Raw genomic sequence first — 57,671 nt, 5'->3', positions numbered from 1 at the left:
GTCGTCACGGCTATATGGCCTCGGCCAAGTCCGAGGACAAGTATGCCGAGGTCAGCGAGGACAACAAGAAGGAAATGCGTTCCTTTGTGGACGATATGCGTTTGCGCGATGAGCGTTTCCTGGACTACATCAAAGAGTTTGATTCGCCTTGGTCGGTCACCATGCAAACGATCTGGCCCAACCTGATTGTTCAACGCGAGATGAATACCTTGGGTGTGCGTCAGATTGTGCCCAATGGCCCGAACAGCCTGATCATGCAATGGACCATGTTTGGCTATGAGGACGATACCGAGGAGATGACTCGTCACCGTCTGCGTCAGGGCAACCTGATGGGCCCTGCCGGTTTCCTGGGTCTGGAAGACAACGAGGCCATGAAGTTTGTGCAGGAAGGGGTACGTCGTTCCAGCAGCGAGGTGAACATCATCAAGCTCGATGAAAGCAAGCTGGGTACGTCCAATACGCTGATCTCGGAAGCGGCTATTCGCTCCATGTACCAGTACTACCGCCAAGTGATGGATCTGTAAGACGAGCTGACTTATGAAAATGGATTTTTCTTTCAAACCCGCCCAGGTTTCTGTTGAGCGTGCTTTGGCGTTGAAGGCGGAAATTGAGCTTTTCAATGCCGAGTACTGTGCCACGTTGGATCGTGGCAATGTTGAGGACTGGCCCCTGTTTTTTGTGGAGGACGCGGTTTACCGGGTTACTTCACGCGAGAACGCGGATCTGAATTTGCCGGTGGGGCTGGTCTATGCCGAAGGGCGCGACATGATGCACGATCGTGCGGTGGCTATTGCCCGCACGCAGATGTATGCCCCACGCTACATGCTGCATCTGGTCACGGATGTTCGTGTGATCAGCGAGTCGGACAATGGTGACATTGAGGCCGAGGGTAATTTCATGCTGATGCAGACCTTGGTGGAAGGGCCTTCTACTGTGCATCTGGTGGGTAATTATTTTGATACGTTCACGCGTGTGGAGGGTCGGTTGATGCTCAAGGAGCGTCAGGTGATTTTTGATACGTCCATCCTGGCGAACGATCTGGTGTTCCCGGTATAAGTCCGTGGTTTGCATCTGATTTTAAAACTGTTTTTTGTGTGCTGTTTCCGAGCCACTTGAGTCAGAAGGTCTTCTGATTCCTTTGAGCACCCTTCTTTGTTGAGGGGTGCTTTTTTTTCTTATTTATTGGGCAGAGGGCTTATGTCTGGCGCAATGTCAGAGATATGAGACCTTAGGGCTGGTAGCGCAGGCTTGGGGGGCCTATAAGGCCTGGAGGAATTCAGATTAGTCAGGGTGGGGAGTAAAGGAAGTCTCTGTGAAAACGCCATTCAGTCAACCTGCTGGGGTGTTGGGCTGAGCACTTGCCGGTGCTGCGCACCGGTGCCCTTGTCAGAAGATAGCTACGGGCGCATCCTGAACTCGCCGGGTACTTGGTCCCCCGGACCAAGTACAAGCGCCCGACTCAAACAGCAGGATGCTTGCACCCCTACGCTATCTCCTGCCCGCGGCAAGTACTCTGATCCGCCCCTACGCCCCAGCAGGCCGACTGAACGGCTCACAATGGCTTTTTATCTACCAAGCACTTACTGACTTTTTGAACAGACAGGGCCTCTTTCCTTGCTCTTCTGCATTTCCTAAACGCCCATCGTTTTGCTCTTTTTCACTCTCCTCTGCAAGTGCCGTTTGGGCTTTAAACCATGTTGCTTGTTTTCTTGTGCGGCCCAGGTTCGGCTTGGCGGGTGAGTCAGGGTTCTTGCCACGGGCAAATTAACGAGGCGGGATGCAAAAGGCGTGCTGTTTAAGGAGCACGCCTGCGGTCGGTCCGGGTGAGCAGTCGCGCTCCGAGTTCACGGCCCGCCCGCAACGGCGCACTGACAAGGGCACCCACGCACGGCATGAGCAAGGGATCCGCCAAGACAAGCCACACAGGGGCCCTACAAGAAAACGTTCCACCGCAATCCTTGCGGCCCCACGCCGCTGCCAGAAATAAAAAAGCCCCCGAGAGCCATACGGCTCCCAGGGGCAAAGGTCCGATAGCCCGCCCCCAAGCGGCAGACCATCGATACTCAATCACAAATCCGTAGACACAGACTTGCTAAAAGGACGACACAGGCTCCGTCAATCAAACTGCTAAAAAATGACGAAGCACATCGTTCTTCTCAAAGGCTTAAAAACACCAAGCCTTACACTCCAATCAACTTCATCGCTTCTTCCCGCGTCGCTACGGTGGCGTACTTCTGACGCATGTCGAACAAGTTGGCCTCATGCGGGCCAATTGCACGGTCACCCACGCAGTCCGACACCACCAAGGGGCGGAAGCCCAGTTGCATCGCATCGACCACGCTGGAACGTACGCAACCGCTGGTAACCGCACCGGCGACCAGCAGTGTTTGCACACCACGTTGGGTCAGCCACGCCGCCAAAGGCGTACCAAAGAAGGCCGACGGCACATTCTTGCGAACAATAAATTCACCGGGTGCAGGAGCCAACTCCGGCACGATGTGGCTGTTGTGTGCGTCTTCGGTCAGACCCAGCATGCCGGGGACCTTAATGCTGAAAATGTTGTTATCTGCACCATCGTCCGCATACACGATACGAGTGTGCGCCACCGGCCAGCCCTGTTCACGCGCCGTTGCCAGCAAGGTCTGTGTGTTCTCGATGGCTTCAGGAATATTGCCGCCACCAAACACGGCAGGATCAGCAAAACCATTCACCAGATCAATAATCAACAAGCCATACGGAGCTTTAGGCTCCAGCGTCGACCCAAACCCTTGTTGAGCGTAAACCGCTCCCTCATTCGTACTCACCAACGCCTCCGTCCAATAATGCGGGAAGTCGACGTGGATATCGTCGGTGTGGAAACCTTCAAAGCTGGCCAGAATCGCAGGCTCGTGGCAGGTGTGCAGCCACTGGGCACGCAATTGCAACTGCTCTTCGGTCCAGGTCGGGCAAAAGGCACGCATGTCCTCTGCGGTGCAGCCTTTGCGAGCCATGGCCATGGAATCCACGTACCAGGGCAACTTGGAGGGATAAGCACGACGATCCGGGCCGGAGACTGGCGGATCAACCATCACCAGACGGTTCAGACCATCGCTATTCTTGTGAGCCGCACGCAAACCAATGCGGGCACCCATGGAGTGACCGACCACGATGTAGTCTTTAAGACCCAAGGCTTGAGCCAGGGCGATCAAGTCATCGGCTTGCGCATCCAGGCTGTAATCCATGCCTTCAGCCGCTTCGCTCAAACCACGACCACGCACGTCCTGAATGTAGGTGTCAAAGTGCTTGCCGAACTGCTCACCCACAAAACCCCAGGTCACCGCCGGGCTGGTAATGCCGGGCACGATGATGACGGCAGGACGCTGATCGCGACCCTGGCTGGAACCGCCGTAGCGCAAGTAATGCTGACGAATGCCATTGGCGTGCACATGAGCGCCATACAAAAATGTGCTCATGCTTAGCTCCGGTCCAGCTTGAACAGACGGGCCGCGTTGCCGTAGCACACCAGCTCGCGTGTCTTGTCATCCATAGGCGCTGCTTCGATGAAATCAGCAGCCAGTTCCGTGGATTCATAAGGGTAGTCCACCGAGAACAACACGGCTTCGGCACCCATTTCACCAATTGCGCCCATCAGCGTCGGTGCGGAACAGACCCCCGAAGTGGTGATCAGAATATTGCTGCCGATGTACTCGGACGGCTTGCGCTTTAAGGTGACACCGTGCGGGTAGACCGCAAAACGGCTGTCGTAGCGCCAACGCTGGAATGGCAGGCCTTCACCCATATGACCCAGCACCAGCTTCACTTCCGGGCAACGGTCAAACACACCACCGAACAACATGCGCAGCGCGTGGGTGCCGGTTTCTACACCCCAGCCCCAGGTCGCCCCCACCAGCTCCGGGTGGCCTGTGTAAGCGTGTGGCATTTCGTAGGCATCAAAAGGATGCAGATAGAACGGCACATCCAGCTTCTGCACGGTTTCCCAGAAGGCATCGTATTCGCGGCCATCGTAGTACACGCCATGCGTGTGACCGTTGACCAAAGCGCCTTTCAAGCCCAGATCCTGCACAGCGCGCGTCAATTCCTGCGCGGCGGCAGCCGGGTCCTGCATGGGCAAGGTAGCAAAGCCGCCCAGGCGATCGGGATGGTGTGCAATTTGCTGCGCCAGGAAATCGTTGTTCTGACGCGCGCGCTCGATCGCGACGGACACATCTTTTTCCACCTGTACCCCAGGGCCAGTCTGCGACAGCACGACGTACTCGATACCGGCACGGTCCATTACCTCTAGACGCTGCGCATCGAAGTCATGCAAACGAGCCATCAGTTCACGTGCGTCGGCGCTGTCAATGTGTTTGACAAAGGCCTTGGAATAATCCTCAAAGCCAACGGCGTTGAAGTGCTCCTCCAGTGCTATTTTTTTAATACGTTTCACCGTAAATTTTCCCTAAATTATTGATTTACATAAGGTCAATCGTTTGACCCCCCAACAATATCTATCAGTATGCTGATTATTATTGTTTTCAGCAAGTCGGGAAATCACATATACTTTGGGGCGTGGACAGCGCCTGTAGACAAGACTACAAATCAGAAATCGGGGCTTCTGTTCACGCTAGCGTAGCCCTGCTTTCCTTGTAGACGCCGACCTTGCTGCCGTACCCTTTGCAGGTCGTCCCGCTTTCAGTGTGCTGCCCTTTTGGCAACAGGCTGAAAGCCACTCAATCGATGACTGACTTATCCATGAAGAATCACGCCGAGCTAAAGCAAGAAGAACGACTGGAAGCCGACGAGGCCGACATCCTGGGTCCAGTGGAAGAAGAAAATGCCGAGCTGTATCGACACAAACTGTGGTCACGGCCCGGTTTTCTGGTTCGCCGTCTTAACCAGATTCACTACGCCATGTTTTACGAGGAATGCAAAAGTGACCTGACCCCGGTTCAGCACGGTGTCCTGTCTGTGTTGATGGGTTCACCCTGGCTGGATCAAACCACAATCGGCTACGAGCTGGGGCTGGATCGCACCACCTCGGCCGATGTCATCCGCAGGCTGGAGGAAAAAGGGTTGCTGGGTCGTCGTATCAACCCCGACGACCGCCGCTCTCGCCAGACCTACATCACCGAAGCCGGTCTGGCAGCCATGCAGGAAATCAGTAGTGGCATGAACCGCGCCCAGGAACGATTGCTGGACCCGCTAACCGCCAAGCAGCGTCAAACCTTTATGTCCATGCTGACCCGCGTGGTGGAGCACAACAACCAATATGGCCGTGCTGCCCTGAAAAACATGTGACCAGTTCGGGGGGTATCAGCCCCCTCGCGCATACCAATCCGGTAGTTCAAAAGCATGCGCTGGTAGTTGATACAGCTGGCGCAAACGGGCCTGACTGAGCATGTCGCAGGGCTGGCCCTGCGCCAATATGCCCCCATCGCGGTACAAGATCACCCAGTCCGCCACGCGGGCCGCATGTTCAGGTTGATGCGTACACAAGAGCACACCCAGGCCCTCCTGGCGCAAATGCGAGACTTGATCGAGCACGCGCAATTGATTCGCAAAGTCCAGGCTGGAGGCAGGCTCGTCCATAATCAGAAACTGTGAACGCTGCGCCAAGGCACGTGCAATCACACACAGTTGACGCTCCCCTCCGCTGATCTGATCAATACGTTTTTGAGCCAGTTGCCCGATACCTAAACGCTCCAGGCAAACGCCCACCCATTGCCGGTCGGCTGCCCGTGGTTGGCTATACCAGGCCAACTCACTGGCACAGCCCAGCAAGACCCACTGCTCTACCGTGAAAGCAAAGGCAGAATCCTGCGCTTGCGGTACATAGGCCAGTTGCCTGGCCAAGGCACGCGCACGCCACTGTTCCAAGGGCTTGCCCTGCACCTTCACCCGTCCTCCTAAAGGCGGCTGCAGGCCCAGCAAGGTACGCAGCAAAGTGGACTTACCGCTGCCATTGGGGCCGAGTAAACAGACGACCTGCCCGGTCTGTACACGCAGGTTCACATTGCTGGCGACTTGCTTGCGCCCATAGCCCACGGCCAGCTCAATTGCTTCCAAGCCTTGTTCGCTCATCGCTGCCTCGCACCACGAGCCAGCAACAACAAGAAGCCGGGAGCCCCTACCAGAGCCGTCAACACACCCAAGGGCAATTCCAGCGTGCCTATGCTGCGCGCCAAGGTATCGGTTAACAACAGAAAGGCGGCGCCCACTAACAAGCAGACAGGCAATAGACGGGAGAAATCCGGGCCGACCAATAAACGAGCCGCGTGCGGAATCAACAAACCGACCCAGCCTATGATGCCCGCCAAGGCCACACATACCGCCGTCATCAAGGTGGCGCAAACAATCAGCAAACAACGCAAGGCAGAGACGGGCATGCCCAGGGAACGGGCCTCGTCATCTTGCAGAGCCAGGACATTGATACGCCAACGCAAAAGCCAAACCGGGATAATGCAGGCCGATACCATCAACGCAGCGGGCCAGACTTCGTAGGAGCGCACCGCGCTTAAGCCGCCCAGCAGCCAAAAGGTCATGGAGGGCAATTGGGAATAAGGGTCGGCCAGAATTTTGATAAGCGATAAGGCTGCGCCGAGCAAGGTGCCGACCGCCATCCCGGCCAGGACCAAAATCAGGACAGGTGGATGATGACGCAGCATGCGTGCCAGACTCAAGACAATGCCCACCGCCAGCAAACCGCCCACAAAGGCCGCCATCTGCACGCCAAACAAGGAGAAGTTCAAGTAGATGGCCAGAATCGCCCCCAGACCTGCGCCCGAGGACACCCCCAGAATATCGGGTGACACCAGGGGATTGCGGAACATGGTCTGATACGCCGCGCCTGCCGTTGAGAGCGCGGCCCCCACCAGCAAAGCCGCAGCAATACGCGGCAAGCGTAAATCCCAGACAACGCGTACCGCCTGACTTTGCGAGGTATCCGGGTCACTTGAAAAACCAGCCGCTAAAGCTCGCAGTACATCCGGCCCCGACAAAGGGTAAGCCCCCTGCCCCAGCGCAAACACCACCAGGACGGCCAGAATCAGTCCCAGAAAAAGCAGCAACAGCCCGTAGGGCAAACCCAGCTTCATGAATTTTGCGTTGAACCCAAAGGGTCCAGCCCTTGCACCAGTCGCTTGATCTGCCCGCTGTCCAAAGACATGCCATAAAAGGCTGAGTAGAAATCCTGCAACTCTCCCAGCATGCGTGGTATGGCCTCACTACCTTCCAACAAGGCATTCAACCAGATCACACCAGCTAAGCGATTGATTCCCGGCGGGCCATCCAGCCAGCCAAAAGGTAAAGCAGGCACACGGTACAAACGCCCTTCTCGCACCGCCTTGAGCTGATTCCAGGGAGCTTGGGTACGCGCCAATTCAAAGAAAACGTCGTCCTGGGCAAACAGAATGTCCGGGTCCCAGGCCAAAAATTGTTCGTAGGAAATACGGCCCAGACGATTATCGGTTTTCTCGTCACCCATGACCGTCAGGCCGCAAAGCCGCAGCACCTCGGTATGAATGGACTGACCCATACCAGTTTCCAGGCCATCATTACCGCGTGCCAAATAGGCTTTCAAGCCCTTGGCTCGGGGGCTGGCGGCTTGATATGCGCTGTCTAAAATGGCTTGGGCGCGCAAGGCCAATTGCTGGCCGCGCTCGGCTTGCCCCAGAATCTGCCCGGCCTGACGCAACTGCGCCGGGCTGTCGTTCAAACGACCATCCAGCAAGACATAAGGCACGCCCGTCTGCTCTTGCACGGACTTGGCAGCCGACTCGTAATAAGGATTCACATCGCCTATATCCAGCACCATATCGGGTTTTAAGGCCAGCAGGCTTTCCAGGGACAAGGTACTGCCCCGACCGGCCAAACGGCCCAGATAAGGCAAAGAAAAACCAGCGGCATCCATCATGCTGCGCGCAGCCGGAGCCAATTGAAAAGGCCAACCTAAAAGCGTATGAGGGGCCAGGCAATACACCAGCACAGAAGCGGGCGGACCAGCGGCCACCACTCGGCCTACGTAGGCCGGATCGGGCAGTTGGCCCGCCACGCTGACAGGCAGACTGATCGGGGTGCTGGTCCCGGCCTGCTCAGACCGGGCCTGCAAACGGGCAGAAGGCGCCACAAGCGGCAGTGCCGCCAAGGCACGTACTATGTCACGACGCTTCATCCCGGCCTTCCCCCTTTTTCTGCCAATAACAGCACTGCTTTAGAAACGATAGCTTCCACCCACAAACCAAACGCGTCCGGGCATGGGGTAGCCTTCTTTATATTGGTACAGCTTGTCACCCAGATTACGCACACCGGCTTCCAGGGTGATATCCGAGTTAGGACGCCAGATCCCCTTCAAACCCAGCAAGGCAAAGCCGGGGGTTTTTTCGTAAATCTGGTCACCCTTGTTGTTCGCGTAGGAGTAGTAACGGCCACTTTCAGTTTCCACCGAACCCATCACTTCCCACTGTGCATTAGGCTTCCAGCTCAGGTGAGCGAACAGACGGTGATTGGGCGTGTCCACCAGTTTGACGTCTGGATCAGACTGATTGCGACGGTTCAAATACGTATAGGCCAAGCCAGCGGACCAGTGAGCAGAAAACTCCTGCTGCAAGGACAGTTCCAGACCCATTTGACGGGCCTTGCCCACGTTGGTGGCCTGATCACAAAAACCCACTGGACGGTACTTGTCGCAGCCTGGTGCCTGGATAACGGTGCTTTGAATCATGTCGCGCACCTGGCTCAGGAACAGAGCCGATTCCAGTTGCGCCCCCTGCCAAGGTTGACCACGCAAGCCCAGTTCATAGTGAATGGCGTGCTCCGGTTTCAGATCCGGGTTGGGTTGGGCGTAACCCATACGACTGGAGTAACGGTCTTTAATCGTAGGAAAACGAGTCTTGTAGGCCACACTGCCGTAGACCTGCATGGCCTGGCTCCAGTCGTAGCCCAGCTCCAGCAAACCGTTAGTGGCGTCGGTATCGCCAGTTTCAAAATTGTGCGCTTCTTTGGCTTTGCGACGCTCATGACTGGCGCCCACACGCAATTGCCACTGATCGCCCAAAGCGATGCGATCCTCAAAGGCCAGTGAAGTGGTCACGTCCTTGTAGCGTTCAGTGCCCGATGACTTGGGATCACGGTGCTGATCTTGCTTGTAATGCAAGGCAAAGTGCAGCTCGTGATCATCCAGACTCGTATTGACCCACTCCAGAGCAGCGCCACGCGTGCGGTCCGTGTATTCACTGGTCGGGCCAGTCAGGGTGGCGTATTGGCCATCACTATACATATCCAGACCATTTTTGTACTTATCCTCGTACACACGTGTCTTGATGGTGTTGTTCTCGCCAACCCGGGTAGAGCTCAGAAAGTACAGGCTTTCCTTGTCCCAGTAGGGCCAGCGCCAGTAGCGTTTACCCAGCTTGGCATCGTTCACGCCGGTGTAGACCGGATTGTCTTTCTGACCTTTCTGATTCACATAGCCGATCACGTACTCATCCGTCGCATTGGGAGTGATACCCAATTTGAAGGACGCTTTCTTGTCCATTTGCGAGGCATTGCTGCGCATACCGCCCGTATCGGTAGGACGTGCTTTTTGATCTTCAAAGCCACGGCCCAAGGGGAAGGTACGTTCGCCCGACCAGGACAAGCCAGCCTGCAGGTACCAGGAACCCTGATTGGTACCCACGTTCAAGGCGCTGTAGCGTTGATCGCCCGTGGCGTAACCGGCACGGAACTCACCCTCAAATGCTTTGACCGGCTTGCGGGTAACCAGGTTGATGGCACCACCCATAATATTGGGGCCATACAGTAAGGAGGCTGCACCCTTGGCCACGCGAATTTCACTCAGATCCATGGTGGTGAAACGAGTAAAGTCCACATAGCCGTCGTACGGTACGTACTGTGGAATACCATCCAGGAACAAGGGCACCTGACGCGAATCGAAGCCGCGCACGTAGACCATTTGCTCATTACGGGCACCGCCTGCCGAAACCGTGACACCCGCTTGCACGCTGACAGCCGCACCGACATTACGCAAGTCAAAAGCCTGCATTTTTTCCTGGCTGACTGCGCTCTCACCCAAAGGCGCCTCTCGATCCAAGCTGGATTGAACAACCACTTTGCCCAGTTGAAACACACGGTCCTTGTTGTCCTGAGCATGGGCTTGGTTAAGGGCCACAGCCCCCATCATGCTCAAGACCAAGGCGCGCGGTACTAAACAGACAAACTGCTGACGCGCTGCTGTAGCGCGGTTGGACGGATGTCTCATTCCACTTCCCTATTCGATCTTTCTAATTGGTTTATGAATTAACACCACACGGTGGCGCAAAAAAAATGGGCCCCAAAGGGCCCATAAATAGAACCCATCATCGAGCGATGAGTGATGGTTCTTTCGAAAACACCGCTATATAGTAGAGCATATAGCGAAAGATGACAAGCAAGCAAAAACTTTAAGGTTCAGGTTTTCCCGTCTTCACAATTTGCAACTTCTCGCCAACAATACGGCTGCACTGAGCATTGTTATCAAAATGCGACCAGCAGGGCGCCCATACAAACGGGCACCCAATCCGATTTCAAGACATCAGGACCCGCGCAAATACCGGCGCAAATCCACAGGAGCACAATTTATGTTTAAAGCCATGACGCGCGGTTCAGTCCGCCTGGTTGAACGCTATCTGCCCGATCCGTATATCTTCGTCATCCTGCTCACGCTAATTGCCGGTGTCTCGGCCATGGCGTTCGAACAGCGCTCTCCGATGGAGGTCATCCAATTTTGGGGTAATGGCTTTTGGGGGCTGCTGACCTTCGCCATGCAAATGTTGCTGGTCTTGCTAACTGGTCACATGCTGGCCAGTACCCCTTTGGTAAAAAGCTGGTTGCGTGGCCTGGCCTCCTTGGCGCACTCGGCCGGTTCGGCCATTATTCTGGTCACCCTGGTCTCGCTGGCAGCCAGCTGGATCAACTGGGGGTTCGGTCTGGTGGTCGGTGCCCTGTTCGCCAAAGAGCTGGCCCGTCAGGTTCGTGTTGACTACCGCTTGCTGGTTGCCAGTGCCTACTCAGGCTTTCTGGTCTGGCACGGCGGCCTGGCCGGTTCAGTGCCTTTGACCATTGCGACCTCGGGGCACTTTTCCGAGAGCAAGATCGGCATCATCAGTACCTCAGACACCATCTTCGCCTTCTTTAACCTGGCGATTGTGATCGCCCTGTTTATACTGGTGCCACTGATCAACCGCTTGATGCTGCCCAGCGACCAGGAAAGCATCTATGTCGACCCCAAGCTCTTGGAAGAGGCGCCGGATGACGTCAACCAATCCACAGATCGTCCTGCAGACCGTCTGGAAAACAGCCGCCTGATTTCCATTGTGATTGGTGTGGCAGGCCTGACTTACTTGTTTGACTACTTCGTGCTACGTGGCGCAACGCTGAACCTGAACGTGATCAACTTCACCTTCCTGATTCTGGCCATCTTGCTGCACGGCACCCCTCGTCGTCTGCTGAAAAGTCTGAATGAAGCCATTCGCGGCGGGGCCGGGATTGTGATCCAGTTCCCCTTTTACGCGGGCATCATGGCCATCATGATCGACTCCGGTCTGGCTACCAGCCTGTCTGAATGGCTGGTGTCTTTTGCCACTGCCACTACCCTGCCTTTCTGGACTTTCTTGAGCGCCGGTCTGGTCAATATTTTTGTGCCTTCTGGCGGCGGACAATGGGCAGTTCAAAGCCCAGTTGTCATTGCCGCTACCCAGGCACTGGATGCCGATATCGCGCGCACGGCCATGGCCGTTGCCTGGGGTGACGCCTGGACCAATATGCTGCAGCCATTCTGGGCCTTGCCCGTACTGGCCATTGCCGGTCTGAAAGCCAAAGACATCATGGGTTTTTGCCTGATTCAGCTGATTGTCTCGGGTATCGTGATTTCGATTGGTTTGACCTGGTTGTAAGAGGCAGGCCGATGCCTTTACTGGCATCGCCGTTTCCCTAGCTATAAAAAAACGCCCATGAGTATTCATTGGGCGTTTTGCAATCAACAATCAACAATCAACAATCAACTGGAGAATAGCTATTTTGTTTTAAGTTCCCCCCAGCTCGTCTCTTTCCTGCCGAATGACGCTGCCTGCACAAGTTATAGCCATAGTCAGCGCGGCGCTCAACACAAAGACAAGACGCGAACAGACCGCCCAAGACAAAGGCAATAGATAAACTGCAGGGGGAAATAGAAGAAGGAAGAGATGGTGGGCGGTACAAGGTTCGAACTTGTGACTTCCACCGTGTGAAGGTGGCACTCTACCACTGAGTTAACCGCCCGAAGCTTTTAAGAACTGCAAAAGCTGCGAAGAAAAAAACTATAGCACGGCCCTGCTCGATTTACAAGATCAGGGCCGGCTGTTTTTCTTGAACAGTTACTCTGCTGCTGGATTGAGCATCTCGCGCCACATGGGCGGCTTCTTGTTCTGTTTTTCCAACACGTCCATGTATTTCTCGTGCTCGGCCTGATCAGCTTCGGACGCACGCAGCACTTTAAGCACGCTGGGATCAAACTTGCCCAGGCTCAAATCGCTGCCGTCACCACCTTGACTGTCGGACTCGTCAAAGTCCATCAACAACGCATCCTGACCCCGCGTCATGGCCAGCCAGACGTCGGCCAACAATTCCGAGTCCAGCAAAGCGCCGTGCAAGGTACGGTGAGAGTTGGAAATACCGTAGCGTTCGCACAAGGCATCCAGAGAGTTGCGCTTGCCGGGGTGCATTTCCCGCGCCACCAGCAAGGAGTCAGTAATGCTGTCGCAGTATTGCGAGAACGGTCCCTTGCCTAACTTCTGCAATTCAGCGTCCAGAAAGCGGGTATCAAAGGAGGCGTTATGAATAATGACTTCCGCGCCCTGCACAAAATCCAGCACCTGATCGACCACATCCTTGAAACGTGGATGGCCGGCCAGAAATTCCGTGGTCAGACCATGAATGGCCAAGGCCTCGGGATCAGAGTCCCTATCCGGATTCAGATACAAGTGCAGATGGCGGCCCGTCAATTTACGGTTGAACAACTCGACCCCACCCACTTCAACAATTCGGTGCCCCTCGCGTGGCTCCAGACCGGTGGTTTCAGTATCCAGAATAATTTGACGCATTCACTTTCCCTACATATTCAATCACGGTAATGGCACTGAACAAGGAGGCGGTACGAGCCGCTTCCCCGCAGACCAGAACCACAGGTTCAGACAGAGGCCTGGGGCTTGTCAATCAATTCCAGTTGCTTGTCCTGCCCTTCTTGCTTGCCTGCAATCAGCGTGTAGGCCACGGGCACCACAAACAAGGTCAGCAAGGTACCCAGGGACAAGCCGCCTACCAGCACCCAGCCAATTTGCTGGCGGGATTCGGCACCTGCCCCGGAAGCGTAGGCCAGCGGCAAGACACCCAGCACCATCGCGCCGGTTGTCATCAAGATGGGGCGCAAGCGCATCTCGCAAGCGCGCACCACGGCATTGTACAAACTGGCCCCCGCTTCGCGTTGTTGGGTGGCAAATTCCACAATCAAGATACCGTGTTTGGTAATCAGGCCTACCAGGGTAATCAAACCGATCTGACTATAAATGGACAAAGTCCCGCCCGACAGCCACAGGGCCAGCAAGGCTCCGGTCATGGACAAGGGCACGGACAGCATGATGATGAGCGGATTGCGCCAGCTTTCAAACTGGGCGGCCAGCACCAGATAAATAAAGGCCAATGCCATCAGGAACACGACATAAATGCTGCCCGAGGAGTCCCGGAACTCGCGTGACTGGCCGTCCAGATCCGTCTGCACGGTTTCAGGCAAGGTCTTGCGAGCCACCTCATTCATGTGTTCAAGAACTTCACCCAGGGCATAGCCGGGTGCCACCGAGGCTTCCACAATCACGGCCCGCAAACGGTTGAAGTGGTTCAGCGATTGCGGTGACACGCTTTCGCGCACTTTCAGGAAGTTGGAAGCCTGCACCATGCCACCGTCCTGGGTACGCACGTAAATATCCAGAATATTTTGCGGACTGGAGCGAGCCTGTTTATCCACCTGCACAATCACATCATATTGTTCGCCGTCACTCTGGTAGCGTGTGACCTGACGCCCACCCAGCATGGACTCCAGTGTGCGGCCTACAGCATCCACCGAAACGCCGGTGTCAGCCAGCTTGTCGCGGTCTACATCAATACGGATTTCCGGCGTATTCAAGCGCAAGTCCGTATCCACATTCAACAGCCCCGGATAGTCTCGCAACTCAGCCAGAAAACCGTCCACGATCTTGGCCAGCTCCGGATATGGAGCCTGACTCATGATCACAAACTCCACCGGCTTGGAGGTCGCGCGCTGCCCCAGGGAGGGCGGATTAGTCGGAAAGGCACGCGCACCAGGAATGGCCGAGAAATGCGGCTGTAGCTCACGCGCGATGGACTGCTGGTTACGCGTGCGCTCCTCCCAAGGCTTCAAACGCAGAATCGCAAAGGAATCGGTCACGGTTGGAAAACCAATAATGGACTGGTAACCCTCGGTCTCCGGTATGCCGCGATACAGCGCTTCCACCCGTTCCACATTGTGCAAGGTGTAATCCAGCGTGGCGCCTTCAGGCGAATTCACAATCCCGAAAATGACCCCCCGGTCTTCAATCGGAGCCAGCTCGCTTTTGATAACCGTAAACAGCAGCGCACTGGTGGCGGCAACGGCCACACCGATCAACAAGACCAGCCAGCGCCAACGCAGAGCGCGAATCAGGACACGACGATAGCCACGCGTCAGCCAGACCAGAAAGTTCTCGATCCCCTGGCTGACACGGCCCACTTTGGTGCCGTGCGGACGCAACATGCGCGAACACATCATGGGGGTCAAGGTCAGGGCCACGAAACCGGACACCAGTACGGCAGCCGCCAAGGTCAGGGCAAATTCGATAAACAATCGCCCGGTACGGCCTGTGGCAAACGCCAACGGCGCATACACCGCCACCAGGGTCAGCGTCATGGCAATCACGGCAAAGGCAATTTCACGCACGCCCAAAAAAGCCGCCTGCATGGCCGTTTTGCCTTCTTCAATATGGCGATAAACGTTCTCCAGCACCACAATCGCATCGTCCACCACCAGACCAATCGCCAACACCATGGCCAACAAAGTCAGAGTGTTGATGGAAAAGCCCAGCATGTACATGATGGCAAAGGCTCCGATCAGAGAGATCGGAATCGTCACGATAGGGATGAGGCTGGCACGGAAACTGCGCAGGAAAAACACGATCACCAGCACCACCAGCAAGATAGCCTCGGCAATGGTGGTGTAGACCGAATCAATGGATTTCTGAATGAAGATGGAGCTGTCGTAAGACACGGTCAGCTTCATATTGCCCGGCATGCTTTCGTTGATGCGCTCCACCTCGGCACGCACCGCTTTGGACAAATCCAGCGGGTTGGCGGTGGACTGCTTGGTCACGCCAATGTTCAAACTGTTTTGCCCATTGAAGCGAGCCAACACCCGTTCCTCGGCAGGCCCAATACGCACTTGAGCAATGTCGGAGATACGCACCGGATAACCGGCGGCCTGACTGATGATGATGTTGCGAAACTCCTCGGGCGTTTCCAGATCGGTGGAGGACACCACGGAAAACTCACGCGCATCGGACTCGATGCGGCCCGCCGGAATCAACACGTTTTGTTTACGCAACGCGTCTTCCACGTCCTGCACGGTCAACTGATAGGCCCCCAATCGGGTACGGTCCAGGTCGATCCGCATGGCGGGCAGGCGTTCGCCAAATACGCGTACTTCGGCTGCACCGGGCAAGACGGATAAGCGCGTTTTGATATAGCGCTTAATGTAGTCCGAGGCCTCCAGCATGCTGTAGTCGCCGGTATCCACACCGACATAAATAATCGGGGTGGAGTCCGCCTCTACCTTGTTGATGATCGGCTCGTCCACCTCATCGGGCAAGAAACGGCGGGCGCGCGAAACCTTGTCACGCACATCTGCGGCGGCCGCATCGGGGGCTCGGTCCAGATTGAATTTAATGTTAATCAGACTGCGTTCGGAACGGCTGCGCGAGGTCATCACGTTCACGCCCTCAATACCGGACAACTGGTCTTCCAACGGCTTGGTCACCTGGGACTCGATCACCTCCGGTGAGGCCCCTTTATAGTTGGTGATGACCGAGACCACCGGTTCATCAATGGCAGGATATTCGCGTACGGTCAGGCGTTCATAGGAAATGAAACCGACCAGCACAATCACCAAAGACAGAACCGTGGCAAAAACCGGGCGACGGATGCATAAATCGGAGAGAACCATGACTGTGCCCTAGCGCTGCGGCTGTGTTTGGACGTCGATCACTTCCTGGATATCGACTGGTACGCCATCACGCACCTTTTGCAATCCGGCCACCAGCACATTGTCGCCGGCTTGCAGATCGCCAGTTACGTGCACCCAGCCTTGTTCGCGGACTCCAATCTGCACCTGTCGACGCTCTGCCCGGCCATCTTTCACAATATAGATATACTGATCCTGCCCCGAAGGAGCCAAGGCGGTTTCAGGCACCATCAAGGCCTGATAGCGAGACAGCTCCAGGCGTACGCGGCTGAACAAACCAGGGCGCAAGACACCATCTTCATTGGGCACCTGCGCGCGTAATAAAATCGAACGGCCTGCCGTATCCACTGCCGGGCTGACCGCCAGAACCGAACCCTGGCGGGTTTGGCCCTGGAACGCATCAAAGCGCAGCTCGACCGGCATGCCAGCCTTCACATCGGCCAGATATTGTTCAGGGATACGAAAGTCCACGTTCAAGGTAGAAACCGCTTCCAACTGCACCAGATCCGTGCCGGGCCCCACGTAGTCACCCACCGACACATTGCGCAAGCCGGTGACACCATCGAACGGCGCACGGATACGGGTCTTGTCCAGATGCACGCGCGCCAATTGCACTTCGGCTTGCTGGACAGCCAAACGACTGCCCGACTCATCTTTTGCCTGCTGACTAATAAAGCCCTGACGGCTCAGCTCCGAAGAGCGCTTGTGCTGGCTATTCGCCAGATTCAAATTTGCCTGTGCCTGATTTAACTGCGCCTGCGCCATGGCCGGGTCCAACTGAATCAGTACCTGCCCTTTCTTGATGGGCTGGCCCTCTTCAAAACTGATGGCTGAAATACGACCACTGATCTCGGGGCGCAACATGACGGACTCTCTGGCAACCAGGGTCCCGACCGCCGCCACATCACGAATCAATTCAGTTTGCCGCACTGGCAGCACTTCCACCCGCGTGGCGTCAGACTGCGCCCAACTGGGCGTACTACTGACAAACAGTACGATGAACAAAGAAAAAATCGTGAGGCGCAGCGTGAGAATCATGGGCGGCTTATCCTGACCGGCCAGGCCGGTAAAGCTATCTGACAAAATATGACGGGTGGCTAATAGTACTATCAGCGAGTTCGACCTTCGCCCGGGCCTTTATAACTGCCTGGCTATTTCCACCCCTTCATTGGCCAATTGGTCCGCCCGCTCATTACCAGGGTCGCCTGCGTGACCACGCACCCATAACCAGGTCAACTCGTGCTTGGCCGCCTGTTGATCCAGCTCCTGCCACAGATCGGCATTTTTGACGGGTTTTTTATCCGCAGTACGCCAACCACGCGCTTTCCAGCCGGGCAGCCATTCATTCATCCCTTTTTGTACGTATTGCGAATCAGTGTGGACTCGCACCTGACAAGGGCGCTTCAAGGCCTTGAGAGCCTCGATCACCGCCATCAGTTCCATACGATTATTCGTGGTATCCGCCTCGCCGCCACAAATGGCTTTTTCTCGGCCGCCATGACGCAACAACGCCCCCCAACCACCCAAACCCGGATTGCCCTTGCAGGCGCCATCGGTCCAAATATCAACAACATCTGTCATGTCTTGCTTATTCCTTCATCGGCAGCGCGTCCTGCTACCACCATAGGCCGACGCACACGCCGACGGTTTTTCTTCCACTTAGGCCCGACCAGGCGTAAGGCAGGCGTGCGTTTGACCGCACTAATCATATAGACGGCGCCCGCAAAGCTCCACCAGCGCGCTCCGCTTTGCTCTATCCAGGACCAGCGATCCAGCCATGCCTGCTGACGACACAACGGTGCATAACAGCCCATCTGCGTGCTTTGCACATCAAAGGACAAGAGCTTTAACCAGTCGCGCAAACGCGAGGGGGACATCACATCTCCCGGCAAGGTCGGCGTGCCCCGCTCCAGCCCTGGAATCCAGTCATGGGCCCCCCATAAGCTCAAGGGATTAAAGCCCGTCAGAAGAATGCGCCCTTCCGGCACCAGCACGCGTTCAGCCTCTCGCAACACCTGATGCGGGTCACTGGCGCTCTCGAGCGTATGGGGCAGAATTAAAAGATCAATGCTTTGCGTATCAAAAGGCAGATGCTCGGGCTCGGCATACACCAGGTTTTGCTGCTGGGCAGGCAAGACGCCGGACTGAGCCGTACATACCTTGCAAGAGATGCGGCTTTGCGCCAGGAGGTCCCAATGCGGCAATCCAATTTGTATGGCATGATACCCGAAGGTGTTGACCACCTCCGCATCGATTCCGGCTTGTTCCCAAGCCCGCACATATCGCCCCGGTACGGTTTCCAACCACTGGGCAAATTGATCATTCAAAGTCTGCTCCACTGGCGCTTTCTCCCTCTACCATGATGAATGCATTTACCTGGCCTGTGCCAAGCGATGTTCGCCTGATTCCACTACCTGCCCTGAACGACAACTATATATGGGCGCTAAGTCGAAACGGTCACGCCCTGGTGGTGGACCCCGGCCAGGCCACTCCGGTTCTGGATTGGCTGGAGCGCGAGTCCTTACAACTGGATGCCATTTTACTGACACACCACCATGGTGACCATGTTGGTGGTGTCAAAGATATCCTGGCTAAGCATCCGGCCCGCGTGTGGGGCCCGGCCCATGAGCCTCTACCCGCCTGTGATGTCCGAGTCGGCCAGTCCGACAAGGTCGAATTACCTACTCTGGAACTGACGCTGCACGTCCTGGACATCCCCGGCCATACCGCCGGACACGTTGCGTACTTTGGTCAAAATGAGGTAAAACAGCCCTTTGTTTTCTGTGGTGATACCTTGTTTGCTGCTGGTTGCGGACGTCTCTTTGAAGGCACCCCGGCACAAATGACGGATTCCCTGGGCAAGTTGGCGAAACTGCCATCGGACACCCTGATCTGCTGTGCGCACGAGTACACCTTATCCAATTTACGTTGGGCTCTACAGGTAGAGCCGGACAATCCCCAACTGCACCAACGTTGGGAACAGGATACCCTCAAACGTCAGCAAAACTTGCCTACGGTGCCCTCCACCTTGAAAACAGAATTGGCTACCAATCCCTTTCTGCGTTGCGAGACGACTGCTGTTATTCAGGCTGCCGAGCACTATGGCGCCCAATCCCTGAATAATCCTGTCGAGGTATTTGCCAGCCTGCGCGACTGGAAAAACAATTTCTAAAGATTCCGCAATGAACCTAATGAGACTTTTTGCGCTGCTATGCGCTTTCGTGCTGGCAGGCTGCGCCACAGGCCCCAAGGTCAGCCCCCAGAAAGCCGCCAAGACCTCCACCAGCATTGCCGCCGATACGTCTCGCACCATTGATCTGACCCACCCACCCAAAGACGCGTGGGACCGGATGCGCCGGGGTTTCTCCATCCCCAACCTGCATACCGATCTGGTTGATTACTGGACCAATTACTACGCGTCGCACCCCGAATCCATCCGTACCATGAGCCAGCGCGCCTCGCGCTATCTGTACCACATCATGGACGAGCTCGATGCACGCGGCCTGCCCTCCGAACTGGCCTTGCTGCCTTTTGTAGAAAGTGCCTATAACCCGGGAGCCTATTCCCGCGCCCATGCAGCGGGCCTGTGGCAATTCATCCCCAGCACCGGAACGCAGTACAAGCTGGAGCAGAACTGGTGGGTAGACCAGCGACGCGACCCAGTCGAATCCACCCGCGCTGCCTTGGACTACCTGTCTTACCTGTACGAATTCCAGGGCGACTGGTATTTGGCTCTGGCTTCCTACAATTGGGGGGAAGGCTCCGTGCGCCGCGCCATGGAACGCAACGAACAGGCTGATTTGGGCGTTGACTACTTATCCCTGAAGATGCCGGACGAAACGCGCAATTACGTCCCCAAACTGCAAGCGATCAAGAATATTGTGGCCAACCCGGAGCGTTACGGCATTACCCTGCCCCCGGTCAGCAACACCCCGTATTTCACTGCTGTGCGCAAGAACAAGGACATTGACGTTGCCCTGGCTGCCGAGCTGGCCGAAATCTCTGTGGACGAATTCAAAGCCTTGAATGCCGCCCACAATCGCCCCACCATCCCGGCAGATCGCGGCACCTTGCTGTTGCCTGCCAACAAGGTTGATATTTTCAATGCCAATCTGGCTGCCTATCAGGGCAAGCTCAGCAACTGGAAGGCCTACCAGTCCAAGCGCGGTGAAAGCTACCTATCCATTGCTCAGCGCCACGGCATTACCGTGTCGCAACTGCGCTCCATCAATGGTTTAAGCCGCAAGAGCACCAAAGCCGTTGCCCAGACGCTGCTGGTGCCCAGCACCACCCTGGGTGAAGGCAGCCTGCAACTGGCTTCCCTGACCAACACACCGGCCGCGCCGGTCGCGCAAAGCACACGCCGGGCGCGTACGCAAACGGCCAGCGTCAACCGCAAAAACGATACCGTTGTTTTGCGTCGTGGCGCCAACGTGCGTACCCATACCGTTCGACGAGGCGATACACTCTACGCCTTGGCCAAACGGTACGACACGTCGGTGGCTGAACTGCGACGCTTGAACAATATCAAAGGCAGCACTCTTTCCAGGGGTACACGTTTGCGTGTTCCCGGTTCCAATATTCGTGGCTAAGTCCACCCACTAATTACATAAAGGATTTTCAGCATGGGTTTCCTGCAAGGAAAACGCATCCTGGTCACAGGCGTCCTCTCGAATCGCTCTATTGCTTACGGGATTGCGCAAGCATGTCGCCAACAAGGTGCTGATATTGCCCTGACTTATGTGGGCGAGCGTTTTAAAGAACGTGTTGAAGGCTTTGCTCAAGAACTGGGCACGGATATCGTCCTGCCCTGTGACGTGTCCGAAGACGATCAGATCGAACAAGCCATGGCTTCGCTGGGCGAGCGCTGGGATGGTCTGGACGGCCTGGTTCACTCCATCGGCTTTGCGCCTCGTGAAGCCATTGCAGGCAACTTCCTGGAAGGCCTGTCGCGCGAATCGTTCCGTGTTGCTCACGACATTTCCGCCTACAGCTTCCCCGCGCTGGCCAAGGCTGCTCTGCCTTTGCTCAAAGGCCGCAAGAGCTCGGTGCTGACCCTGACTTACCTGGGCGCTGAAAAAGCCATCCCCAACTACAACACCATGGGCGTGGCCAAAGCCGCCTTGGAAGCCTCCGTGCGCTACCTGGCTGTGGCGCTGGGCGAATACGGCATTCGTGCCAACGCCATCTCGGCCGGTCCCATCAAAACCCTGGCTGCCAGCGGCATCAAGGATTTCTCCACGATCCTGAAATTCGTCGAGACGCACGCTCCCTTGCAGCGCAACGTCACTATCGAAGAAGTGGGCAATGTGGCCTCCTTCCTGATGTCCGAATTGGCCAGCGGTATCACGGGCGAGATCACGCACGTTGACGCCGGCTTTAACTGCATCGTTCCGGGTATGCAGGAATAAGGCTTCACGCCTTGGTAGCAATAAAAATAGCGGCTAAGGCCGCTATTTTTATTGCTTACGTACTTTTGCAGACCCTACGCAGCTTGCTGTGTGTCGCTGGGAGTAGAACCCAGACACCGCCAAACCCGACAGGACAGACAAAAAATCCTCTGAAACGCTCAGGATTCAATCGCCCTGCCCCCCTTCTTGCACAAAATCGCTACGCAAAATGCCATGCCGTTGCAGCTTGTCGTAAAAGGTTTTGCGCGGAATACGCAGATCCTGCAAGGTCGCCTTGATATCGCCACGATGACGCGCCAGAGCCTGACGTATCTGTTGAGACTCGAATTGCTCCACACGGGCAGGCAAACTCAAATCCTCGCTTTCCAATTCCTTGATCTGCGGATGCTGCACACCCAGCACTTCACGTTGGGCAAAGTGTGCCAATTCGCGCACATTTCCCGGCCAGTGATGAGACTGCATATAGGCCAGACTGCGCGCATCGGGCATCTTCTGAGGCATGCCGTACTTCTTGGCGGCCAGCGCCGCAAAGTGGGCGAACAGCATGGGGATATCCTCCTTGCGCTCCCGTAACGGTGGCAGGCGCAAGGTGACCACATTTAGCCGGTAATACAAATCGGCGCGGAAATTCGCACGCTGGCCGGGGTCGGACAAATCCACCTTGCTGGCGGCCACGACGCGGATATCTACCGGGTGCTCTTCGTTGGAGCCCAGGGGAGTGACACAACGCGTTTCCAACACGCGCAGCAAGCGCACCTGCGCAATCATGGGCATGCTTTCGATTTCATCCAGAAACAGTGTGCCCTGATGCGCATGTTCGACACTGCCCACACGTTTGCGCTGCGCGCCGGTGAACGCCCCGGCTTCGTGACCGAACAGCTCGCTTTCAATAATGGTTTCGGGCAAGGCACCACAGTTCAGCGCCACAAAATGATGCTGTGCTCGGGCGCTCCAGCGGTGCAGCAACATGGCCACGACTTCCTTGCCTGTACCGGTTTCCCCTTCCACCAGCACGTCCACATCGGACTGAGCCAAATGCCGCAAAGTGGTTCGCAAATTGACCATGACCTCTGAATTCCCCAAGAGCGCCGGGCCTTGGCCGTCCTCGTCCAACTCCTGGCGCAAGGCACGGTTTTGCAAAACCAGGCTGCGCTGCATGGCGGCATGGCGTATCACCGTCAGCAAGCGTTCGGCTTGGTAAGGCTTGGTCAGAAAATCAAAGGCGCCATCGCGCATGGCTTGCACGGCCATATCAATATCCCCGTGGCCGGTAATCAGCACGACGGGCTGCTCGGGATCGCGAGCATGCAAAGCCTGCATCAGCGCCAACCCATCCATACCCGGCATGCGAATATCCGTTACCACCACGCCGGGATAGTCCTTGGGCAGGCGGCTCAGGGCCTCCTGCCCGCTGGCACAGGCCACCACCTTCAGACCCGCCAGTTCCAGACTTTGCACGACCGCAGCACGCAGATCCGCATCATCATCGACAAATGCGACTTCCATTCTTATCTCTCTCCCTGGTCCAGCTTGCTATCGGCATTGCGCAGCACGATATGAAATGTGGCTCCCCCCAGGCGCGAAGGCCCCTCTTCCAAACGGCCACCCAGGGCCGCAACAATATCGTGCGCGATCACCAGCCCCAAGCCCAGGCCTTGCCGACGGCTGGAACTAAAGGGGGTAAACAGACGCTGGCGGATTTCCGGACTCAGGCCGGGGCCGTTGTCGGAAACCACAATGCGCACATGCTGCTGCTCGCTCATGACTTCAATACGAATGCGCCCCTGACGGCCCCCTTCCAGAGCATCGAGCGCATTACGCAATAAATTCACCAGAACCTGTTCTAAGCGTACGGGCAGAGCCCAGACACGGACAGATTCGTTCACACCTTCCAATTCCAGGTCTACCCCTTGGGCCCGTGCCCGGTGCTCCAGCAATTGCCAGGCACTGTCCACGGCCGAGCGCACTTGTACCGGACCTTCCTGCTCTTGCGGCTTGCGGGCGTAATGACACAGCTGAGAGGTGATACTGCCTATGCGCTGAGTCAGCGTCTGGATGCGGGACAGGTTTTGACGCGCTGTTTCCGTCTGGCCCTGCTCCAGCAAACGCAAGGTGTTGTCGGCGTAGACCTCAATTGCCGCCACGGGCTGATTGATCTCATGGGCGACCCCGGCGGTCACCTGCCCCAGAAAGGACAATTTCTCGGCCTGCTCCAATTGTTCACGCAGATCGCGGGCACGCGAGCGAGCCTCTTGCAGAGCCTGCATCTCCTGCTCCAGGCGACGACGCGCCACCTGCAACTGGGCCGTGCGAGACTCCACCGCTTCTTCCAGGGCATCACGAAGTAACTCCTGGCGTGCCTGAGCTTCGCGTCGCTGTTGATTGCGTTGCAACGCCAGTGCCGCCAGAACCAGCGCCGCACATAACAGCCCCATCACCATCAAACGAGATTGAACCGCCTGCGTCTGCAAGGCGGCATCCATCGGTGCCATCGCGTGCAAGGTCCAATCGCTGCCCACCACCGGCTGTTGCACATGCAAGAAGCGTTCCTGCCCCAGTTTCCAGAAAGAGGCCCGTTCGCCGGAATCCGACATGCTCAAACCCACCGGCCTCAACGGCTCATCACCAAACTGCTGGCTAGCCCGAAGCTTGGCCAAGTGCTCGGCTGAGGTTTGATCCAGGCTATGCAAACGCCAGCCCGGTTCACCACTTAACAAGATCACACCGTTTGGATCGCTGACAAACATGCGATCCCCATAACCTTCCCATTCTTTTTCCAGCAGATCGAACACCAGCTTGATCACAACGACGCCAACGGCTTTGCCGTCCTGGCCCGGCACCATGCGGGAGATATACAAACCCGCCTTACCGCTGGAAGTCCCCAAGGCGAAATATTCGGCGTGCCCTTGCTCCAAGGCTTTGGTGAAGTAAGGCCGAAAGCCGTAATGATTGCCCACAAAGCTGTCGGGCGCCTGCCAGTTACTGGACACCAACGTCTGCGAGTGAGTATCCAGCAAGTACAGAACGGGAGCACCTGTATCTTCAGCCAACTGCTCGAACTTGCGGTTCAACGCCTGGGCATCTCCATAAGCAGGATTGCCCATCAGATATTGGCGCAGGGCCTCGTCCTGGGCCAGGGCAAAGGACAAGGTACGGAACTTATCGCGAATCGTCCTGATCCAGCCCGCGTTCCCGCGCATCAAGGAATCCAGCCGCTGTTCGCTTTGTGTCAGCAGGCGGGTCGTACCCAAATCGGCCGAACGCCAGAAGGCAAACAGTCCCAGCACCACGGCCAAGCTCAACAACAGCAACCATTCAAGCCTGAAGCGCCGCCGCATGCCCGAAGAAACTGGATTGGAATTCATGAAATTTGTGCGAAATATCGCCAAAAAAAATAATGATTGTGCGGATTTTCGCACACATTAGCAGCAAGCGGGCAAATCTCCTGCCTGCAAGCCGCCTGCTTGCTGACTTCCCCGCTGAGCACAGATTGGCACGGATGTTGCTTTAGTCATGAGCTTATGGGCCGGAACAAGGATTCCGGCGAGCGTAAACCGCCTGCCTACACACAATTCCAAGCAGGCCAGCCGCCGACTGGCAGGTCGGCAACATCAAGTCACGGAGACGACATCATGATGGATATAAGCACAGGAGACCGTCCGGTACCGCAGATCATCAAAATCAAGTGGTATCGGATTTTGTACGTGCAGGTCATCATCGCCATCACTATCGGGATTTTGCTGGGCCATTTCTACCCCTCGCTGGGCGAGAGCATGAAGCCCTTGGGCGATGCCTTCATCAAGCTGGTCAAGATGATTATTGCGCCCGTTATTTTCCTGACGGTGGCCACCGGCATTGCCGCCATGACAGATTTGCAAAAAGTCGGTCGTGTGGTGGGCAAGGCCATGATTTATTTTCTGACCTTCTCAACGCTGGCCCTGATTGTAGGCTTGGTGGTCAGCAATATCGTGCAGCCCGGCAGTGGCATGCACATTGATCCCAGCACCCTGGACCCCAGCTCCATTCAGGGCTACGTGCAGCAAGCCCACGACAGCACATTGACGGGCTTTTTGATGAACATCATCCCGGCCACCCTGATCAGCCCCTTTACCGGCGGCGACATCTTGCAGGTGCTGTTTGTGGCGATCTTGTTCGGTATTGCCTTGGCGGCGGTAGGCGATCACGGCAAACCCGTGCTGAAACTGCTGCAAGCCTTGATGACACCCATTTTCAAACTGGTGTCCATCCTGATGAAAGCCGCCCCCATCGGCGCCTTCGGGGCCATCTCCTTCACCATTGGCAAGTACGGCATTGAATCCGTTTCCAGCCTGGCGCTGCTAGTGGTGACCTTCTACGTCACCTCCGTGCTCTTTGTGCTGATCATTCTGGGCGCGGTTGCCCGCTACAACGGCTTTTCCATTACCAAGCTGATTCGCTACATCCGCGAAGAATTGCTGCTGGTGCTGGGCACCAGTTCCTCGGAAGCAGCGTTGCCCACCTTGATGCAGAAGATGGAGCGCGCCGGGTGTGCCAAGTCAGTGGTGGGCCTGGTTGTGCCAACCGGCTACTCCTTCAATCTGGACGGCACCAACATCTATATGACCATGGCGGCCCTGTTTATCGCCCAGGCATGTGATATTCCACTGACCTTACAGCAGCAGATTCTGCTCTTGCTGGTTGCCATGCTCAGCTCCAAAGGAGCAGCCGGTGTAACCGGGGCCGGTTTCATTACCCTGGCAGCCACTCTGTCCGTGGTGCCTTCGGTACCGATTGCCGGTATGACCCTGATCCTGGGCATTGACCGCTTCATGTCCGAATGCCGTGCGCTGACCAATCTGGTGGGCAATGCCGTTGCCACCATTGTGGTTGCCCGTTGGGAAGGCGAGCTGGATACCGATCAGCTCAACAGCGCCATGAATGGCGAACTGCCTCCGCTGGATACCAGTGTCACCTTGCATCAACATGGTGAAGTGGGGATTCCCGCACACGAGGCCAGCGAGCCACGCGCTACTGCTACGGCCTGATCCGGGCACATTAATAAAAAAGGCCGGTTTTCAATTGAAAACCGGCCTTTCTTGTTTGTCCGCTCTTACAAACGGCTTCCTGCTGACTGTTCTGACAGGCTCATTCTTGCCTGCTTTAGCCGTTTCACGTCACTTTCCCTGCCCTTTCATCGTCACTGGGCGTCTAGCTCTGAATCATTGAACGCAACCATCGATGACTCGATCAGCCATCCAGTCAATCGCCATCACATGCTCAAGCCAGCACTGAACGGGCTGATGAAGAGCATGGTCAGACAGCAGGAAAACGCACCACCTCACTTTCTGACGTCCAGGCAGGATACTTATCCATAATGCTCAGGAACAAGGGGCTGGACTGAAAGTTCAATAACCAGGTTGAGAGTGCCGTCCAAGGCTGCGCATCAAACCAGGCCCTGTCCACTTGTGCGAATTGCCGCACAAACGGCGCAATCGCCACATCTGCCAGACAAGGGCGCGGCCCCATCAGGTAAGCCTGCTGCTCAATGCGGGCATTCAGGTCCATCAGCCACTCACTGGCCTGCCCCCGATGCAGGACCGAGAAACTGGCAGCATCCGTGAACTGTTCATCCTCGGTATGGCGATCCGGGTATTTATAACAATCCAGGTGCCGTTTGAATGGACCATCATTGACCGCAATCAGAGCCAACATTTGCTGGGCATCGCCCTGCTCAGGCTGCAAATACTGTTTGGGATCGTGAGTGCTCAAAGCCCAACGCATAATGTCCAGGCTTTCATCAATGACCTTACCATCGGGCAAGACCAGCACGGGGACGGTGGCTTTGGGAGAGGCCAGACGCAGGGCCTCGGGTTTGTCACGCAGTACAACTTCGCGCAACTGGCAGCTAACGCCGCTGGCTGCAATGGCCAAGCGTGCCCGCATGGCATAGGGGCAACGGCGAAAGGAATACAAAATGGGCAGATCAGATAAGGACATGCTCGATACCATTAGAAAGCCATGCTGCGGGCACGGACTTAACACGCTAGCGTTCATGCAAAGCGCCCTTCTTCAGCAGAAGGGCGGACTATAAACGACGCAGCGTCAGAATCAAGCTAGTAGAGGTAACACAGCTGCCCGATCAGGGCTAGGCGTCCTTGCCTTGCTGAGCCAGCAGGCGTTGCTCTTCGGCCTTGCGACGGGCGGCTTCGCGGCGCTCGGTCAGCTCGTCCATGCTGACGCCGATGTGACGCTCTTCACGCTCGCGCGCCAGGGCCACTTGCTTTTGGCGCTCACGAAAACGCTCGACCTGCTCGGGAGAGCTATGGCCATGGCAGTAAGGGCAACTGACGCCCTCCTCGAACTGGGGCGAGGCTTTTTCTTCCTCGTTAATGGGCATGCGGCAGGCACGGCAGAAATCGTAATCGCCGGGTTCCAGACCGTGGCGTACCGAGACACGCTCATCGAACACGAAGCAGTCGCCGTCCCACAGGCTTTCTGCGGCTGGAATGTCTTCCAGATATTTCAGAATGCCGCCTTGCAGGTGATAAACCTGATCAAAGCCTTGCGAGCGCATGAAGGCCGTGGATTTTTCACAGCGGATGCCGCCCGTACAGAACATGGCCACGCGAGGTTTGCCATGCAAAACCCCCCCTTCCTTGGACTGTTCGGCTACCCACTGCGGAAACTCGGTAAAGCTTTGGGTCTTGGGGTTGATGGCGCGGTTAAAGGTGCCAATGCCCACTTCGTAATCGTTACGCGTATCCACCACCACTACATCCGGATCGCTGATCAGGGCATTCCAGTCTTCGGGGGCAACATACTCGCCCACCATTTCGGCGGTTTTCAGATCTGGCACACCCAAGGTGACAATCTCTTTTTTCAGCTTCACCTTGAGGCGGTAAAACGGTGCCTTGTCGGCATAGGATTCTTTATGCACCAGGCCAGCAATGCGTGGATCGGAGTTCAGATACGCCAAGACGGCACGGATACCCTCCTGAGGGCCGGCAATAGTGCCGTTAATCCCTTCGCGCGCCAGCAACAGCGTGCCTTTGACCTCGTGCTGTTCACAAAAAGCAAACAAGGGGTCGCGCATTTGGGCGAAATCGGGCAATTCCACGAACTTATATAAAGCCGCGATCAGGTAGGTAGACATAGGTAAACGAATTCTCTGGATAGAAGCGGTGGCGTAGCCCGCAGGCGCAAGGATAACGTAGGCCGTCGTACACTATACGCGACTGATACCCCTTGGACCTTTGACGCCTGTCAAAAAAAACGGGGCACGCCGGGGATTCAACTTTAAAATCATAACGCTAAAGCCGTCAGGCCGCATCTGGCCCCGGTATCTGTTTTACTTTGCACGAGAGCTATGGATTCCGTAACACAAGCAGTCCTCGGTGCCAGCATCTGCGGCTCCCTACTGGGGCGGCAGTATGGCCGCAAGGCGGTCCTATCCGGTGCCATCATCGCCACCCTGCCTGATCTGGATGTCTTCATTCAATATGGCGACCCCATTACCGCGATGGTCAGCCATCGCGGTTTCTCGCACTCGTTATTCGTGCTGAGCGCGGCAGCCATACTGGTCACTATTTTGTGGCGACTGTTGTTTCCACAAGCACGCGCCAGCGCCGGGCGGCTGGGACTGGCAATCTGGCTGACCTTGATTACCCATCCTCTGCTCGATGCCTTTACCAGTTACGGAACACAGCTGCTGTGGCCATTGGCCGCCACACCGGCAACCTGGTCCAGCGTCTTCATTATTGACCCGCTCTACACCCTTCCCTTGTTCATTGCCACAGTCATAGGCCTGATACGCGGTCCAGTGCCTGCCACGGTGCGGGCCTGCACCTGGGCCTTGCTCTTGAGTAGCCTGTATCTGGCTGCCTCAGTCGGTGCCAAGTTCTGGGCCGAGCAGCAGGCAACAGAGCAACTCAAACAACAGCAGGTAGACATTGAGCGGGTGTATTCAGCCGCTCAACCCATGAACATCCTGCTCTGGCGTGTACTGGTACGCGATACGCAAGACCGGGAATGCGAAGTCGTTGTGGGTTTGCTCGATCGCCTGCGTGCCCCCAAAGGCCATCAGTACGAATCCCTGTGCCTGCCCGTCCACAGCGACTACACCCGCTTGTTCCCACCCTTGAAGCAGTTAGAGCAACTGCGCTGGTTCTCTGACAATTGGCTGCGCTATGACATCATCGATGACCTGCTGGTGGTCAGCGATATACGCATGAGCATGGGCCCTGGTCAATATAGTTTTCGCTTTGTCGTCGCTGAGCGCATTGCCAACGATACCTGGCTGCCGGTGATTCCATATCGCTGGGCCAGTGGCCACGATATCGCGTTGCTCAAACCCATTTTGCGCCGTATCTGGGAGCCGGTCCCGCCGCTGCCATTACAAGAATGGGCCAAACGCATTGATGCCGGCGTCCCTATTCCACGCGCCCAAGCGGATTTTCCATAAGCCGGATGCCTAGACTGAGCCCAGCACCCACGCTGGGGACGGTCAAAAAAAACCCCCAAGCCTTTTCAGGGCCTGGGGGTTTACATTTACCCACTACGGTCACTACACAATGACACTCGGTGCTCTGTCAAACCCGAGGATCAAAAACCTTACTTGATCATCCCTTCAACTCGCTGGCGCAAGGCCGGGTCCTGTTGAATAGCCAGACTGATCCCGTTGTAATCGGCCAGATCCATACCATTGGCAGTCACCACACCCACCAAACGCTGGTCGGCCTCCTGCACGATGGATTGGCGCTCTGCATCACTTTTGGCCGCATCCAGACGCGGCTGATATTCCGAAGCGGTCTGGGCTACCTTCTTGTAGGTGCGCGCATATTGCTCCAGTTGAGAATCCGTAGGTTTAACGATCTGGGTAGCCGCAGGGGCTGCCGAGTTGGCCGGAGCCGCATTGCCCTGGGCCATCGCAAAAGGGCTGTACATGCCAAATGCGACTGCGGTAGCAGCAAGAAAAGCTTTAATTGAGGGCTGCATGGATAGAACCTCCTGAACAGAGTCAATGAATGGTCATCATGACAAGTGCGGCGGCCGCTTACAAGTTTCGCTATGTAGTTTCGTGTATCTGCATGCCACCTGTCCCGTTACAGTTTTCAGTCGCGCGAGTAAGGACGCCCATCAAAGTCCACGGTAACTAAATTGCCATCCATCTGGCCCATGCCGGGTGAATTGACAGGCATGCCAGGCGCGGCAACTCCACGCACACTGCCATCGTTCATCATGCGTTTGACGACCTTGGCGGGCACATGGCCTTCAATCAGTTGGCCCGTCTCCTCAATCATCGCTGTATGGCAAGAAGCCAGGTCCTCCGGGACTTTAAAAAGCCGCTTCACGTCTTGAATCTTCACGACCTTGACCTCTTTGACCTCAAAGCCCTCATCGCGCATGTGCTGTGCCCACCCCCCACAACAACCACAGTTCGGATCCTGGTACATCGTAATAGCGGGCCCCTGTGCCAATGCCACGGAACTAAAGACCATCAAACTGGCCGTCAACAATAAAGGTTTAATCACAATTACATTCCTGTTTTGCAGCGCCACGGCGCTCTGGTTGACACTCTGATGCACTTGGCTAAGACTAGGCACTCGCAAAAAAGTTTAACAAAACACACTAATCCTTCCCGATCCGCTATGAGTCTTGATTCCGTCAAACAGTTCTTTAACGAACACGCTGCCGATCTGCAGGTGATTGAAACCACCGAAAGCACCGCCACCGTGGTGCTGGCCGCGCAAGTGCACCAAGTCGAACCTGGGCAGATTGCCAAAACACTGAGTCTGAAAGCAGGCGATAAAGTGGTCTTGCTGGTCGCTCGCGGTGATGCCCGCCTGGACAACAAGAAGCTGCGCAATGCCTTTGGTACGCGTGTGAAAATGCTGGACCTGGAAAGCACCGAAGCCTTGACGGGCCACCCTGTCGGCGGGGTCTGCCCCTTTGGTCTGGCCACCCCGCTGGAGATCTACTGCGACCTGTCCTTGCAGGACTACGACACAGTGCTGCCTGCAGCAGGTTCTATTAATTCTGCGGTACGCATCACCCCACAACGCCTGGCCGAGCTGACCAGCGCACAATGGATTGATGTGACCCAGCCACCTGTCATGCTTGAACAGGCATCCTGAGGGGGCAAGCCCCCGGGCAGGACCTAGACTTATGCAGGCCGGTTGACATAGCCGGAGATAAACTCCTTGGCCTGCCCGGTCTGCGGGTCAAACACATGGCGGCGTACCTTGCCGATATCGGCGCCATAAACGTGAATGCTGATGGACACCTGGTCGTCATACACATTGGAGACCTCGTGTATATCGCCCACCGTGGGTGACACCACTTCCACCACGCCCGGCTCCAGAATCTGTGTCTCTTCTTCTGTCATATGGCCGGTATCAGGATCACGGTCAAAAGGCCGGGAACGTTCGGCGCCACGCAACATGCCAATCAAGCCCCACACCGTATGGTCGTGAATGGGCGTTTTCTGGCCGGGGCCCCACACAAAGCTGACCACGGAAAAGCGTTCCTGCGGACAGCAATACAGCAAGTACTGCTGATAGAACTGCGGATGGGGCTGGGTGTACTCCGGGGCCAGCCAGTCGTCCTGGGCCACCAGCTCGCCCAGCAAAACGCGGCCATCACCCAAGATATCCGCCTCGCCCACCGCAGGGCGGGCCGTCAGTTCATTCATCCCTTGGATAAAGCGCTCAAAACGGGGGTGCATACGGGGATGTCTCCATCGTTGACTGGGCCTTGCGGCCCAATGCGTGAATCAATTCTTATTTGTTCAGATACACCGGGGCGCGTTTTTCTTTGAACGCGTTCATCCCTTCCTTGGCATCATAACTATCCTCGATTGCTTTCAGGTGTCGCATGGTACGCGCCATTTGCTCAGACGGACCACGCGTGAGCACCTCATTATTGATAAAGCGCTTCAAGGTTTGCAGCACGCGCGGCGACATCTTGGCCAGATCCTGCGCCATGCGCACCGCCGCCTGGACGTGCTCCCCGACCGGCACCACCTCATTGGCAAAGCCCAGATCGTAGGCACGACGGGCTTCCAGAGTGCGACACAACAAGATCACTTCCATGGCAGCGTGATGGGGAATGCGCGAGGCCAGCCCGGAAATGATGCCCCCCGTAAAGCCCAGCTTGGCTTCAGGGTAAGAAAACTTGGCACTCTCGGAAGCTACCAGCAAGTCCGTCATCATGGCCATCACCAAGGCCCCACCCACGCACCAGCCACTGACGGCCGCAATAATGGGCTTGTCGGTTTCAAAGCCTACCGTGGGAATAGCACGCCACAATTCGGGCCACTCATTGACGTCAGCACCGGCTGAAAAGGCATCGTTCCCTGCCCCGGTCAGCACGGCTACGCGGCGTGTGGGATCTTCATCAAAGGCCAGAAAAGCCTGCTGTAATTCCTTGACCACGGTGGCACTCAAGGCATTGCGGCGATCAGGTCGATTGATCGTAAAGATGGAAACACCGTCATCGTGGTTTTCTACAAGAATGCACTGATAATCCGACATGGTTGACTCCTCCTGGGTATTTTTCAAAGAATAAGTATTGGTTTTATGTGCCTATGGACAGGCGGGCATCGACAGCATGACAACGGGTGGCCGCCACAATCAATGGGTTGATGTCCAATTCAAACTCGGTATCGCGCAAGTCGTGGGCCAGAAAGCTGACACGCACAATCGCATCGAGCACACCGGCCCGATCCAGCATGCGCCCCCGGTACCCCTTCAACAATTTGTCGATCATCAAGGTGGACAAGAGCCGGTCCGCATCAGCCAAGGTTAGCGGTGCGGCCGCAATGACCCGGTCTGACAACATTTCCACCAGAATGCCGCCCGCACCAAACACCACCACCGGGCCAAACTGCGCATCCTGGCGCGCGCCGATCAGCAGTTCCACATCGCCCTTGGCCATGGCCTGCACCAAAACACCTTCCAGACGGGCATCCGCTTTATAGGCTTTGGCATTCGCGTAGAGCCGGGCAAAATCACGTCGCAAGCTGGCCTCGTCGGCCACATCCAGCGCCACCCCGCCCGCTTCGGTTTTATGGACGATGTCGGGAGAGACGATCTTCATCACCACCGGATAGCCCATCTGCTCCGCTTGCGCCACGGCCTGCTCCACGTCCTCGCATACCTGACCCAGATTCACCGGCAAACCGTAATGCGCCAGCAAACGCTTGGACTGGTCTTCATTAAGGACACCACGCGGCATCACGGTAGGAGCCTGGCAAGCGCTGGGGCGCAAAGCCGCCTGACGCGGCACAAACTGCCCATGACGTTTCCAGGCCGACAAGGCCAAGGCCGCCTCCAGACTGGAGCTGGCATACGCATGGCCGTGCTGGGCCAGCTTCTGCCGCAAAGGCTCGGACGTTGCACCGGCATCAAAGGCCACCATGACGGGCTTGGCCCAGTGCGGTTCGGGATGGATGATTTTTTCAATCAGAGCCGCCATCCATTCCTGCGGACACATGGAGGCCGTAATCAATACCGCATCGCTTTGCTGATCCTGCATCAAGGCATCCAAGGTGGCGCGGGCTACCTCGGTGGAGTCCTGAGTCAGACGCGCTCCCAAATCCACCGGGTTATCCGCCTGCCCGGCCGGGTAGTGGGCGGCCAAAGCATGCTTGGTAGAAGCAGAAAAGTTGGACAGCTCCACGCCGTGGTCTGCCAAGGCATCGGCAGCCAAGGCCCCTCCACCACCTGACGGTGTCACAATCGCGACCTTGGAAATCTTGTTGCTGGTAAAGCGCACCATGCTGTTTGCCAACAAAAGCATGGCTCCCATATCGTCCATCAGGCTGATGCCTTCATCGCGGCAGACACTGGCAAACACATCATGGTCCCCCGCTACGCTGGCGGTATGCGAAAAGGCGGCCGCCTTGCCCGCACTGGAACGCCCGGCCTTGACGGCCAGCCAGGGCTTGCCTGCGGCTTGAGCCCGGCGAGCCGTACGACGCAAAGCCTGGGTATCTTTAATGCCCTCTATATAGGTACAGATCACCTGCGTCTGGGGATCATCAATCAGGAAATCCACAAAGTCGCACAGGTCCAGGTCCGCCTGATTGCCCACCGAGAAGCCATAGGTAAAGCCGCCGCCCATCGCCCATGCCCGATCAAAATACGTGGTCATCAAGGCACCGCTTTGGCTGACAAAACCAATAGGCCGCTCCGGCAGGCTGTCTCTGTCCAGCACCGGCGAAGAACACAGCACCAGATTGCGGCTGGGGCTGATCATGCCCAAACAATTAGGGCCGATCAGGCGCATGCCCGAGTCACGACAGATACGCAGCAAAGCGTGCTCACGCTCCAGCCCTCGCTCGCCTGCATCGGCAAAGCCTGCAGAGATCACCAGCAGACCGCGCACCCCCATTTGGGCCGCAATCTGTGCCTGCTCCAGAACGGTATCGGCTCCCACCGTAAACACGGCCAGATCCGGAGCACTGTCCAGCGCAGCCAGACCGGGCACAGCAGACAAACCAAACAGACTGCTGCGGCTGGGATTGATGGGTAGGACCTTGCCGCCATAACCGTGCTTGAGCAACATGCGAAACAGTCGCCCACCAAACTTGGACTGATCCTCCGAGGCGCCGACCAAGGCTATGGATGCCGGGTCCAGCAACGCGTCCAGTGCGCTGACGCAAGTGACGGTCTCCATCCCATGTTTCTCCTGTTGGGGGTTCTGTGAGCGTTTACTCATCGCTCATCTTGATGGTCTTAAGGAGCTCGCGGTAATAGGCGCGGCTTTTTTCCAGATCTTTGGCATAGGCTTGCCCATCTTTCCAGCTGGCGCTGACACTGATGCGATGAAAACGCTCCTGGGTTTGCGGCTCGGCCAGGATTTCTTCCGTGGCTTTGGCCAATTTCTGTATGACCGGCTCGGGCGTGCCGGCGGGCGCAGCCAGCCCCCAGAAACCTTCAAAAGGCAAAGCGAGCTCAAAACCCTCTTCACCGGGAGTGGGCACATCTGGCAATTCGGGGTGGCGCACACTGGCATACGTGACCAAGGCCTTGGCTTTACCACTTTTCACCAGTTCCAGCCCGACACCATCAATAAAAAAATCAACATGCTTGCCCAGCAAGGCCGTCATGGTGTCCGCTGACCCCTTGAAGGGGACGTGCAATAGATCCAGTTTTTGCGAATTTTTCAAGATCTCGCCGGCCAAATGACCTCCCGACGCAATGCCTGCAGAGCCAAAGGTCAAGGTTCCAGGCTCTTTGCGCGCCAACTCAACAAACTCTTTCAGATTGGAGACAGGCAAGTCATTACGTACCGTCATGATGGGCAGATAACCCGCCAGGCTGCCAATAAACTCAAAGCCCTGGACCGGGTCATACGGCACATCGCGTATATAGGGCAGCACCGTAAAAGCCGTGCTGGTGGCCAGCAACAAGGTATAGCCATCAGGTTTGGCACGACCTACGATGGAAGTCCCAATCGACGTCGTGCCACCGGGTCGATTCTCAATGACGATGGGAACGCCTAGCTTGACGCGCAAACGGTCGGCAAACACGCGCGCCAGATTGTCGCTATTGCCGCCGGGGGGATAGGGAACCACAAAAGTGACTTCACGGCTGGGATAGGTATCGGCCGCGATGGCCGCCGGGGCAGAAAAGCTGCTCACTGCCACCAGTCCCGAAACCAGCATTGTGCGTAAAAACCCTGTACGCGAAAAAAAAGAATTAGACATGATCCTTGCCTCCTGTGTGAGAGTTTTTCTCTCTTATTGTTCCACTATATAGAACGCTGTTCTTGTTTTTGATCTTAAAAATGCCGTGAAAACGGCGCGAGTACAACAGACAGCAACAACACAAGCAACTGAGGACAACGGTTCAAATAGTGGGAGATTTGATTTCAAGTGTCAACTATTAATCCCCTCCGGGATTTCCCCAGTTCAATCATCATGTCGCGTTGGGCTTGACCGCAACGCACTTCTAGATACAATGAAAACACCGATTTTTTACGTCATTTTTAAGAACGCCGTTCCAAATATCAGAACAAAACCCTTTAACTGATCGAAGGAATCATTCATGTTCTCTGCCATCGTCATCGACAAAACCGACGGCCAATACAAGGCCAGCCTGCAATCCCTGGACGAATCTGCTCTACCCGACGGCTCGGTCACGGTTCGCATCGACTACTCCACCTTGAACTTCAAAGACGGCCTGGCCATGACGGGTAAATCCCCCGTAGTGCGCCAGTTCCCCATGGTGCCCGGCATCGACTTTGCCGGTACGGTCACCGACAGCAGCGATCCGAATTTCAACGCCGGCCAAAAAGTGGTGCTGAACGGCTGGGGCGTGGGCGAAGTGCATTGGGGCGGTCTGGCACAGTTGGCCCGCGTGAAAGGCGATTGGCTGATTCCCCTGCCCGAAGCCTTCTCCACCCAGCAAGCCATGATGATTGGTACCGCCGGCTACACCGCTGCCCTGTGCGTGCGTGCCTTGCAACGCCAAGGCGTGACACCCGACAAAGGCCCCATTCTGGTGACGGGTGCCGCCGGTGGCGTAGGCAGTGTCAGCGTAGCCCTGCTGCATGCCTTGGGCTACACCGTGATGGCCAGCACGGGCCGTCCTCAGGAAGAAAGCTATCTGAAGGCCCTGGGCGCCAACGAGATTGTGGACCGCAATACCTTAAGCGAACCTGGTAAACCGCTGGGCAAGGAACGCTGGGCTGGAGCCATTGACAGCGTGGGTAGCCACACCCTGGCCAATGTCTGCGCAGGCACACAATATCTGGGCGCAGTGGCCGCCTGCGGTCTGGCCCAGGGCATGGACTTCCCCGCTTCTGTGGCCCCCTTCATTTTGCGCGGCGTTCAATTGATCGGTGTGGACAGCGTCCATTGCCCCAAACCCGAGCGTCTGGCGGCCTGGGACTTGCTGGCCAAGCATTTGTCCATCGAGGCCCTGGAGCGCATCGGTGCCAGCACCATCACGCTTTCCCAAGCCATTGATCAGGCCGGCCAGCTACTGGAGGGCAAAGTACGCGGCCGCATCGTGGTTGATGTGAACGCCTAAGGCCCTGTCGGCCCCCATCTACCTATATCACGCTCTGGAGCTGATTCATGGATACGACATTGCCCCTGAACGGGGTTCGGATACTGGAATTTTGCAATGTGGCCGCTGGCCCGTACTGCGGTATGTTGTTGGCCGATATGGGGGCTGACGTCATCAAAATCGAACACCCCAAAGGGGGAGACACCTTACGAAGCTGGCCGCCCATCAACCAGGGCTACAGCGAGAACTTTGCTTCGCTAAACCGCAACAAGCGCTCGGTGACGCTGGATCTGAAAAACCCTGACGATGTGGCCAAGGCACGCCAACTGGTGCTGAATGCCGATGTCTTGCTGGAGAACAACCGGCCCGGCGTCATGCAACGTTTAGGACTGGACTACGAGAGTCTGAAAGCTATTAACCCCAGACTGCTGTACTGCTCCATTTCCGCCTATGGACAAAGCGGCCCACGCTCGCAAGAAGGCGGTTTCGATCTGACGATTCAGGCCATGAGCGGGGTGATGAGCGTCACTGGCGAGGCAGGCGGTGCCCCGGTTAAATGCGGGGTCCCATTGGCCGATTTTGCTGCCGGTTTATATGCGGCTTTTGCCATCAGCGCCGCCTTGCCACAAGCTCGTGCCACCGGCCAGGGCGCGCATATAGACGTACCCATGCTGGGGACCACACTAGCCATCGCTGCATTGCAAACCTCGGAGTATTTCGGCAGTGGCCGCGACCCGGACAAGCTGGGCTCCGCCCATCCACGCAATGCGCCCTACCAGGCCTTCCAGTGCAAAGGCGGCTACTTCGCCATGGCCGCAGGCAACGACGCGCTGTGGCGCTCTGTCTGTCAGGTTGTTGAACGCCCGGATCTGACCGAGGATGAACGCTTTACCAGCACCACCCTGCGCGCCAAACATCAAGACGCCTTGCGTGAATTGCTGGAAGCCATTTTTGTGCAGCACGACTGCGAACATTGGCTGGCCCAATTCCGTGCCCAAGGCGTACCCTGCAGCCCCATCAACCGCTATTCCGACGTCTTGCGCGACCCGCAGGTCGAACATATGGAATGGGTGCAAAACATTCGCCTGCCGGGTACGGATACGGACACCCGCAGCTTTATCTCGCCCCTGCGTATTAATGGGGTGGGCTTGCCCGTCCGTCTGCCCCCCCCCGCGCTGGGCGAACATAACGACAGCATCTTGCACGGAGTCACCCCATGACAGCGCCGTATTGCAGCCGCAGCCCCAGCCTGAACGTGGACTGCGCGAGCAAAGTCTGGACCCTGACGCTAAACCGGCCCGACAAACGCAATGCCTTGTCGGCCGAGCTAGTCGAAGCCCTGATCGCGGCCGTGCAGGCCGCAGAACAGGCCCAGGCCGATCTGCTGATCTTGCGCGGTGAAGGCCGTAACTTCAGTGCCGGTTTTGACTTCAGCGACTACGAGCAGCAAAGCGAGGGGGATCTGGTGCTGCGCTTTATCCGCATCGAAACCCTCTTGCAGAGGCTGGCCCACACACCGTGCGCCACCCTGGCCCTGGCGCATGGGCAAAACTTCGGCGCAGGCGTGGATTTGATTGCTGTCTGCCGTCAGCGCGTGGCCAGCGCGGACGCGCGCTTTCGCATGCCTGGACTGCAGTTTGGGCTAGCCTTGGGAACTGGCAGACTGGCGGCCCTGATCGGCGGTCAGCAGGCTCATCAACTTTTGGCAGGAAGCCAGGTTTTTGATGCTGCCACAGCAAAACAACTAGGATTTATTGACGACACGCAAGAGTCCGACGCGTGGCCTGCGGTCATCGAGCAAGCTCAACAAACAGCAGGCTTGCTGGACGCGAGCAGTCGCACCTATCTGCATCAGTTAACGGGTTGCCCACAACAGGCTGATCGGGATATGGCAGCCTTGGTGCGCTCGGCTTCCGCACCCGGCATCAAGGAAAGAATCGCGGCCTTCAGGCAGGCCGCAAAGTCTTGAACGCTGATATTGAACGGCCCCAAAAAAAGCCCCCACGCTGCGCCTTCGGCTTGCTGCCCCCCGAGGGGGAGTTTTTGCCTTGGGGCGGCCCGGCGACAAAAAAAGCCTCCACGCTGCACCTTCGGCTTGCTGCCCCCCGAGGGGGAGTTCTTGTCTTGGGGCGGCCCGGCGACAAAAAAAGCCCCCACGCTACGCCTTCGGCTTGCTGCCCCCCAAGGGGGAGTTTTTGTCTTGGGGCGGCCCGGCGACAAAACATGGGCGAAGCCATCCAAGTTTTAACAGCAGTTCCAATCCGGGCTGTTTCATCCAGCCCGGAACCTGTCTTCTATAACGGTTTAGCGACCGCTATAACCCAAGCGGCGCGAGATCTGCGCCGCTGCCGTCATCAAGGTTTTACCGGCCTGAATCAGTCGCGCTTCTTCCAGGCGCTCGGCAGGCCCGGAAATGCCCAACGCCGCCACCACCATTGCCCGACTGTCGTAAATAGGTGCAGCCGCACCCACGACCTGCTCACGCCACTCGCCCCGGTTAATCGCATACCCCTGTTCGCGCACTTGTTCCAGTTCACGGCGCAAATCACCAAACTTGACCAGGCTACGCGGCGTATAAGGTTTGAGACGGTTCTTGATCAGATTCAAGGTATCTTCACTGGCCCAGGCCAACATCGCTTTGCCCGTTGCCACACATTGCGCAGGCGAGCGTCCGCCCACAGTGGTGTAGGCACGCACAGGCTGCGGGCTGTCGATCTTTTCGATATACAGCACCTCGACCCCATCAAGCAGCGACAAATGCACTGTTTCCTGGGTTTGCTCGGCCAGCTCTTTCATGAAGGGCAAAGCCTCCACGCGTACATCCAGCCGATTGGCCAAGCCCGAGCCCAACTCCCACAGTTTCATGGTCAGCTCGTAGCGCCCGGTGTCTTCGTTCTTGCGCGCAAAGCCCTGGTGAACCAGCGCCTGCAACAGTCGATGCACATTGCTTTTATTGAGCATCAGTTGATTGGCCAGCTCGGTCACACCCGAGCCTCGTTCGTGCTTGGCCAGGGCTTCCAGGAGCACCAGGCCCTTAACAAAAGTCTTGTCCAATCGAATATCCCATCAATCACTAAAAGTGCATGAATTGTCTCATGGAACCGGGCCTACGCCCTTGGTGGTGACAAGACTGATTCAAAATCGAAACAAGCAAGCAGCCCTGGCCCTACTTATTCTTCAGTGCCCCTGACATGGGTGAACACCAGCCTGAACAGGTCATGATATTCAGGTATCAGGATCGTCAGTGTTGAACGTACTTCAGTCTGAATACCCATCTAGGCCCATGCAGTGCGGCAGCAAACCCAGGCCCACTTGCCGCTTCCCAGCGATTACTAAAAGCGTGTACAACGTGTCTTTAATCCATAAACTCAACCGTCGCCTGGAGCCCAACCCCGATGGACACCCCTTCTACGCCCTTTGCCCTTGCGGCCATCGTGCATGCAGGCAAAGGCAGTGCCGACGCCTTGCTGCTGGAATTCGTGCAGGAGTTGCGCGCGAAAAACTACCGCGTCTGTGGTCTGGTGCAAGGCCCGGAAATCCAGAAGGAAGGTCATAGCCTGCGCACCGTGCAGGATCTGGACAAGGGCACGCTCTATCCCATCACCCAGAACCTGGGTTCGGAATCCACGGCTTGCTGTCTGGATATTGGCGCCTTGCTGGAAGCCAGCGAAGTGCTACGGCAGGCGCTGGAAAGCCCTGCCGATCTGGTGATTGTGAATCGCTTTGGCATCATGGAAGCAGACGGCCAGGGTTTTAACAATGAAATCATGGCCTTGATCGACCAAGGCTACCCGGTGTTGACCGTGGTCGCCCACACCTATTTGCCTGCCTGGCGTGAGTTTACGGGTGGGCTGGCCGTGGAGCTGGCGCCAGAGCGCCAGGCACTGTGGAACTGGTTCGAGAGTAGCCGTCAGGCAGCCTGAATCGGCCACCTGACACGATTGCCCTCACAAAACCTGCAAAGCCACCCAAGGCCATGCGGCCGGCCCTTATCAACTAGCTCCACGCCTGAACAGCAGTAAGCCTACAGCCTGCTAAAGGCTAGAACACAGCTTGGTGCTACTGGCCCCACCCCTCCAGAACCAGTTTGCCCCTTGCCTTGCCCGACTCGATCAAGGCATGGGCTTTCTTCATATTGCTGGCATTGATACTGCCAAAACGCTCCGTCATGGTAGTACGTATCAAGCCCGCATCAATAAGGGCTGCGACTTCGCTTAACAAACGGTGCTGGGCCTGCATATCGTCCGTGCCAAACAAGGAACGGGTAAACATGAATTCCCAATGCAAAGACACAGATTTGCGTTTGAGCTTGCCCACATCAAGACTGGCCGGGTCATCAATCAAACCGAATTTCCCCTGCGGGGCAATGACCTGCACGAGCTGGTCAAAATGCTGATCGGTATGCGTCAGGCTGACGACATAATCCACTTCCGGATGCCCGATGCGCTCCAGTTGCGCTGCCAAAGGCTGGCTGTGGTCAATGACATGATGCGCGCCCAGCTCCTTCACCCAAGCTTGGGTTTCAGGGCGGGAAGCAGTGCCAATGACGGTCAAAGCAGTCAAGCGGGAAGCCAACTGCGTCAAAATAGAACCCACACCACCAGACGCCCCCACAATCAGTAAAGTCTTGCCAGCAGGAGCCTTTCCTGGGGCTACGCCCAAGCGGTCAAACAGCATCTCCCAGGCCGTAATGGTGGTCAGGGGCAAGGCAGCCGCCGCCGCAGAATTCAGCGTTTTGGGCGCATGCGCCACAATACGCTCGTCCACCAAATGCAGTTGGCTATTGGTGCCAGGGCGCGCAATGGAACCGGCATACCAGACGCGATCACCAGGCTGAAACAAGCTCACTTGTGGTCCTACCGCCTGCACAATCCCGCAGGCATCCCAACCCAGCACCTTGTATTGTTCACCCTCCGCAGGTTGAGCCGATTCCCGAACCTTGGTATCGACCGGATTAACCGACACCGCCTGTACGTGCACCAACAGATCACGGCCTGTGGCCACCGGGTCGGGCAACTCAACATCCAACAGGGACTCGGGCTGCTCAATCGCTTGAGGGACTTTGTAGGCAATCGCTTTCATCTTTTTTCCTTTTTAAAATCAGTCGTCTGTCTTAGGCCATGCTCGGATAATCGGTGTAGCCGTGTGCGCCACCTCCAAACAAGGTGTGGGGGTCGAAGCTGGCTAAGGGAAGCTGATGACGCAAGCGTGCTGGCAAATCTGGATTGGCAATAAAGGGGCGGCCAAATGCCACCAGATCCGCCAGGCCACTCTTTACAATCTGCTCGGCTCTGTGTGCGTCGTATTTGCCCGCAACGATAATTCGGCCCGAGAAATGGGCACGCAAGGCGTGACGAAAATCATCAGGAATCTCAGGCGCATCCTCCCAATCCGCCTCTGACAAGTGGATATAGGCCAAACCCTTGCCGTCCAATACCTTCGCCAAATGCAAAATGGTGGGGATGATTTCGGGGCAGTTCATGGCGCGCTGCGTAATAAAGGGAGCCAAACGGATACCGGTGCGTTCTGCCCCGATCTCGCCCGCTACCGCTTCGACCACTTCTCTGGCAAAGCGAACACGATTTTCCACACTGCCGCCATACGCATCTTCACGATGGTTAGAGGTGGTACGCAGGAACTGATCAATCAGGTAACCATTGGCCCCATGGATTTCCACGCCATCAAAACCGGCTTGTATCGCCTTGGCGGCGGCCTGGCGATAGTCCTCAATCACGGCGGCAATCTCTTGCTCGGTCAGAGCACGCGGCACGGGGCAATCCAGCATCCGCCCCACCCCATCCTCCCCCACGACCCAAACCTGGGCCTGAGGCGATAAGGCCGAGGGAGCCACAGTCTGCCCATCGGCATGAAAGCTGGCATGAGACATCCGGCCTACATGCCACAGTTGCAAGACAATCCGACCACCGGCCTGGTGCACGGCATCCGTTACCAGACGCCAGCCCTGCACCTGCTGCTGAGTGTAAATACCGGGAGTGAAGCTATAGCCTTGCCCTTGCCGAGAAATTTGCGTGGCTTCGCTGATCAATAAACCCGCACTGGCACGCTGAGCGTAATACTGGACCATCAACGCATTCGGAATATCCCCCGGCTGATCGGTACGGCTACGCGTCATGGGAGCCATCACGATACGGTTCGGTAGCTGCAAGCTGCCCACGTTTAACGCCGAAAACAAAACAGATGTCTCTAAAGCCATGATTTGCAACCCTCATCAAGAAAGTGGAAGTGTGGATCACAGTGTGCCTTTTCAGACTCTTTAGAAAAACAGGCCTTTGCTTGAAACGATTTTCAAAAATATTTTGAAAATCGCATCATAATTAATCCCATTAGTTCACTTTTCAGCATAAACACGTTGAACTCAGCCCAGCGAGACACGCCATGAAAGCACTGCAGGATCTGGAAATTTTTGTTCGCACCGCAGACACTGCCAGCCTATCGGCCACAGCGCGAGGGTTGGGCATTACACCGGCAGCGGCCAGCGCGGCACTCAAGCGCCTGGAGGCGGAAGTGGGCGTACAGCTTTTCCTGCGCTCCACCCGCCATTTGCGGCTGACCTCTGAAGGCGAAGTGTTCCTGGCTCAATGCCGTCCCGCCCTGTCCGCCCTGCAACAGGCCAGCCTGCAACTGGCCAGCGGTGGCCCCGGCTCCCGTGGCCAACTGAAGCTGGCCGCACCGTCTGACCTGGGACGCAACGTGCTGTTGCCTTGGTTAAACGAATTTCAGGATGCCAATCCGGGCATAGACATACGCCTGCATCTGTCCGACCGGCTGGCCAACGTGTACAGCGAACCCATTGACGCCGCCTTTCGCTATGGCCATCCAGCTGACTCCAATCTGGTGGCGATGCCTATTGCCACCCAGCACCGCCGCGTTCTGTGTGCCGCACCGTCTTACCTGAGCCGTCGCGGCCTCCCCACAACCCCGTATGAACTAAAAGAGCATGACTGCCTGTGTTTTATGCTAGGTGGGGACGTACATGATCGCTGGCGTTTTGAACGAGCCGGAGAGCCAGCAATGACCGTCGATGTCCGAGCCGTCAATGTGTCCAATGATGGGGATGTTGTCAGGCGCTGGGCCTTATTGGGCAAAGGCATTGCTTATAAAGCCTACTTTGATGTAGCAGACGATCTGGCCAACGGCCGTTTACTTCCGCTTTGCCAAGACTGGGGATTTGAAGCCTCGCCCCTTTACCTGCTGGCGGCCGGCCGCCAGCAGATCACGCCACTATTGCGCGAGCTGCACAGATTTATTGTCCAGCGTATCGAGACATGGCAACCGACACCCTCTGTTTGAGCGTGTCGGTCAAACTACACTGGACGCACCCGCGCAAGTATTTACCTTAATCCGTCCAGAAAAGCATCAACTCGATAGGCAATAACAGCTTCAAGTTCATCGGGCACCTCAAGCTGATAAACCCACTTGCGCACGCCCATGTAAAAAAAACTACTGTGTAATCCCCACCAGGCCTCGTTCTCCAACATGGCCTGTCTCGGTGTCAAGGCCTGCTCCCGCCCCAAGTCGTACTGCAACTCCTGGCTAAGGATCCTGAAGATCCGCTCATGGAGCATTTGTAGATAACGTTGGTTCAAAGACGGGTCTTGTAAGCCTGCATAAAGAAAAATCCGCACCCACTCGCTGGTCAATATTGCCTGGGTGTAGTCGGAAAAATACTGCACTAAGCGATCCCGGAATGGACGACTGCGGTCAGCTAACCAGACCTCCCAAAGCGGATTCCAGCGACTTAAAAAAACCCGCTCATACACCTGTTCAATCAGATCCTGCTTGCTAGGGAAGTACCGATACATCAATGGTTGCGTAATGCGCAGCTCACGCGCTAACTCTCGAGTCGTCAAGGCAAATCCCTTTTGAGCAAAAAGCTCAATGGCCTGCTCCACAATTTGATCCCGTCGGTCTACTCCAGACAAATGCCTTCGTGGAATATCGGCCTCTTTTTTGGGTGTGTCTGAAGGCGGTAAGTGTTCAGCCATGCTAGGGAAACCCCTCATCGAAATTAAATTGCGGAACTTAAATTATCGCATGATAATCTTTTTTATCGATTGATAAACTTCAAGGAAAGCACACAATGATTGAGCATAACCAACATCCCACTGATTCGAACCGAATCATTCCCTGCAGAGTTGCTTCCCGCCAGGAAATGCTGGCTCGCGTCGCCCGATTCGCAGATCTGCATGGAGCCAGCACCGGGCTACCCGATATGAAGCACCCTTCAGGTGCCCGCACACTGATGAACGTCATCGGCTTTTCTGCGCCCGAAAAAGGAGGACTTTCTCCTGTCGGCTCTGCGGCCTCAGCAGCTGCCGCCATTGCGATCAATGAAGGATTTAACCTGGGCTTTGCGTGGGCCAAGCCTGGCTGCGGGGCCTTTGCCCATGTACATGACACCAACGAAACCTTTATGCCTCTGACAGGCCGTTGGCGGTTTTTCTTTAACGAGGGCCCTGAACAAGAGCATGTAGATCTAGGCCCTTACGACGTGATTTCCATGCCTGCCGGTATTGCTCGCGGATTTGAAAATATCAGCGAGGGAGACCCACTGGAGGAGTCTTTGCTGCTCTATGTCATTGCCGGAACCCAACCCAAAGTCGAATACACCGAAAACGCAACGCAGCGGTTCGCCCCCTACCAGTCCAATACCCAGTAGTACTCCAGTTGCCCGGCCCATGCTCTCAAGGACTCCTCTTATGGATAAGAACGCTATTTGCTCCCCCAAGCGTCGTCGACTACTCCAGTTTTCGGCGGCCTCACTCACGGCTTTATCCTTGCCTAGCTGGACACGGGCACAAGCCAACCCACCCATAAAGATCGGTTTCATCGCACCGCTTACAGGCCCTTACGGCGCCGACGCTCGCCTGGAGGTACTGGGTGCCCAATTAGCCATCCAGCAATTCAATGAAGCTGGTGGTCTGAATGGCCGTATGGCCGAATTGCTGGTACGCGATTGCAGGCTAAATGCTGGGGAAGGTGCAACGCGCGCACTGGAGTTGGTCGAAACCGAAAAGGTGAGTTTAATCGCGGGCCCATTTGGCCCCGCCGCCTTCTCGATCAACAGCGTCATCAAAGCCAAAAGCGTACCGTACACCCCTATTGCCAACTCCGATTCAATAAACCAGGCAGCAGAATGGAGCAAATACCTGTTTCATGAGGGACTAACACCAACAGCCACTGCGGGCGCATTGGCTCGCTACGTGGTGCCACGCGGTGCCAAGCGTATCGTCATGCTGACGGCCGAATATATCTATGGGCAAGAAATGGCAGCGGGTTTCAGGCTGGCTGCCGAACAGCAAGGAGCAGAAATTGTCGAAGATATTCGCCACCCTTTAGGCGTCAATGATTACTCCACGCTGTTCCCACGCATTCTGGCGCTCAAACCCGACCTTCTGGTCATTAATAACTTTGGTAGAGACCAACAAGTCGCTTTAAAGCAAGCCCGGGAGTTCGGCTTGAAACGCAAAATGAAACTGGCTGTGCCTCTTATGGTGCATACCGCCAGACAAGTGGACGGACATAAGGTCTATGAAGACGTTTTAGGCTGCATCGGCTACTACTGGGGCATTGAAGACTCAGTGCCTAGCGCGGCCAAATTTAACGCTGGTTTTCGTGCCATTGCGCACGGTGCCAATCCGTCTGATTACGCGGCCTTGGGTTATGCCAGCGTACTGTCTCCCCTGAAAGCCGCTCTCCAGGCTCAATCCGTTGAGGCTGACGCACTTGTTCACACACTCAGCTCCATGCAGTACGACTATTACAAAGGCCCTCAGTTCTACCGTCGCTGCGACCATCAATCCGTGCAATCTGTTTTTGTCGTGCAGTCCAAAGCTCCCGAGCAAGCCAAGACTGACGATGATTTCTTCGAGATTTTGGCAACCGAAGAGGCGGCGGAAAATCGTTTGATGTCTTGCCAGAACCTGGGCTTTCCCGCGTAGGGGCAACATTATGCAATGGACTATAGACCTGATTTTCCAACAAGCCGCTGCTGGACTGGCACTCGGCTCCATTTATGTTCTGCTGGCTGTCGGGCTAACACTGATTTTTGGCCTACTTAACGTGGTGAACTTCTCGCATGGTGCCTTTTACATGCTAGGCGCCTATCTTGGGTTTGTCACACTGGAATACACACAGAGCTTTACTGCAGCCATCGTTGTCGCGGCACTAGGCGGTGCCGCCATCGGAGGGCTCTTCGAGCGTTTTCTAATTCGGCGTCTGTACGGCAAAGGCATCGACTACCCCCTTCTGCTTACATTTGGAGCGGCGTATGTCATCGTCGATGCTGTACGCATGATTTTCGGGCGGGAAGGCGTTCACGTTGATACTCCCGATGCGCTAAGCGAGGTGATCGATCTTGGGTTTGGCCTCTTACCGGGATACCGGCTCTTTTTAATCGGTCTTTGTCTGGGACTCGTCTTGTTATTGTGGCTGCTTCTGGAGCGCACACGCTGGGGGCTGATTATCCGCGCCGGAGCTCAAGATGGCACCATTATTCGCATTCTAGGCATCGACATTTCCCGAGTCTGGCTCATGGCCTTTTCCCTAGGGTCAGGGCTGGCTGCCTTATCAGGCATTCTGGCAGCGCCCATGCGTGGAGTACATCCCGATATGGGCTCAGCCATCTTGGTCGATGCCTTTGTTGTGACGGTAGTGGGAGGGATGGGTTCCTTATCTGGTGCGGTGCTGGCCGGACTGCTTATCGGCATGGTTGTCAGTTTCGTAACCTTGCTCGCACCCGAATTCCAAGAACTCTCCATTTATGTGCTGATGACTCTGATGCTACTAGCACGTCCCCAAGGTCTCCTGGGACGACGCGGAGCTTTAGGATAAAAACAATGCAAACATCAACTCTTACGAGATCTCACCACGGCGCAAGACCTTCTGCCCGTCTACAGCGCCCCAAACGATGGCTTGACCTGCTTGGAACACTGGCCTTCCTGAGCCTGCTTCCTTGGCTGGTGCCCCATCAATCCCTGGCTACCTCGATGCTGATTTTTGCATTGTTTGCCAGTGCATACAATTTAGTCTTCGGTTATGGCGGCATGCTATCGCTAGGACACGCAGCCTTATTTGGAGGGGGAGCCTACGCGGCAGGTATCGCAGCTGTCCACGCTCAATTACCTTGGGGGCTGTCTTTACTGTTTGGCGCCGTGGTAGGTTTGGGAATCGGCGTGATCTTTGCTTTTTTATCTCTACGGGTGCGTGGCATCTACTTTGCCATGATCACATTAGCATTGGCACAATGTGCGTACTTTTTTGCTTACCGTAATGCAAACTGGACCGGGGGTGACAACGGCTTGCGGGGCGTCCCCCCCTTGCAAATAGACTGGGAGTTTTTACAACTATCCAGTGCCGACCCACTGAGCAAGTACTACCTGATTTTTATAATTGTTGCGGGCGCCTTGGGCCTGCTACGCGCCTTGCTCTACACCCCTTTGGGCCGCTCCTTATCCATGATTCGTCAAAATGAGCAACGTGCAGCCGCCTGCGGTGTGCCTGTTCTACGAGTTCGGCAGCTTACCTTTGCAATCTCCGGTTTACTGTCCGGTTTAGCGGGAGCTCTGTACGCCTATCACATCGGTACAGTTCCGTTAGAGACGCTCTCAGTTCACCTTTCTGGACAAGTCGTGATGATGGTACTGCTAGGGGGCATGGCTACCTTTGTTGGCCCGGTGGTGGGAGCCGTTGTCTTTCTGGGCGCTGAAAATCTTCTTTCTGACCTGACTGACTACTGGCAAATGATCAGCGGTATTTTGTTCATGCTGCTGGTCCTGTTTTTCTCAAAAGGTATTTGGGGTGGTGTTCAAACAATAGGACAGGGCCGTCCTGCGGAGCCAAAGCCATGACACACGACATCATTCTTTCCGCCCAAGGTTTGAGCAAAATTTACAGTGGCTATGTCGCCAATAAGGACATCAGCTTTACCATCCGACGCGGAGAGCTGCTTTCAATTATCGGCCCCAATGGGGCGGGAAAAAGCACACTGTTCAATATGTTGAGCGGCACCATCAAACCGGATGCTGGACAACTTTTGTTTAAAGGGCAAAACACCCGGCCTATCCCCCGGCATCGGTTTGTCAATATTGGCATTGCCAAGTCTCATCAGATCACCAGCCTCTTTCTGGAAAGCACGTTGGCTGAAAATGTTTTTCTAGCGTTAGAGACTCCCAAAACCTCCCTAAATTTCTGGACTGTACGTGACGAGCGCCCCAAAGCTCAAAAGCGCATTACAGAACTGCTAGCCATGGTCAGACTGGATCACAAAGCCGACCTGCTGGCGGGTGCCCTATCACACGGGGAGCAGCGTGCACTCGAGATTGCCATGGCACTGGCCAGCGATCCCGAACTGCTTTTGATGGACGAACCCACGGCCGGCATGGGGCCACAAGAGACGGTACAAATTATCGAATTGATCCAGGCATTGCGCCAACAACGCACCATTGCGCTGGTCGAGCACAAGATGAAGATGGTCATGGATATAAGCGACCGGGTTCTTGTCCTGCACCACGGAGCCCTGCTCGCAGAAGGCTCACCAACCGAAATCATGAACAATGCCGAGGTCAAGCGTGTCTATTTAGGGGAAAAGCATGTCGCCCACCACTAGCCTATCGAAAAACACATCGCTACACATCACCAATCTGCAAGCCTGGTACGGGCCCAGCCACATTCTGCAAGGCCTTGACCTCTGCGTTCAAGAGGGTGAGCTATTGGCTATTCTCGGTCGAAATGGCGCTGGCAAAACCACCACTTTGAAGGCAATTATGGGGCTGGTACCGAAAGTTCAAGGATCAGTAGTGTATGGAGGGCAAGAACTACTAGCTCGCCCTGCCCATCAACGCTTCCGCTACGGTCTGGGCTACGTTCCCGAAGAGCGCAGAATCGTCCCCGGACTGACGGTGCTGGAAAACTTGCAGTTAGGTCTGGCAGCTATACCTGGCCAGTACAAGCAGGCAGAGCGTATTGAGGAAATTGCCCAAACTTTCCCCCGCCTGAAAGAACGCTTTAAGCAAACGGCCAGCACGATGTCTGGAGGGGAACAGCAAATGCTCGCAATTGCGCGTGCCCTGATGAGCAATCCGAAGCTTATTTTGCTGGATGAGCCCTCAGAAGGGATTATGCCCAAACTGGTCGATGAAATGTTTACGTTGTTTACCGAGCTACGCCAGCAAGGAAAAACCGTGGTGTTGGTCGAACAAAACGTGGCCCTCGCTTTGGAGATCGCAGACCGGGCGGTGATTATAGACAATGGGGCGGTTGTGCACCGCGCCAGTGCTGCCGAGCTCCTGGCCGATCAGGAGATGCAGGACCGCTACTGCGCAGTGTAAACAGAAACTGTTATGTCGAATATCGTTTTACTACATGGAGCTTGGCACGGAGGTTGGAGCTGGGGCAACCTACAGGCCTTGCTAGAGCAACACGGACACCGGGTTTTCACCCCCACCTTCACCGGTTTGGGAGACCGCGCCCATCTTCTGACCCCCCAGGTTGGGATACACACTCACATACAAGATATTGTGGCGTTCTTTCAATATCAGGAACTCGATGAATGCGTCCTGATCGGACACAGTTATGCGGGACTGATCATGCCCGGCTTGCAAGAACAACTGCATATCACCGGCAGCACGCACATTCAACGTGCCGTCTATCTCGATGCAGTCCTGGTCCCTGGCGGTCAAAGCTGGGCCTACTCACATCCCCCGGCGACACGCCGACAGCGCTTGGCTTCAAGCTATCAAGGCAGCAACGACACAACGGTCTTTCCTGTTCCCACGGTTGCGAATATGGGGGTGAATGACCCAGCTCACATTCGCTGGGCGGATAGCTTGCTGACACCGCACCCCACCCGCAGCTACACAGACATACAGAATGTAGACCCAGACTTATATCCCGGCATCTACGTGGACTGTACTCAACCTGCTCTCAGCGCCCTGGAAAGCAGCAAGTTATATGCCCGCCAACTGGGCTGGCCTTATCTGGAACTACAAGCTGGCCATGACTGCATGATTTCCCACCCCCTCGAAACACTGCACATTCTGGAACCCTACCTCTCCTGCGCACCCCCTATTGTTTAAACGTTCCCTCTTTAACCAGACAAACCCGCTAACAGCGGGCTTGTTCACACTCCCAAGCCGACACTGCTCCACTTTTCGACTTCCGACCCAAAACCGTCAAGAGATCTGCCGAAAAAGCACACAGGAACGACGATGAACGTCTAGGATATCGACCCAAGGCCGTCATCCTGCCTTGCTCTAATTCGATCGACCCTTTCCCCAACATCAGTGACAAGGCTATCGAATCATGAGACATGCGCACACGGCCCGCTCCGCCTCCCAGCGGCCCGGCTTTCCTTATCCCTCTGAAAATTCCCATCCGAGCAGCCATGCGTTGCCATTCCAAGGCCTGTCCCGGCCTGTCTTTGGTAAACCCGGTCTGCTCAAAGCCCTCGCGGTGGCCACCCTATCGGCTACCTTGGCCGCTTGCAGCGGGTCCGGCACAGGCAACGGCCAGGAAGCGGAGCCCGAAACACCCGTCAACCCGGACAAGCCGGATACCCCTAGCACCCGCCACGCCCTGATCATCAATTTGAATGGGGCAACCTACCAGGCCGTGCAGCAAGGCATTGCCGATGGCAGCCTGCCCAATCTGGCCAAGCTGCAAGTACAACTGGCCTACAGCGGTGGCGTCGCCGGCACCCCCAGCCAACAAGCCAATCTGGATATGCCCAGCTGGGCCAGCCTGCTGACCGGAACCTGGGCCAACCGTCATGGCGTCGTGTCTACCGCGCCGGATCAGGTGCTGCGCCAAAACAGCCTGTTCCACTCCGAGCAAAACGGACAGAATGCTGCAGCCGTGGCATCCAAAGGCTTGGCACACTTGCTCAAGGCCGACCACGATGCCGAGCGTCTGCATGAGCTGGCCGACTGTTCTCCACAAACCGTCACCCTGTCCTGCGTCTCCAGCCAGGCCCTGACGATGATCAAAGGGGACTACCGCAAGGTTCTGGTTCAGTATCGCGCTGCCAAAGATGCTGCGCTGGACTTCGGCATTGAATCACCGGGCTACAACGCTACCTTAAGCAAGCTGGACAAGGAAATCGGCACCTTGCTGGACGCTGCTGCCAAGCAAAAAGACCGCGAGTGGCTGGTGATCGTGACCGGCAGCCATGGCCTGAGCGAACACGGCCAGGATAATGGCTTGCCTTTGCTGCCCCAATCCACCACCTTCCTGGCCATCAATCAGGCCGTCAACACAGGAGAACAGGGCATTGGCGCCAGCGTACCTGCTACGCTGCCCGAGCTGTATCAGTACAACAGCCTGGTGGATGTGGCCCCTACCATCATGCGGTATCTGGACAAGCTACCCCCGGCTGCCGACTACAAGCTCGATGGCAGCAGCCTGCTAGGCCCACAAGCGGTCACGAGTCTGCAAGCCACGGTGCTGGACAACCACTCCTCTGCCGTTGCAATCAAACTGGACTGGAAAGCCCCCGCCGATGCCTCTATCGACATTTTGCGGGACGGCCAGGTAATCGCGTCACGCCTACCGGCTGGCACACAAAGCTATACCGACAACCAGGCCACCGCTGGCCTGTCTGACCGAGGCACCTACCAGTTTGACTACACCGTGCAGGCCGGTTCAGGCACCGATGCCGCCTGGCGCAGTCTGTTTAGCCCGCCCATCTCGTATTTGCCTCCCGTCCCTCTGGAAGCCTCCCTGCTCAATGGCCTGGTCTCCTACTATCCCTTTAGCGCCAACCTGCCCCCTGTAGACGCGCAGAAAAACAGCACCATGGCACCGGCCTCCAACGACCTGCCCAATGCGGCCGGTCTGGTCGTGCCCGGTCCCTTTACAGGCACGCATGGCTTGCTGGTTGACACCAACTATGTCACCGAAGAAGGTCTGGAAGGCTATCGCATGACGCCGGCCCAAGGCTTTGACATCTCCACGGGCAGCAACCCGCAATTCACCATTGGCTTTTGGTATCAGGTGCCCAAGTGCATCGATCGCAACAACGTCACGGTCCTATCCAACAAGAACTACGTCAGTGGTGCCAATGCCGGTGTCGCCATTGGCTTGTTCAACAGTGGCATCCAAAACCAGTGCGGCATTGCCTTCAATATTGGCTCGGGTGGAGTACGTGCCGACGGCCCAACCAATCCCTACACCCAGATTCCAGTAGGTAAGTGGGTACACCTTGCTTTCTCGGTGGACGGTGTTGCCAAGACCATGAACATGCGCGTGTTTGATCCCTCTACCGAGCAGGTTACGCGCGTGGCTACCAACAAATCCACGGGTGCAGTGGATGTCTCCAAGCTCTCGCCCTACCCACAATGGGGTATTGGCGACGATGGCACCGGCACGTTCCTGATGAACAAGTGCAATGGCTCGGTCAAACCTCCCTATACGGTTGGCCAATGCTCGGTTGCTCCGCCCACCCAGCAAATGTTTGGTGACCTGGCCATGTGGAACCGCGTCCTGAGTGAGCAGGAGCTGAGCTCGATCTACTGGTCCAAGAAACCCCTGTCCAGCCTGAGCACACACTGAGCGAGGCCACCATGAACGTTCTTGATTTACGCGCTGTACGCAGTGCCCTGGCCATCGGCATGACTGCTTTGCTATTGAGCGCCTGCAGTGACGGAGGCTCCAGCGCTGCCGAACCCCCGCCCGGCACAGGAGGCTCGAGCAGCGAGCAGGTGCCTATTGTGACGCCCCCGGCCACGGGCTCTCAAGGGGAGCAAGGCACGGACCTTGGCACGCCACCCACCCCGAACTCGCAATTGGACTGCGCACCTTAAGCGCATGGCAGCCCGGCACGACAGATGTCCTTGCCTGGCTCCACTCCAACCACTTATCGACAAGGCTTTCCCCATGACTCACATCAATCGCCGTAATTTTCTGCGACTGGCTGCCAGTGCGGCCGCTTTGGGCCCCTTTCCGCCTGCTATTCAAAAGGCGCTGGCTATCCCCGCCAATAACGCCACGGGAACGATTAATGACGTCGAGCACGTCATTATCCTGATGCAGGAAAACCGCTCTTTTGATCACTACTACGGCACCATGCCAGGCGTGCGCGGTTTCAGCGACCGTATCACCATCCCGATGGCATCGGGCGAATCGGTCTGGCGTCAGCAAGGCACCAATGGCATGGTGCAGCCCTATTACCTGGATGCGACCAAAGGCAATGCCTTGCGTGTTGGCGGCGCACACGACTGGAACGACCAGCAGGAGGCCTGGGATGGCGGTCGCATGGCAAACTGGCCCAAAGCCAAGTACACCAACGTCGCTATGGGCTACCTGAAAGAGTCCGACTTGCCCTTTCATTGGTCACTGGCTAATGCCTTTACTATTTGCGACGCCTACCACACCTCTATCAATACCGGCACCTTCACCAACCGCATGTTCTTGTGGAGTGGCAGTAACGGGGCCAATCTGATTGATCGCGCCTGCGTGACCAACTCCAACTGGGGTCGCCTGGGCCCGTCCGACGATGGTCTGGATTGGACGACGTACCCAGAGCGGCTGCAAGAGGCCGGTGTGCGCTGGAAGGTGTACAACCGCCCCGGCAACAACAGCAATAACAACCAGCTCGTGGCCTTTGCGTCCTACCGCAAGGTGAATGAGGACCTGGCCGCACTAGGCTCTCCTGATGCCGAATACTCCCCTCAAATGGAAGCTCTCTCCCCCTTGTACAAGGGTTTTGGCAACACCATGCCTGACGGCGGGTTTTTGCAAGCCATTGCCGATGACATCAACATGGGCCAATTGCCACAGGTCAGTTGGATTGTGGCCCCCGGCCCCTACAGTGAACACCCCAGCATGGGTGTGCCCGGCCAGGGCGCCTGGTATCTGGAGCGACTGCTGAACATTCTGACCGAAAAGCCCGAGATCTGGAGCAAGACCGTCCTGATCGTGAACTACGACGAGAACGACTGCTTCTTTGACCACATGCCCCCTCCTGCCCCTCCGTGGCGCAATCGAGATGGCTCATTGGAAGGCAAGTCCACGGTAGATGTCTCCAATGAGTACTACACCATGCCTGCCCCTGACGGGGACTCACGCAAGGTAGCACCCGATGGCCGCCCTTTCGGGGCCGGCCCACGTCTGCCCACCCTGATTATTTCCCCGTGGAGCGTGGGTGGCTGGGTCAACTCCCAACAGTTTGACCACACCTCGGTACTGCGCTTTCTGGAGCAACGCTTTGGTGTGCAAGAACCCAATATCAGCCCCTGGCGCCGCGCCGTATTCGGCGATATGCGTTCCTGCTTTGATTTCAAATCGCCCAATGCCTCCAAACCCGCCTTGAGTCCAGCACCGACGCGCGAACAGGCAGACGCAACCTTGAGCCAGCAAGCCGGTGCAGGCAAGGTGCCCATGCCCCCTGTGGGCACAGAGCCCATGCCCAGCCAGGACTTAATGCTGCGCCCTTCACGCGCCCTGCCCTACCAATTGCACACCAGCGCCAATGTGGACCTGGACAAAGAGCAGGTCTGGTTAACGTTCAGCAATACCGGCACGCAAGGCACCGTGTTCCATGTGTACGACGAGCTGCAACTCTCGGACTATCCACGACGCTTTACGGTGGAGGCCAACAAGATCATCTCGGACGCCTGGACCGTCCATGCGGATCACAAGGGCAACTACAGCCTGTGGGTGTTGGGGCCAAACGGCTACCATCGCCACTTCAAGGGCAACATCCACGCGCTGCGCCAAGGCCCCAAACCAGAAGTGCGTGTGTGCTACGAGCCCCAGGCCAATGCCGTGTCCTTGACCATCATGAATATGGGGGATCAGGCCGCGACCGTCACGGTGAGCGCCAACGCCTATCGCGAGGATGGCCCCTGGGTCTACACCGTTGATCCGGGCATGCAAATCGATGCGCGCTGGTCGCTGGAAGTCTCGGGCAACTGGTACGACTTCACCGCCACCATGGGTGAGTCCTTCGAGCGCCGCTTTGCCGGTCGCCTGGAAACTGGCCGGGATGGCATCAGCGATCCGGCCATGGGTGTCGCACGCTAGTCATACTGCCCAGGCACAATGTCAAGGTCCGTTCCGGAAAGCACTGTTAGAGAAGTACGATGACGCTCAACCAATTACGGGCCTTCGTCATGGTGGCCCAGCACGGCGGCTTTTCAGCCGCCGCGCGGGCCTTGAACATGAGCCACACCACGCTTAGTTCACAAATTCAAATCATTGAACGCGACTATGGGGCCGAGCTGTTTCACCGCCGCGGCCGACGCGTCGAGCTCTCTACCCTGGGGCTGGAAATGCTGCCCATGGCCAGGCGCATGATCTCGTTGGAATCCGACATGCGCCAGATGCTCGATGGCAGTGGCAAACTGCATTACGGCACCTTGAAGCTGGGTGCCGTCAGCCCCTATCACGTCACCGAGCTGATCGCATCCTTTCATGCGGTATATCCGCGCATCAAGCAGTCCGTCAAACTGGGCAACTCGGAATTGGTACTGGACGATCTGGATCAATACATCTGCGATGTTGGCGTGGTTGCCAGTTGCCAGCCACAGCGCCGCTATTACATGCAACCTTACGCTCGCTACCCGGTCATCGCCTTTGTGCGCCAAGACCACCCTTTCGCCCGACGCAATAGCATTGCACTGGAGGAGCTGGCCGGTGAGCCCTTGCTGATGCGCGAAGAAGGTTCAACAACGCGCAAGGCACTGGAAGACGCCTTACACGAACGCAAGATCAAGGTAGATGTGGCCATGGAAATCGGCAGCCGCGAAGCCCTGCGCGAATCGGTTATTCGCGGCCTGGGAGTGGGCACGGTCTCCGAATCCGAATACGTGCCAGATCCGCGCTTGCGTGTGGTGCGTATTCAAAACGAGCCGGTCTGGACGCAGATCCACGTCTGCTGTTTGCATGAGCGTCGGGAATCTCGTTTGGTCGCTGCCTTTTTTGATGCAATCGCTCATCATCAAAGCGCCCTGCCCGTCGCCAGTACCGTTGCCT

Annotated in this window: 51 protein-coding genes, 1 tRNA gene and 1 pseudogene (2 of these 53 only partly in view); 26 read left to right on the top strand and 27 right to left on the bottom strand. The window is 56.5% G+C overall.

Annotated features, from left to right (window positions below; genetic code table 11):
- On the top strand, positions 1–524 hold the 3' portion of the coding sequence (locus tag CA948_RS16820; RefSeq protein ID WP_094197640.1) for an aromatic ring-hydroxylating dioxygenase subunit alpha. It extends 766 nt beyond the left edge of the window; the window shows 524 of its 1,290 coding nt (coding positions 767–1,290); the start codon falls outside the window, past its left edge; it ends in the stop codon at positions 522–524.
- Positions 525–537: 13 nt separating this feature from the next.
- The gene (locus CA948_RS16815) at positions 538–1,056 is read left to right on the top strand and encodes an aromatic-ring-hydroxylating dioxygenase subunit beta (RefSeq protein ID WP_108728604.1); all 519 of its coding nucleotides are present in this window, start codon (positions 538–540) and stop codon (positions 1,054–1,056) included.
- Between the two features lie 1,124 nt (positions 1,057–2,180).
- Here the strand turns inward: CA948_RS16815 and CA948_RS16810 are convergent.
- The 3 genes and pseudogenes from CA948_RS16810 to CA948_RS16800 all read right to left on the bottom strand — a co-directional run bounded on the left by CA948_RS16810 (position 2,181) and on the right by CA948_RS16800 (position 4,426).
- Entirely contained in the window at positions 2,181–2,804 is a 624-nt protein-coding gene (locus CA948_RS16810) for an N-carbamoylsarcosine amidohydrolase (protein WP_108728623.1), read from the bottom strand.
- A pseudogene (locus tag CA948_RS16805) lies at positions 2,796–3,452 on the bottom strand (alpha/beta fold hydrolase); the annotation flags it as partial. The pseudogene CA948_RS16805 and the gene CA948_RS16810, both read right to left, overlap by 9 nt.
- Before the next feature lie 2 nt (positions 3,453–3,454).
- Complete coding sequence (locus CA948_RS16800; RefSeq protein ID WP_094197645.1) at positions 3,455–4,426, bottom strand: amidohydrolase family protein; 972 nt, start codon at positions 4,424–4,426, stop codon at positions 3,455–3,457.
- Between the two features lie 290 nt (positions 4,427–4,716).
- Between CA948_RS16800 and CA948_RS16795 the strand changes: the two genes are divergently transcribed.
- Entirely contained in the window at positions 4,717–5,277 is a 561-nt protein-coding gene (locus tag CA948_RS16795; protein WP_094197646.1) for a MarR family winged helix-turn-helix transcriptional regulator, read from the top strand.
- A 15-nt stretch (positions 5,278–5,292) separates the two neighbouring features.
- Here the strand turns inward: CA948_RS16795 and CA948_RS16790 are convergent, their stop codons facing one another.
- The 4 genes from CA948_RS16790 to CA948_RS16775 are packed head-to-tail and all read right to left on the bottom strand — an operon-like array spanning position 5,293 to position 10,234.
- Positions 5,293–6,060, bottom strand: a complete 768-nt coding sequence (locus CA948_RS16790) for an ABC transporter ATP-binding protein (RefSeq protein ID WP_108728603.1) — start codon at positions 6,058–6,060, stop codon at positions 5,293–5,295.
- The gene (locus CA948_RS16785; RefSeq protein WP_094197648.1) at positions 6,057–7,073 is read right to left on the bottom strand and encodes a FecCD family ABC transporter permease; all 1,017 of its coding nucleotides are present in this window, start codon (positions 7,071–7,073) and stop codon (positions 6,057–6,059) included. Before CA948_RS16785 ends, CA948_RS16790 begins: the two co-directional genes overlap by 4 nt.
- Complete coding sequence (locus tag CA948_RS16780; protein WP_108728602.1) at positions 7,070–8,149, bottom strand: ABC transporter substrate-binding protein; 1,080 nt, start codon at positions 8,147–8,149, stop codon at positions 7,070–7,072. The genes CA948_RS16785 and CA948_RS16780 overlap by 4 nt, the downstream gene beginning before the upstream one ends.
- Before the next feature lie 39 nt (positions 8,150–8,188).
- On the bottom strand, positions 8,189–10,234 hold the full coding sequence (locus CA948_RS16775) for a TonB-dependent receptor plug domain-containing protein (protein WP_230019244.1): 2,046 nt from the start codon (positions 10,232–10,234) through the stop codon (positions 8,189–8,191).
- A 358-nt stretch (positions 10,235–10,592) separates the two neighbouring features.
- Between CA948_RS16775 and CA948_RS16770 the strand changes: the two genes are divergently transcribed.
- Positions 10,593–11,906: a short-chain fatty acid transporter gene (locus CA948_RS16770; protein WP_108728601.1), complete on the top strand. Its 1,314-nt coding sequence runs from the start codon at positions 10,593–10,595 to the stop codon at positions 11,904–11,906.
- Between the two features lie 289 nt (positions 11,907–12,195).
- Here the strand turns inward: CA948_RS16770 and CA948_RS16765 are convergent.
- From CA948_RS16765 to CA948_RS16740, 6 genes are all read right to left on the bottom strand, one after another.
- Positions 12,196–12,270: transfer RNA gene (locus CA948_RS16765), tRNA-Val, on the bottom strand.
- A gap of 95 nt (positions 12,271–12,365) precedes the next feature.
- A complete protein-coding gene (gene dnaQ / locus CA948_RS16760) occupies positions 12,366–13,091 on the bottom strand; it encodes a DNA polymerase III subunit epsilon (RefSeq protein ID WP_108728600.1) in 726 nt (241 codons plus the stop codon).
- Positions 13,092–13,177: 86 nt separating this feature from the next.
- Positions 13,178–16,255, bottom strand: coding sequence for an efflux RND transporter permease subunit (locus CA948_RS16755; RefSeq protein ID WP_108728599.1), 3,078 nt, complete (start codon positions 16,253–16,255; stop codon positions 13,178–13,180).
- A 9-nt stretch (positions 16,256–16,264) separates the two neighbouring features.
- The gene (locus tag CA948_RS16750) at positions 16,265–17,311 is read right to left on the bottom strand and encodes an efflux RND transporter periplasmic adaptor subunit (RefSeq protein ID WP_108728598.1); all 1,047 of its coding nucleotides are present in this window, start codon (positions 17,309–17,311) and stop codon (positions 16,265–16,267) included.
- A 99-nt stretch (positions 17,312–17,410) separates the two neighbouring features.
- On the bottom strand, positions 17,411–17,854 hold the full coding sequence (rnhA, locus tag CA948_RS16745; protein WP_108728597.1) for a ribonuclease HI: 444 nt from the start codon (positions 17,852–17,854) through the stop codon (positions 17,411–17,413).
- On the bottom strand, positions 17,851–18,612 hold the full coding sequence (locus CA948_RS16740; protein ID WP_094197655.1) for a class I SAM-dependent methyltransferase: 762 nt from the start codon (positions 18,610–18,612) through the stop codon (positions 17,851–17,853). Before CA948_RS16740 ends, rnhA begins: the two co-directional genes overlap by 4 nt.
- 23 nt (positions 18,613–18,635) lie before the next feature.
- Between CA948_RS16740 and gloB the strand changes: the two genes are divergently transcribed.
- The 3 genes from gloB to fabI are packed head-to-tail and all read left to right on the top strand — an operon-like array spanning position 18,636 to position 21,684.
- Positions 18,636–19,445, top strand: a complete 810-nt coding sequence (gene gloB / locus CA948_RS16735) for a hydroxyacylglutathione hydrolase (RefSeq protein WP_420866731.1) — start codon at positions 18,636–18,638, stop codon at positions 19,443–19,445.
- Between the two features lie 10 nt (positions 19,446–19,455).
- Complete coding sequence (locus CA948_RS16730; protein WP_199827837.1) at positions 19,456–20,865, top strand: transglycosylase SLT domain-containing protein; 1,410 nt, start codon at positions 19,456–19,458, stop codon at positions 20,863–20,865.
- Positions 20,866–20,898: 33 nt separating this feature from the next.
- Positions 20,899–21,684 (top strand): enoyl-ACP reductase FabI, encoded by a 786-nt coding sequence (fabI, locus tag CA948_RS16725; protein WP_108728595.1) that lies wholly within the window; start codon positions 20,899–20,901, stop codon positions 21,682–21,684.
- Between the two features lie 165 nt (positions 21,685–21,849).
- On the opposite strand, the gene CA948_RS16720 is transcribed toward fabI, so the two are convergent.
- Together CA948_RS16720 and CA948_RS16715 are read right to left on the bottom strand one after the other, a co-directional pair.
- Positions 21,850–23,190 carry a sigma-54-dependent transcriptional regulator gene (locus tag CA948_RS16720; RefSeq protein ID WP_108728594.1) on the bottom strand — a complete coding sequence of 447 codons (1,341 nt, stop codon included), beginning with the start codon at positions 23,188–23,190 and terminating at the stop codon, positions 21,850–21,852.
- Between the two features lie 2 nt (positions 23,191–23,192).
- The gene (locus tag CA948_RS16715; RefSeq protein WP_238988619.1) at positions 23,193–25,049 is read right to left on the bottom strand and encodes a sensor histidine kinase; all 1,857 of its coding nucleotides are present in this window, start codon (positions 25,047–25,049) and stop codon (positions 23,193–23,195) included.
- Between the two features lie 267 nt (positions 25,050–25,316).
- Between CA948_RS16715 and CA948_RS16710 the strand changes: the two genes are divergently transcribed.
- Positions 25,317–26,708 (top strand): dicarboxylate/amino acid:cation symporter, encoded by a 1,392-nt coding sequence (locus CA948_RS16710; RefSeq protein ID WP_108728592.1) that lies wholly within the window; start codon positions 25,317–25,319, stop codon positions 26,706–26,708.
- Between the two features lie 268 nt (positions 26,709–26,976).
- Here CA948_RS16710 and CA948_RS16705 read toward each other — a convergent pair whose 3' ends face one another.
- Together CA948_RS16705 and trhO are read right to left on the bottom strand one after the other, a co-directional pair.
- The gene (locus CA948_RS16705; protein WP_108728804.1) at positions 26,977–27,660 is read right to left on the bottom strand and encodes a glutathione S-transferase; all 684 of its coding nucleotides are present in this window, start codon (positions 27,658–27,660) and stop codon (positions 26,977–26,979) included.
- A 148-nt stretch (positions 27,661–27,808) separates the two neighbouring features.
- On the bottom strand, positions 27,809–28,816 hold the full coding sequence (gene trhO / locus CA948_RS16700; protein WP_108728591.1) for an oxygen-dependent tRNA uridine(34) hydroxylase TrhO: 1,008 nt from the start codon (positions 28,814–28,816) through the stop codon (positions 27,809–27,811).
- A 213-nt stretch (positions 28,817–29,029) separates the two neighbouring features.
- Between trhO and CA948_RS16695 the strand changes: the two genes are divergently transcribed.
- Positions 29,030–30,124, top strand: coding sequence for a metal-dependent hydrolase (locus CA948_RS16695; protein WP_108728590.1), 1,095 nt, complete (start codon positions 29,030–29,032; stop codon positions 30,122–30,124).
- 149 nt (positions 30,125–30,273) lie between these two features.
- Here CA948_RS16695 and CA948_RS16690 read toward each other — a convergent pair whose 3' ends face one another.
- Both CA948_RS16690 and CA948_RS16685 read right to left on the bottom strand, forming a co-directional pair.
- The gene (locus CA948_RS16690) at positions 30,274–30,657 is read right to left on the bottom strand and encodes a DUF4168 domain-containing protein (RefSeq protein ID WP_230019252.1); all 384 of its coding nucleotides are present in this window, start codon (positions 30,655–30,657) and stop codon (positions 30,274–30,276) included.
- Positions 30,658–30,773: 116 nt separating this feature from the next.
- A complete protein-coding gene (locus CA948_RS16685; protein WP_108728589.1) occupies positions 30,774–31,193 on the bottom strand; it encodes a DUF411 domain-containing protein in 420 nt (139 codons plus the stop codon).
- Between the two features lie 117 nt (positions 31,194–31,310).
- On the opposite strand from CA948_RS16685, the gene CA948_RS16680 reads away from it, so the two are divergent.
- Positions 31,311–31,796 (top strand): YbaK/EbsC family protein, encoded by a 486-nt coding sequence (locus CA948_RS16680; RefSeq protein ID WP_094197665.1) that lies wholly within the window; start codon positions 31,311–31,313, stop codon positions 31,794–31,796.
- A gap of 29 nt (positions 31,797–31,825) precedes the next feature.
- Here CA948_RS16680 and CA948_RS16675 read toward each other — a convergent pair whose 3' ends face one another.
- Genes CA948_RS16675 through CA948_RS16660 form a run of 4 tightly spaced genes read right to left on the bottom strand, consistent with a single transcriptional unit; the run spans position 31,826 to position 36,373 of the window.
- A complete protein-coding gene (locus CA948_RS16675) occupies positions 31,826–32,386 on the bottom strand; it encodes a cysteine dioxygenase family protein (RefSeq protein ID WP_108728588.1) in 561 nt (186 codons plus the stop codon).
- 55 nt (positions 32,387–32,441) lie between these two features.
- Positions 32,442–33,194, bottom strand: coding sequence for an enoyl-CoA hydratase/isomerase family protein (locus CA948_RS16670; protein ID WP_094197667.1), 753 nt, complete (start codon positions 33,192–33,194; stop codon positions 32,442–32,444).
- A 43-nt stretch (positions 33,195–33,237) separates the two neighbouring features.
- Positions 33,238–35,340 carry an acetate--CoA ligase family protein gene (locus CA948_RS16665; protein ID WP_108728587.1) on the bottom strand — a complete coding sequence of 701 codons (2,103 nt, stop codon included), beginning with the start codon at positions 35,338–35,340 and terminating at the stop codon, positions 33,238–33,240.
- A 34-nt stretch (positions 35,341–35,374) separates the two neighbouring features.
- The gene (locus tag CA948_RS16660; protein WP_108728586.1) at positions 35,375–36,373 is read right to left on the bottom strand and encodes a Bug family tripartite tricarboxylate transporter substrate binding protein; all 999 of its coding nucleotides are present in this window, start codon (positions 36,371–36,373) and stop codon (positions 35,375–35,377) included.
- A gap of 340 nt (positions 36,374–36,713) precedes the next feature.
- Between CA948_RS16660 and acuI the strand changes: the two genes are divergently transcribed.
- The 3 genes from acuI to CA948_RS16645 are packed head-to-tail and all read left to right on the top strand — an operon-like array spanning position 36,714 to position 39,648.
- A complete protein-coding gene (acuI, locus tag CA948_RS16655) occupies positions 36,714–37,700 on the top strand; it encodes an acrylyl-CoA reductase (NADPH) (RefSeq protein ID WP_108728585.1) in 987 nt (328 codons plus the stop codon).
- A 47-nt stretch (positions 37,701–37,747) separates the two neighbouring features.
- Positions 37,748–38,899, top strand: a complete 1,152-nt coding sequence (locus CA948_RS16650) for a CaiB/BaiF CoA transferase family protein (protein ID WP_094197671.1) — start codon at positions 37,748–37,750, stop codon at positions 38,897–38,899.
- Positions 38,896–39,648: an enoyl-CoA hydratase/isomerase family protein gene (locus tag CA948_RS16645; protein ID WP_108728584.1), complete on the top strand. Its 753-nt coding sequence runs from the start codon at positions 38,896–38,898 to the stop codon at positions 39,646–39,648. Before CA948_RS16650 ends, CA948_RS16645 begins: the two co-directional genes overlap by 4 nt.
- 335 nt (positions 39,649–39,983) lie before the next feature.
- On the opposite strand, the gene CA948_RS16640 is transcribed toward CA948_RS16645, so the two are convergent.
- On the bottom strand, positions 39,984–40,733 hold the full coding sequence (locus CA948_RS16640) for an IclR family transcriptional regulator (RefSeq protein ID WP_094197673.1): 750 nt from the start codon (positions 40,731–40,733) through the stop codon (positions 39,984–39,986).
- A gap of 341 nt (positions 40,734–41,074) precedes the next feature.
- Here CA948_RS16640 and CA948_RS16635 point away from each other — a divergent pair, with 341 nt between their 5' ends.
- Positions 41,075–41,602, top strand: coding sequence for a DUF2478 domain-containing protein (locus tag CA948_RS16635; protein WP_108728583.1), 528 nt, complete (start codon positions 41,075–41,077; stop codon positions 41,600–41,602).
- Positions 41,603–41,738: 136 nt separating this feature from the next.
- Here CA948_RS16635 and CA948_RS16630 read toward each other — a convergent pair whose 3' ends face one another.
- Positions 41,739–42,761 (bottom strand): zinc-binding alcohol dehydrogenase family protein, encoded by a 1,023-nt coding sequence (locus CA948_RS16630; protein ID WP_108728582.1) that lies wholly within the window; start codon positions 42,759–42,761, stop codon positions 41,739–41,741.
- Between the two features lie 31 nt (positions 42,762–42,792).
- Complete coding sequence (locus CA948_RS16625; protein ID WP_108728803.1) at positions 42,793–43,893, bottom strand: alkene reductase; 1,101 nt, start codon at positions 43,891–43,893, stop codon at positions 42,793–42,795.
- A gap of 182 nt (positions 43,894–44,075) precedes the next feature.
- On the opposite strand from CA948_RS16625, the gene CA948_RS16620 reads away from it, so the two are divergent.
- Positions 44,076–44,990 carry a LysR family transcriptional regulator gene (locus CA948_RS16620; protein ID WP_108728581.1) on the top strand — a complete coding sequence of 305 codons (915 nt, stop codon included), beginning with the start codon at positions 44,076–44,078 and terminating at the stop codon, positions 44,988–44,990.
- A 41-nt stretch (positions 44,991–45,031) separates the two neighbouring features.
- On the opposite strand, the gene CA948_RS16615 is transcribed toward CA948_RS16620, so the two are convergent.
- Positions 45,032–45,685: a TetR/AcrR family transcriptional regulator gene (locus CA948_RS16615; RefSeq protein ID WP_238988618.1), complete on the bottom strand. Its 654-nt coding sequence runs from the start codon at positions 45,683–45,685 to the stop codon at positions 45,032–45,034.
- Between the two features lie 95 nt (positions 45,686–45,780).
- Here CA948_RS16615 and CA948_RS16610 point away from each other — a divergent pair, with 95 nt between their 5' ends.
- From CA948_RS16610 to CA948_RS16560, 11 genes are all read left to right on the top strand, one after another.
- Positions 45,781–46,359 carry a cupin domain-containing protein gene (locus tag CA948_RS16610; RefSeq protein WP_108728580.1) on the top strand — a complete coding sequence of 193 codons (579 nt, stop codon included), beginning with the start codon at positions 45,781–45,783 and terminating at the stop codon, positions 46,357–46,359.
- Positions 46,360–46,399: 40 nt separating this feature from the next.
- Positions 46,400–47,641, top strand: coding sequence for an ABC transporter substrate-binding protein (locus tag CA948_RS16605; protein ID WP_238988617.1), 1,242 nt, complete (start codon positions 46,400–46,402; stop codon positions 47,639–47,641).
- Between the two features lie 10 nt (positions 47,642–47,651).
- Positions 47,652–48,533, top strand: a complete 882-nt coding sequence (locus CA948_RS16600; protein ID WP_108728579.1) for a branched-chain amino acid ABC transporter permease — start codon at positions 47,652–47,654, stop codon at positions 48,531–48,533.
- Between the two features lie 5 nt (positions 48,534–48,538).
- A complete protein-coding gene (locus CA948_RS16595) occupies positions 48,539–49,549 on the top strand; it encodes a branched-chain amino acid ABC transporter permease (protein ID WP_238988616.1) in 1,011 nt (336 codons plus the stop codon).
- Positions 49,546–50,307: an ABC transporter ATP-binding protein gene (locus CA948_RS16590; protein WP_108728577.1), complete on the top strand. Its 762-nt coding sequence runs from the start codon at positions 49,546–49,548 to the stop codon at positions 50,305–50,307. The genes CA948_RS16595 and CA948_RS16590 overlap by 4 nt, the downstream gene beginning before the upstream one ends.
- Complete coding sequence (locus CA948_RS16585) at positions 50,291–51,028, top strand: ABC transporter ATP-binding protein (RefSeq protein WP_108728576.1); 738 nt, start codon at positions 50,291–50,293, stop codon at positions 51,026–51,028. Before CA948_RS16590 ends, CA948_RS16585 begins: the two co-directional genes overlap by 17 nt.
- Positions 51,029–51,040: 12 nt before the next feature.
- Complete coding sequence (locus CA948_RS16580; protein WP_108728575.1) at positions 51,041–51,775, top strand: alpha/beta hydrolase; 735 nt, start codon at positions 51,041–51,043, stop codon at positions 51,773–51,775.
- Between the two features lie 226 nt (positions 51,776–52,001).
- Positions 52,002–54,248 (top strand): alkaline phosphatase family protein, encoded by a 2,247-nt coding sequence (locus CA948_RS16575; protein WP_108728574.1) that lies wholly within the window; start codon positions 52,002–52,004, stop codon positions 54,246–54,248.
- Between the two features lie 11 nt (positions 54,249–54,259).
- Positions 54,260–54,499, top strand: coding sequence for a hypothetical protein (locus tag CA948_RS16570; RefSeq protein ID WP_108728573.1), 240 nt, complete (start codon positions 54,260–54,262; stop codon positions 54,497–54,499).
- 73 nt (positions 54,500–54,572) lie between these two features.
- Positions 54,573–56,720, top strand: coding sequence for a phosphocholine-specific phospholipase C (locus CA948_RS16565; protein WP_108728572.1), 2,148 nt, complete (start codon positions 54,573–54,575; stop codon positions 56,718–56,720).
- Between the two features lie 59 nt (positions 56,721–56,779).
- Positions 56,780–57,671, top strand: the 5' portion of a protein-coding gene (locus tag CA948_RS16560; RefSeq protein WP_108728571.1) for a LysR substrate-binding domain-containing protein. 2 nt of this gene lie beyond the right edge of the window; the window shows 892 of its 894 coding nt (coding positions 1–892); it begins with the start codon at positions 56,780–56,782; the stop codon is cut by the window's right edge — 1 of its three bases falls inside, at position 57,671.

It is taken from the genome of Alcaligenes aquatilis (genome assembly GCF_003076515.1).
GTDB lineage: Bacteria > Pseudomonadota > Gammaproteobacteria > Burkholderiales > Burkholderiaceae_B > Alcaligenes > Alcaligenes aquatilis.
The sequence above is the reverse complement of the archived record's forward strand: the minus strand, read 5'-3'. Positions and strand labels throughout refer to the sequence as shown.

Excerpts from the sequence above, each read along its gene's own strand:
- CA948_RS16815 (WP_108728604.1), top strand. The coding sequence starts at position 538 with ATGAAAATGGATTTTTCTTTCAAACCCGCCCAGGTTTCTGTTGAGCGT.
- CA948_RS16795 (WP_094197646.1), top strand. The coding sequence starts at position 4,717 with ATGACTGACTTATCCATGAAGAATCACGCCGAGCTAAAGCAAGAAGAA.
- CA948_RS16790 (WP_108728603.1), bottom strand. The coding sequence starts at position 6,060 with ATGAGCGAACAAGGCTTGGAAGCAATTGAGCTGGCCGTGGGCTATGGG.
- CA948_RS16785 (WP_094197648.1), bottom strand. The coding sequence starts at position 7,073 with ATGAAGCTGGGTTTGCCCTACGGGCTGTTGCTGCTTTTTCTGGGACTG.
- CA948_RS16780 (WP_108728602.1), bottom strand. The coding sequence starts at position 8,149 with ATGAAGCGTCGTGACATAGTACGTGCCTTGGCGGCACTGCCGCTTGTG.
- CA948_RS16775 (WP_230019244.1), bottom strand. The coding sequence starts at position 10,234 with ATGAGACATCCGTCCAACCGCGCTACAGCAGCGCGTCAGCAGTTTGTC.
- CA948_RS16770 (WP_108728601.1), top strand. The coding sequence starts at position 10,593 with ATGTTTAAAGCCATGACGCGCGGTTCAGTCCGCCTGGTTGAACGCTAT.
- dnaQ (WP_108728600.1), bottom strand. The coding sequence starts at position 13,091 with ATGCGTCAAATTATTCTGGATACTGAAACCACCGGTCTGGAGCCACGC.
- CA948_RS16755 (WP_108728599.1), bottom strand. The coding sequence starts at position 16,255 with ATGGTTCTCTCCGATTTATGCATCCGTCGCCCGGTTTTTGCCACGGTT.
- CA948_RS16750 (WP_108728598.1), bottom strand. The coding sequence starts at position 17,311 with ATGATTCTCACGCTGCGCCTCACGATTTTTTCTTTGTTCATCGTACTG.
- rnhA (WP_108728597.1), bottom strand. The coding sequence starts at position 17,854 with ATGACAGATGTTGTTGATATTTGGACCGATGGCGCCTGCAAGGGCAAT.
- gloB (WP_420866731.1), top strand. The coding sequence starts at position 18,636 with ATGAATGCATTTACCTGGCCTGTGCCAAGCGATGTTCGCCTGATTCCA.
- CA948_RS16730 (WP_199827837.1), top strand. The coding sequence starts at position 19,456 with ATGAACCTAATGAGACTTTTTGCGCTGCTATGCGCTTTCGTGCTGGCA.
- fabI (WP_108728595.1), top strand. The coding sequence starts at position 20,899 with ATGGGTTTCCTGCAAGGAAAACGCATCCTGGTCACAGGCGTCCTCTCG.
- CA948_RS16720 (WP_108728594.1), bottom strand. The coding sequence starts at position 23,190 with ATGGAAGTCGCATTTGTCGATGATGATGCGGATCTGCGTGCTGCGGTC.
- CA948_RS16715 (WP_238988619.1), bottom strand. The coding sequence starts at position 25,049 with ATGAATTCCAATCCAGTTTCTTCGGGCATGCGGCGGCGCTTCAGGCTT.
- CA948_RS16710 (WP_108728592.1), top strand. The coding sequence starts at position 25,317 with ATGATGGATATAAGCACAGGAGACCGTCCGGTACCGCAGATCATCAAA.
- CA948_RS16705 (WP_108728804.1), bottom strand. The coding sequence starts at position 27,660 with ATGTCCTTATCTGATCTGCCCATTTTGTATTCCTTTCGCCGTTGCCCC.
- trhO (WP_108728591.1), bottom strand. The coding sequence starts at position 28,816 with ATGTCTACCTACCTGATCGCGGCTTTATATAAGTTCGTGGAATTGCCC.
- CA948_RS16695 (WP_108728590.1), top strand. The coding sequence starts at position 29,030 with ATGGATTCCGTAACACAAGCAGTCCTCGGTGCCAGCATCTGCGGCTCC.
- CA948_RS16690 (WP_230019252.1), bottom strand. The coding sequence starts at position 30,657 with ATGCAGCCCTCAATTAAAGCTTTTCTTGCTGCTACCGCAGTCGCATTT.
- CA948_RS16680 (WP_094197665.1), top strand. The coding sequence starts at position 31,311 with ATGAGTCTTGATTCCGTCAAACAGTTCTTTAACGAACACGCTGCCGAT.
- CA948_RS16675 (WP_108728588.1), bottom strand. The coding sequence starts at position 32,386 with ATGCACCCCCGTTTTGAGCGCTTTATCCAAGGGATGAATGAACTGACG.
- CA948_RS16670 (WP_094197667.1), bottom strand. The coding sequence starts at position 33,194 with ATGTCGGATTATCAGTGCATTCTTGTAGAAAACCACGATGACGGTGTT.
- CA948_RS16665 (WP_108728587.1), bottom strand. The coding sequence starts at position 35,340 with ATGGAGACCGTCACTTGCGTCAGCGCACTGGACGCGTTGCTGGACCCG.
- CA948_RS16660 (WP_108728586.1), bottom strand. The coding sequence starts at position 36,373 with ATGTCTAATTCTTTTTTTTCGCGTACAGGGTTTTTACGCACAATGCTG.
- acuI (WP_108728585.1), top strand. The coding sequence starts at position 36,714 with ATGTTCTCTGCCATCGTCATCGACAAAACCGACGGCCAATACAAGGCC.
- CA948_RS16650 (WP_094197671.1), top strand. The coding sequence starts at position 37,748 with ATGGATACGACATTGCCCCTGAACGGGGTTCGGATACTGGAATTTTGC.
- CA948_RS16645 (WP_108728584.1), top strand. The coding sequence starts at position 38,896 with ATGACAGCGCCGTATTGCAGCCGCAGCCCCAGCCTGAACGTGGACTGC.
- CA948_RS16635 (WP_108728583.1), top strand. The coding sequence starts at position 41,075 with ATGGACACCCCTTCTACGCCCTTTGCCCTTGCGGCCATCGTGCATGCA.
- CA948_RS16630 (WP_108728582.1), bottom strand. The coding sequence starts at position 42,761 with ATGAAAGCGATTGCCTACAAAGTCCCTCAAGCGATTGAGCAGCCCGAG.
- CA948_RS16625 (WP_108728803.1), bottom strand. The coding sequence starts at position 43,893 with ATGGCTTTAGAGACATCTGTTTTGTTTTCGGCGTTAAACGTGGGCAGC.
- CA948_RS16620 (WP_108728581.1), top strand. The coding sequence starts at position 44,076 with ATGAAAGCACTGCAGGATCTGGAAATTTTTGTTCGCACCGCAGACACT.
- CA948_RS16615 (WP_238988618.1), bottom strand. The coding sequence starts at position 45,685 with ATGGCTGAACACTTACCGCCTTCAGACACACCCAAAAAAGAGGCCGAT.
- CA948_RS16610 (WP_108728580.1), top strand. The coding sequence starts at position 45,781 with ATGATTGAGCATAACCAACATCCCACTGATTCGAACCGAATCATTCCC.
- CA948_RS16605 (WP_238988617.1), top strand. The coding sequence starts at position 46,400 with ATGGATAAGAACGCTATTTGCTCCCCCAAGCGTCGTCGACTACTCCAG.
- CA948_RS16600 (WP_108728579.1), top strand. The coding sequence starts at position 47,652 with ATGCAATGGACTATAGACCTGATTTTCCAACAAGCCGCTGCTGGACTG.
- CA948_RS16595 (WP_238988616.1), top strand. The coding sequence starts at position 48,539 with ATGCAAACATCAACTCTTACGAGATCTCACCACGGCGCAAGACCTTCT.
- CA948_RS16590 (WP_108728577.1), top strand. The coding sequence starts at position 49,546 with ATGACACACGACATCATTCTTTCCGCCCAAGGTTTGAGCAAAATTTAC.
- CA948_RS16585 (WP_108728576.1), top strand. The coding sequence starts at position 50,291 with ATGTCGCCCACCACTAGCCTATCGAAAAACACATCGCTACACATCACC.
- CA948_RS16580 (WP_108728575.1), top strand. The coding sequence starts at position 51,041 with ATGTCGAATATCGTTTTACTACATGGAGCTTGGCACGGAGGTTGGAGC.
- CA948_RS16575 (WP_108728574.1), top strand. The coding sequence starts at position 52,002 with ATGAGACATGCGCACACGGCCCGCTCCGCCTCCCAGCGGCCCGGCTTT.
- CA948_RS16570 (WP_108728573.1), top strand. The coding sequence starts at position 54,260 with ATGAACGTTCTTGATTTACGCGCTGTACGCAGTGCCCTGGCCATCGGC.
- CA948_RS16565 (WP_108728572.1), top strand. The coding sequence starts at position 54,573 with ATGACTCACATCAATCGCCGTAATTTTCTGCGACTGGCTGCCAGTGCG.